Source organism: Marinobacter sp. 3-2 (assembly GCF_003751355.1).
Lineage (GTDB): Bacteria > Pseudomonadota > Gammaproteobacteria > Pseudomonadales > Oleiphilaceae > Marinobacter > Marinobacter adhaerens.
The window spans coordinates 227,641-285,311 of the sequence record NZ_RJUQ01000015.1 but is presented as its reverse complement, the minus strand read 5'-3'; the positions used below and the strand labels follow the sequence as shown (position 1 = coordinate 285,311).

Below are 57,671 nucleotides of genomic sequence, written 5' to 3'. Positions count from 1 at the left end.
TATGCTTGGTGTTGGTCCAATGCTAGACAGGGCGCTAAATCTGCATGATAGGCATACGGTACTGGGGTATCTGAGGGCTTCAGGCTACAAGGTGTTTTGGTTTATACAAGATTTCCTGGCAGAAGAGCTTGAATCGAGAAACCTTGTGGATAAATCCAATGATCGGCTTGACCGCTTGTTCCAATCCTACGAAGAAGAGGGAATGGAAAGCGCACAGGGGATGTTCGAACGATTCTACACGGAGCACCGAGGGGGGCAGTATATAAATCGACAACTCACCAATTCTGCGAGAAATCATGGTTATCGGAATGTTTTCACGAATCGGGATCTGGTCGCAGCCGCTTCCTCTTTGCCTTTCTCCCAAAGAGCGCACAATAAGATTAATCGAGAGATAATCAAGAAACTAAGCCCCGAACTCCTTCACTTCCCTTTGGCAGCTACGCTGGCAGATGCAGGGAGACCGCTTTTAATCCAGGAGGCTTCGCGTGCAGCTCGAAAGCTAGTAGAGAGCAAACCTTTATGTGGTTCGATCTACCGTAAGGTATCAAGATATGGGAATCGCAGTTTTGGCTGGAACGATTTTCGTGGGGTTGTTGATGACGGTTGGGTAAGAACCCTTTCTCCGTTGTTGACGGATGAGATATGGAATATCGATAAAATAGCAGAAGCTGCAAGGCCCGAGGGTGCTTCGAACATGTATCCGCTTTTCGATATGATTTCCAAGGCGATTACGCTGGACTACCAGTTGAGAACCCTACAATTTAGGCACTCCTGAATAACATTATAAAAATCTCGGAGTTCTGGCGGGGAAGAATGCGATGTTTCGACAAAGTACGTTTTAAATCTGAGCGCTCTGAGCTAGTCTGGTAGAAGTGGTGAGTACAACAGGGGAAGTTGATCCACATGAACCTTAATTTCAAAGAGACGTCGGGCTTTCATCTTCCAGCCTTAGCTTGGGTTGCGAAGTACCATCCTCAGGCAACCGGCGTTTTGGACGTGTGGTGTGGTGACCTTACCGAAGCTGATCTTCATTTTGTCGTTGAGGGTGTTTGGCCGGGGAATTTCCAAGACTTGGGCTTCGATGAATCCGAACTGTTTTATGGAAGCGGCTTGCGCCTTGTTGGGGAGAAGGTTCGGTTCGCAAGTTCCTGTTCCACCGTTGACCGAATCTGGTCGCATCAAGATGCCGGCGTTATAACAGTCTCAAACTCGTTACCCTGCCTTCTGTGCATTGCAGATATCGATTTGGTGTGTGACAACAGTAATTACGCCAAGGCTGTCCAGACGATAGTGAAGGGCACTGGTTACCAGAAGATTTATCCGGTGAGCAGAGGGGAGTTACGTGTTCATTATTTCGAGAATCTTGAGCTCGAGAATGGAATACTTACTGTAGGCTCTAAACCAAGTCACACCGGACCGTTTCCGGATTTTCAGAGCTATTCTTCTTTTCTCGCACAAACCGCAGAGAGCATCGGTCGAAATGCCCAAGATGCGGCGAGAGACCGCCCGGTCTCCGTATTTAGCACTATTTCAAAAGGTTACGACAGCCCCGTAGCTTCAATAATGGCAAAAGCTGCAGGAGCGAGAAAAGCGGTTACGATTACCTCTGCAAGAAGCATCTTCCCTCGAGTGGATTCGGGCTCCGCAATTGCCAGCCAACTTAACATGGAATGCGAGGAATACCTGAGCGGAAGAAAGAAGTTTCGTGACGAGCTCTGGTACTGGGCTGCAAACGGAACACTTCAGGATATGAATTTTTCTTTATTTGATTATCCACCCGGCCCCTCAGTAGTATTTACAGGGTTTAATGGTGACATGGTCTGGTCCAGAAGTGGCGGAACCGCGCCAGATGATTGGTTAAAGCGAAAGGATTCAACTGGCCTAGGATTTTGTGAGCACCGTCTGTTAAAGGGGGTTATTCATTGCCCGGTTCCTTTCTGGGGTATAAGGAACCTGCTGGATATAAAAAAGATTAGCGAACATGCGGAGATGAAGCCCTGGTCGGTCGGGGGGGATTATGACCGGCCAATCCCAAGAAGAATCGCCGAGGAGGCCGGGGTGAGCAGAGCTCTTTTTGGTCAGAAGAAGAGCGCAACAACAATCGATGAGCTTCTTCTTTGTCCCCTGAGTTCTGAGTTAATGAGAGAGTACCTCGGGTTTTTGCGACTTCATCACCAAAATCGCTACGTAATTAGAGTAGTCTATGCTTTAAGGAGAATAGTTGATTTCTGGAGGAGTGTTCTAAGAGAGCGGGTGCTTAGCTATTTTTCGAATAGGAAAATAGCACGTCAGTGGTCTAGAACTTTTATCTGGGAAGACTATCTTTTTCCTTGGGCCAATCAGACATTAAAGCCGAAGTCTTTGCTGAGTAAGGATGCGGGCGAAAGCGGTAGATAAGGATTAATTCATAGATAGAATCATTTTGGTGACCGAAATGAAAAGAAAATCAGCCTTACTTATCGGCCTCTTTCTATTCGGAGAAGCATTGCACGCTGCTACTCTTGTAGAAGAGAGCTTCGAATCTGGTGGGTTTGAGCAGAGATCAATGTCGAATGGGGCCAGCTTTAGATGGAGCCCATCAAGTGTGAACATTTCTGATGCGGTTTCTCGAACTGGTACTTTCTCAGCCCAATTTGTCTATGGGCCCGACGCTGAAGGAGAAGATTCTTGGCGTGAACTGGGTTTTCGATTTGGAAGCCCGATGTCCCAGGTTTGGGTGGAATATTGGATTTATTATCCCGATAACTATTTGCATAGGACACAGTCGGGCCCGTCCAATAATAAGTTTTTCCAGCTTAACTACAATGGCTCACCCAAGCAACTACTAACGGTTGAGTCTGCTGCCCAAGGTAATGGCACGTCCGGAATGCGTCGATTTCTTTCCACTACCCAAAAACCTGACGGATCCACGAATTGGCCTGTGAATGATTCGTCTACGAATAATTTCATAGGTGATTCTGAGGATTTTGCGATCCAATTGGGTAGATGGACGAAAGTATTAATACATTACAAAGCTGGGTCCGATGGTGTTCGTAGCGATGGAAGAGCTGAAGTTTGGGTCAACGACGAATTGATTCACGGTTTAGATTGGCCTTTCTGGGAACCAGATAATAAAGGGCAGATAAATGGTGGGTACATCCTTGGTTGGGCAAACTCCGGCTTCTCACAAGCGACTCGGATCTATGTTGATGATTTCAAGGTTTATGATTCACCACCTGAAATGGTTGGTGAGATGTCGAAGCCAATGCCACCAGCTGATTTTAGTGTCGGTGACTAGGTAGTAGGCTCGACGGACTGGCGAACCGACAATGGTTCAGTTCGACGTGTGATGATCCAGCCGGTCGCAAGAATTGCGATAGGCGACTGGTTGGTAAATCGTAGGATTGCGCAGAGCCGTATAGAGCCAAGATTGAAGGAAATACACACAAGCAACCGAAGTCACATGTTGCTATTCAGAGGCTTCCTTGCTCTTTTGATGTAGTGCAGTAGATATTCAGATATCGATGCATGTTCTCTTTCATTCCGAAATAAGTGCGAACGTGTTCTAATCCTCTCTGAGATTTTTCAGATCTTTTTTTCAGGGAGCACTGGGTAACTTCCAAAGTTTTTTCAGCATATCCATTGGCAGAGTGATCGCATACGATCCAGCCACATTCCCCGGCTTTCAAAATTTCAGGAATACCGCCCGTATCATGGGCGATGATTGGAATCTCCAGCGCGAGCGCTTCTAAAAGTGTCATTGGAAGCCCCTCGTGATCGGAGGGCATTATCAGTGCGTCGAGTTGCTGCAGTTCATCGTGCACAGGGTCTCTGAATCCTCTGAACTCTACCAAGTGGTCTATCTCCAAGTCTTTGGCAAGCTTCTTCAGCGCTGGCTCCAATGGGCCCGTCCCTATAATCACCCCGGTACAGTCAATGCCTTTCTTGTTCAAAAGGGCAACCGTCTCCAGAAATAGATCTACGCGCTTGACCGCTACCAGTCGGCCTACGATACCCAACTTGAATGGGTGAGAGCCTGTATCCGCTTTCAAAGTTTTTGAGCGTTGAATAGCCTCAACATCGACGAAATTAAAAATCTTTTTTACCTTACCTGGAAAGAGCGGCTGTAGTCGCTCCTCTAGCTGGGATGACACCGCAATTACGTGCCTTTGTCGTAATCGCCCTAGTAACGTGTCGAGATAGTGTGTGATGCGTTTATGTAGCTGTGTGGGGGCAAAATTTGTTTCTGGGTTGCCGTGAACTGTGCGCACGGATCTGGGAACGCCGGCAATGTCTTTACCGAGTATTCCCAAAATATTCTCTTTAAATCCGTGTGTGTGGACCACCTGTGATCCGTGCTTTCTACAATGGCGTGCTATGGCGAAAACGATCTGAACAGCGCTGAGTTCCTTCTCGCTAGCAACATCTACTTCCATGCCAAGTGCACGAAGCCGATCACTTAGAAATCCCTCGTTAAATACTACAGCGGTTGGGACTACTTCATGGGAAGCGAGCAACCCTTTGCACAGGTTGTAGACTTGAACTTCCGCACCTGCCCACAGGTCTCCGGATATGATGTGGGTTACAGTGATCGGCTCAGGGCGGTCCCTACTCATAGTATCCCGCGGCCAATTGTGGCAAGAAAACGCATTGCGCTGAAGCTGTTGCCATCGTGCAGATTAAAGCGATGCAATTCGAATTGATCTGTGAGCGAGGCGCGGTTCCATCCAGTTTTTGTAGTACAGGCTGCCTCATAAGTCTGCCTGACCAACTCTTCGCCCCTTGCTGTAATATTACCGTTCGGATAACAGAAAATGGGGATACTCGAATTTCCGAAGGTCTTCATATCTTCGAAACAGTCGACAATCTCAGCATGAAGGGTTGTTTGCTCATTTAAAAGGTTAAGCCGGTAATGATTCCTCGTGTGGGCACCGAACTTCACAAGACCGCTCTCTGCCATCTTCAACACCTCTTGTTTACTGAGGATTGATCGATCGCGGGTAGAGTGCGGATTTGAGCGTGATTCTACTTCAGTTTCGTCCAGCAGACTGTAGATGGTTTCATCAGGAAGGGCTTTCAGCCTGGAAATGACTTCATCGGCTTTGTCCAACGGCAACGGAAGTGAGCTTTCCTTGCCTTCCTTCAGATATGGGGCTAGCCATTGATGCCCACTCTCATCAATCTTGCCGGATTCGGAGGTAAGCAGGCGTAGAATCTGCTCGGGCCAAAAAGTCCTCTCTGTGTCGATCAGCTGAGTTACGAGGAAAATCGTTGCTGGGACCCTCTGGGCTTCTAACTTCGGATAGGCATATTGAAAGTTGTCTCTCCAGCCATCATCAAAAGTAAAGGCCACAGCAAGCCTGGGAAGGCTCTTCTTGGAGTTTTTTCGCTCGATCCAGTTGTCGAGATGAACTGGCTCAGCGCCTAGGCGCTTTACCAGGTCTATGTGCTGATCCAGTAACTCTGGTGTGGTAATCATTCCCGGCTGCTCAGAAGATCTCTCCGGAGCGTCACTAGGAAGAATCCTGTGGTACGTCAAAATCAGCAAGGTAGGCTCGTTTACAAAACGGATACGAAGCCAACCGTAACCAGCAAGGAGCGTCAGAGCAAAGGATTTCAGGAGAGATCTCAGTAATGCCACGCGTTGAATCTCCTAAGGAATAGCCAATGGTTTTGGCCGGTTCGTCCATGTATAGTTTAACGCCATACGGATTCTGCCAGTAGCGGGTAGAGATGTCATCCACAGTGGTTCGCAAGGATTGTGAGAAATGCTGGTTTTTCTATTTTGGTTTTCGACCATTGGAGTTCTGTTCAGCTATTTCATCTATCCACTGGTTCTCAGCACCATGTCAACACGGCCAAAGCATTCGAAAGCCGTGACTGCCTCTCAGCCTGCTACGACTGTGTCTTTGATAATCACTGCTCACAACGAGGCCAACCGCATCAGAGAAAAGCTGGAAAATAGTCTTGCCCTGGATTATGCGGATCTGGAAATCATCATTGCTTCTGATGCCTCGAGCGACGAAACCGATCAAATAGTTCGGGAATATGAGAAGCAGGGTGTGAAACTGGCACGTGCGGATGATCGTAAAGGCAAAGAGTATGCGCAGTTGCAGGCCATTAACGTTGCGACAGGGGATATTCTTGTATTTTCCGATGTCGCAACATCTATTCCCGAAGACGCGATCAATCGTTTAGTGGCTTATTTTGAGGATCCATCCGTTGGTGCTGTATCCAGTGAGGATCGGTTTGTTAGTCGTGACGGTTCGATCGTTGGCGAGGGCGCCTATGTTCGATATGAGATGTGGTTGAGGGGGTTGGAATCTAAACGCGCTGGGCTAGTTGGGCTTAGCGGATCATTCTTTGCAGCACGTCGCGAGGTTTGTGAGGGTGATTGGGACATCTATTCTCCAAGCGATTTCAATACAGCCTTAAATTGCGCTCGTCAGGGATTGATTGCGGTGACGGCTCCTGACGTTCTTGGGTACTACCGGGATGTAGCAGATGCATCTAAAGAGTATGAGCGTAAGGTAAGAACAATCATACGGGGGCTAACTGCATTGAGTCGTCACCCGGAAGTTTTGAACCCAATCAGACTAGGCCGCTTTGCGTTTCAGGTGTTCGGCCATAAGCTCATGCGATGGGCAGTACCGTGGTTCCAAATTCTTCTCTTTGTGCTTTCGTGCGCTTTGGTTGAGAAAGGAGCGTTCTACGCACTCGCTCTGATTATGCAACTCGCGTTCTATGGCGTTGTCGCAACGGGCTACTTTTTTCCATTGCTGCGTAAAAATGTTCTTGTCAGGATTCCTTACTTTTTTGTTCAGGTGAATTTTGCGATCGCTCACGCAACAGTGGCTTTCCTGGGTGGAAAGCGGATGACGGTGTGGGCGCCTTCAAAACGTTGATTTGTGAATCGAGCCTTTATGTTAGGGAAGCTACGTCCAGTTGGTAGTCGCGTTCCGAAGCCGGAGTTTCCTGGAGAATTAGAGCTGCCTTGGCAGACTCTTTACCAAACTTATCTCATGGGTTCAGGCACTGAGGCTCTTTCGGCTGCGGTCGCCATTTCAATCGGCAGGAAGCCTGATGTAACAGCACCAGAAGTAATTCTTCCCGCCTATGGCTGCCCTGATCTGATTGCAGCGACCGTTGCTCAGAGTGCAAAGCCTGTTTTAGTTGATTTGGAGCCAGGCCGGCCTTTCATGAGCGCTGTGGGTGTTAAAAGTGCGCTAACCGAATCAACCGTCGCAGTGGTTGGTGTGGGCTTTCTTGGTATTCCAGAGCGCTTGGAACGGCTAGCTGAGATTTGCGTTGAGAGCAATCTGACGTTGATTGAAGATTCAGCGCAATGTTTTCCGCCGGCAAGTTCAGTACAAGGATGGGCCGATTTAGTTGTGTTGAGCTTTGGCAGAGGAAAGCCCATAAACCTTATGGGTGGTGGCGCTTTATTGGCCTCGAATGCCAATTTGGGGAACGTAGCTTCTACGCTTTCGCAGTATCCATTGAAGAACCAAAAATTAGGGCTGGCGTGGCGATCCATGAGGATTCTGTTCAATTTTCTCATGAGCCGGATCCCGTTCGCCATTATTGAGCGCATACCGCAATTTGCGATTGGGGAGACACGTTTCCATACTCTGGATGAGATTTTCAGGCTCGAAATACCCAGCTGCCTTCTGTCCTCTGGTATTGGGGATTTCAATCTCCGTGCACCCCTCACTTTTTTATATAACCAGAAGCTTGAGGAGTTGGAGTCCCGCGGATGGACCTTATTGGCCAAACATCTTGTTAATGATAGCGGGATGGATCAGGCCTTGCTTCGATATCCACTTCTTGCGCCAGACCGGCTAATTCGTGACAGAGCCCTTGAAAGATTAAACGGTGCGGGAATTGGCGCGAGTGCCTTTTATGAACATTCTTTGGAGGAAATTGATGGCATAGATGAAATCCTCCCAGAGTCAGAATGTCCTGTGGCAAAAGATTTTGCAGCACGCTTGCTAACCTTACCGACTCATGAGGATGTGAGAGACGGTGATGTATCAACCATGGCAAGGGAACTTTTTAGGCTTTAGTAAGATTTCTCGCACAATCCGTTGTCGATTGCCCAGTTTTTCGAATGGAAATCGAAGAGGTGATCCACATAAGCTAATGCCTGAGAGGTGGTCCAGAGACCATTTCTGACATTTGGCCAAAGTTCTACATCCTCTGTATCAACGATTGAGAGCCGGTGAAACCTGGCGATCATAGACTCATAATCTGCTGCTTTTAGTGAAATTGCCCGGTGGTAACCACCGCCCCCAAGCAAATATCGGAAGTCATGGCCACGTCTCAGCAAAGTTACACCAATACCTCCTTTTGACGAGTCGTAACCGTTGAGTTTAATTGATTGGTGTAGAGAAATCGTTCTCCGAAACTCTAGCTCTCCTTTAGCTTCTGAAACTGGTCCGAAAAAAGCCCAGCCGTCCTTGGGATAACTTAAATCTGGGCGCCCATGTTCGGCATTGTCTTTTTGGTTCCACCAGAGAGTATCTTGAGTAACCTCTTCTTCGGTAAGAGAAAGCCACGGAAGTAGAAAAATCATATAGGGCGGCAATGCTTTAAATTCTCGCGGTAGTTGGTTAAATCCAAAAACAGCTTCTCCTGCATTCTTCGGTTGGCATTTGTTATAGAAATGCTTTAGCGGGCTTTCATAATATTTCAGACGATTATCCGATTCGAATTGAGCTATGGTTTCGACGAATGGATTCCAGTCCCTCTTAGATAACCCGAGGCCCGTGACGTGAGTTACCTTTTCGATCGGACAATAAAAAAGCGATGGTTTGCCTCCTTGTTGAAACAACAAGGCTTCTGTAGGGCTCTCGAAAACTCTCGGGACTTCATCGTTCCGTTCGACAGATCGTATTTCCAATCCAATTGACCTGAAAAGACGGTTCACACTTTTTTTCAATATCGCATTCATTTAACAGGACTAACCTAACTCGCCAGAATGATGAACCCTGTCATTGGCTGTGTTTTCTTCAGCAGGATCCGCGTTAATGAGATGCCTGAAAGTAGTCGAATGCTGGGCCAAGTCTTCATAGCTACCTTCGGACTCGACTTTTCCTTCGTTGAAAACAAGGATGCTCTGCGCGCGTTCAACTGTTGTCAAGCGATGTGCAATCATTACGACAGTGTGAGTTTTGGCCAGATTTACGATGTCTCTCATGATATTCCGCTCTGTGACGTTATCGAGCGCACTCGTAGCTTCGTCAAAGATCAAGATAGATGGGTTTTTGTAAAGTGCTCTTGCGATGCCTATCCGTTGCTTTTGCCCTCCGCTAAGTCGAGCGCCTCTTTCGCCCAACCTGAAGTCGTACTGGCCGTCACACTGACTGATAAAATGGTGTATGTCTGCAAGCTTGGCCGCGCGGATAAGCCGTTCATCATCAATCTCCTCCGGTGGCACACCGAAAGCGATATTCTCCCGGAAAGAGGCGTCAAGAATAAAGATATCCTGCGCAACGTAACCGATTTTCTGGCGCCAGGATTTTATGTTTCGTTTGTCCAGAAGGTCGTCGCCGATCTTGACAGCACCCCGGTCTGGGATGATTAGTCCAAGCAGTATATCGACCGCCGTACTTTTTCCGGCGCCGGATGGCCCCACGAAGGCTGTAATACTGTTTCGCTTAATACCGAAACTGCAACCATCGAGGGCGGGAATTTTGCTGCCAGGATAGGAGAAACTCACATCATCAAAGAACACATCACCATCTGGTATCGCTTCATCACCAAGGGATTTCAGTCGGTTATTGTATGCTCGGCTTCTTTCGATCTCGTCGTAAATATCTGTAACAACCGATGCATTTGCCTTAATTTGAGAAAAAGCTTTGTATATTTGTTGGGCGGCTGGGAGTAGTTTATATCCGGCAATCGCATAAAGGCTGATGATACTCAATGCTTCACCAGCGGTTCCCGAAATGAGGATTATGTAGATAGATAGGCCAAGAATGGCTGAGAACACCACTGTTTCAACCACAAACTTTGGTAGGTCGCCCGCAAGCGAGACGTAAGCTGATGCTGAAAGGCCGGAGCGAGTGATTTCGTCTATTTTTTTCTTGTAGTAACTTTCATTTCCTTTTAGCTTAACCTCCTTGATACCCGCAATGCTTTCGTTAAGAAATCTGAGTTTTTGGCGGTTGAGGCTCGTAATCATCCGACCTTGTTGTACGACTTGAGTTCGTATTATACGAAATATTAACAAATAGACTGAGCCGACAATTATTGTAGCAATAATGGCGATCTGGATATCAACAAAGAGAAGGGCGGCTACAATTAAAACGGCTATAAAAATTTGAGATATCATGGTCAGAATTGGCTGAATGACCATGTAGACCATCCTTGGGATTTCCTGCGTTACCTTTGAAATTAGCCGGCTGCTATTATTCATTGCAAAGAATGTAAAATCATTTTCAAGGTAGCTGTTGTAGACAGTTCTCTGAACATGCGCACCCAACGCCATTGATGTCTTAAAGAGTCTCCAAAGCGCATAGGAAGAAACTGCATTACCAATCAAAAGAAGAACGACTACTGAAGTTGCGTACACGACCATAAACTGGGTTTTCGAGACGAACGCATAAGAACCATAAAGAAAGGCTAATATTTTGTTGTTGTTGATCGCGCTGAGATCACTAATCATGGTTATAAATGGGGCGATTGAGGCGATCCCCACGACCTGTAACACGGCGGCAATCAAAAACAGAATCTGCAAAAAAATAAGCTTTACTTGATTCTCTTTTCCAATTAGAGCGAGCAGGGACCGAATTAAATTCATTAATATTCCTCGAGTTTTCTGTCTCTGTATATTTCGTTCGGGGAAATTGGCTTCGATGCTAGCGTTTGTGCAATTCGGGTGACCTGAGCATCAATGGAATAAAGCTTTTCAGCTCTCTTTCGAGCGGCCTTCGCGTGTTGTTCTCGCAACTCAATATCGTCAATGTATTTCAGCCAAAGGGATGCCAAAGCGTGATAGTCGCCTGGTGCAATGTAAAAACCGCAAACACCGTTTTCGATGGTTTCCTTAAGGCCCTGTAATTCTGAGACTATTAATGGTAGCCCTGAGGACAGCATTTCCACACTTGACATGGTAAAGGAGTCCCAGCCAGTTGAGGCAATGGTACCCAAGTAGGCTGAGCGCATTAACTGGGGCACGTCGGTTCGATAGCCTGCAAAGGTAACGTGTTTTTTTGCCTGGCTATTGATAAGCATGTCTTCGTAAATATTGCTTTGCTGGTCTTTGTTACCACAAATAAGGAGATGAACAGGTTCTAGTCGTTGTCGACGCTCTAATTCGAGCATAGCGTTCATTAGGACTCGAATGCCCTTTCTTTCCTCCATATGACCAGAATAGATAATGATCTTTCGGTTGATCGGGATAGAGAATATTTTTTGAGCGTATCTTTCTTCGGCAGCTGGGAAAAAGATGTTCGTATCTACGCCTAGCGGTATTACGCGCGTCCGGCGAGAGGGAATTCCGCGTCCATGCGTTGCTGTCCTTAGCATGGCATCCGACTCGAAGATGAAAAAGTCGGGCGCAGCGCCGGCCTGGAGAATCCATTGGCAACGCCTGATAAACAGTTTAAGCCCTTTATAAATTGAACTCATGCTTGCACCCCAATACGCGACTACATTGGAAACTCCCATTTTGCGTGCAGTACGGATAATCGGTGAAGGGTGTGGTAAATCAAACGCGAGGATAGTACCAACATCGTGAGCTTTCAGTACTTCTTTTAGCTTTACTGTGTCACGGGGGCAAAAGTAGTTTATAGAGAAAACGTTTTCTTCTGATGAAAAAACTTTCCGGTACGACCAAAGAATGTTCCCTTCTTCAAAGCCGGCTTGGATTGCTGCTTGTTTGAAAGCTTTCTCCAGTGAACCGATTGCGTAGCCAGTGTGCTGGTTGCAGTGGAACATGACTAGAATGGACTGTGCCATCAAAATTTACCTGCTTCCTTCCTTTGGAATTTTAGCGTTTGTTCGCTTCTGTTGTCAGTTTTGCGGCTCTCTATATTGCATAGCGCCAAATTACGTCTCGAATTATCTTACGCGAACATTGGGTTGGGGGCGCAGGCTATCAAGGCTGCGACACTGGATGTATTTGTCTGACATCAAAAGTTCTGTTTCGGACCAATCCAGTGGAAGACCAAGGTGCCTGCGCACAAAAAATGGTGGCCCCGTCCAAGTGAAAAGTTTACCACGAAATTGTCGTAGAAACTGCCGGGTATAACAACCGCAAGCGATTCAAGACACATTGATGAATTGGTTGCTGAAAAGCTTGTCAACGTTCGGATGAAACTATAGCCTTCCGAGGGTGTTGGTTTTGACTGGCCAAGTCGGCATTGTGGGACTGGAATCCTTGGATGGTTCACGGGAAACTGCGCTTAGGTAGTTGCGAAGGGTAAAATGAGAAGCAAATGGACGCGCCAAAAGTTAGTGTAATTATTCCGGCCTTCAACGCTGCGACCACGATTGGCAGAGCTTTGAAATCTGTAATGTCCCAGACTTATCGAAACTTTGAAATCGTGGTCGTCAATGATGGATCTACCGATGATTTGGTTGCGGCTCTGAAACCCTTTCCGGTCCGTCTTTTGAACCAGGCCAATGCAGGCGCCGCATCTGCAAGAAATCACGGCAGTAGGGTTGCAACTGGTGATCTGATTGCGTTTCTTGACGCTGACGACTTTTGGCATCCAGAAAAGCTCAAAAAGCAAATTCAGGCGTTCCGTCAGAATCCGGAGGTTCGTTATTGTGTAACCGACAGTTTGCAAGTTTCCTCAGAGAATTGGAGCGACTTGGTTTTGAGGGAAAATGGCTCTGAATGCCCCAACTGCGAACTAATTGACTTTCCCTCTGTTTTTGCCAACCCATACTTCGGAACACCAGGTGTTCTTATTCCTCGCAGAATTTTTCAGTCCGTTGGCGGGTTTAATGAAAACCTAACTACCGCTGAGGATGTAGATCTTTGGCTCAGGGCAGCCTATGGAGGAACGGTTGCGAGAGTGCCTGAGGTACTTTTTTATGTCGTTCGTTCCAGAGGTAGTCTTAGCGGCAGATTTGTTGATAGAACCTATGAGGACAATATCCGAGTAATCCAAGAATTCTGCGAATTACGTCCTGAGTTTTTGCAGCGGCATCGCGATACCGTTAACGTTGCCAACGCTAGAGTCTACTGTGACTGGGGATCAGAGGCGCTTTCCAGAAGAGACAGGGTTTTGGCCAGAGAGAAGCTGGCTCTGTCAATCAAGGCTAAACCAACATTAAGGTCCCTCTATCTCTTCAGTAAAGCATTGCTCCCAGGGTAACTGAGGTTACAGTTATCGAGACTTTGAGCGGGCTTTTACCCTCAGCTAGTTTAGAGCTATATGAGTCCTTCAGCCGAACATTTCAATCCTAGAAGCCTGTCGGGGGCTCGTAACCTCGTAGCTGCTTCTTAATCCTTACGACTCCCCTTCCGAAGAGCAGTTTCAGGGCTTCAAATCTTGAACTTCCAGGAAATTTGGGAACCACTCCGAGCTTTCGGATCAACCGGTTGAAGGAGTGTATATACGCATCCCTGCGAGTTTTCTCTGTGTAAAAGACGATACCAATCGAGACGGAAACTCCATCTTGATCGGTTACCCAACTGGTCTCGGTTCGTGTGGAGTGCGGCGAAGTGCTGGGGAAATAAACGCCTTCCCCGGGGCCCAGATCCCACTCGTGCCGGGCGTCCATGAACTCGTCGCGCAGATTGACGTCGTGGAGCGATTTGTCGACGATGAAGTTCTCTACGGTACTCGCCGGTATGATGTTTCTGTCGTGGGAGTCCCACACGTTCATGATCTTTCGCCCGTGAATCTGGAGCCAGAAGTTGTTTTCTCGGTCGATGTGAAACGGTGTCACTGAGGGGGGCGCCGATATAAAAATAAAGGCCTGGGGGCTGAATATGCCTGGCTGGGTCCGGTCAACCAGATGCTCCACAGAGGATAGGGCTTCTCTTACCAGGCCCGCATATTTCGGGTCTGCTTCTGCGTTGTAAAGAGCGACCCAGGAACCTGGTTGGGAAATAGTACGGAAAACATCCGAGAGATCCCGACCATCCGGGCTTTCAGCGTGATGGATGAAATCGGAATTCTGCTTGGCGCCGGGATTGATAAAGCGGCATTGCTTCTGCGGTAAAAGTCTATGCGCCAGAGCTTCAAGCTGATCTAGTTGGAGTAGGGGGTGGTGTTGAAAGTTATGGCTGATGAGCGAGATGTTGTCTGCCGAAAATTCCGACTCGTTCTCTACCCAGATCCTGCAGGTGCCGCTGGATTGGACTGTCCGATCAGTAGCAGGGGTCCCACCGTCGTTATCGGCAACGGGTATTGTCTTTGCTGTGTCCATACTTTTTAGTTCCTCTAAACCCTACCAATTATAGTAGTCGGTGCTTCAACCGGATCAAGCCTCGTAAAATGAAAACAGTGCTTTGAGTTGGCGGAAGATTATCGTTCGTAACACGGGGATTATTCTTGATGCTCAGATGCTTTCAGATAGGCAAGAGTCAGAATGTAGCCCTCAGTAATCCAGTAGTGACCAACGAGTTGGCTACGGCCAATTTGTTGGGCAATCCTTGCTGGTAAGTGGGCAGTGAATTTTCTTTCGGCCGTATTAAAACCCAGGGTCACTTCTTTAAAGTCGAAGTAGAAGCCCAGAAGCGGGAAGAGGCACTTGAAAACGGTTTCTTTTGCACTGAAGGTCAGGGTGTCGTGATTTTGTATACCACTACTGCCTTGTGTGGAATTGCGCTCGTGTTTGGTGTAGACCAGTTCCGGAATATCCTGTGGCAGAGGTTTATCCAGCTCAATGTCGACACCGATGCCTTCGTAGACACTTCGCCGACCAAGAGCAACAACACCGATGGAGCTGCAATGGCTGATGCTGCCTGTAATCATTGCTGGCCATATCGGTTCCCTGTTTGGCCCCATCGGAATAGCGCAAGCCTCAATACCAAGTTTACCAAGCGCCTCTCTGGCTAATGACCGGCCAGCCCTGAATTCACGCCTTCTTTTTTCCACCGATCCGGCAATGTGGGTTTCTTCAACTTGAAACATTGACTCGGGCTGGGCCTTTATAATGCCCGATTTGAGCACGATGTCGGCCGGCATATCTTGATCCAAGAGGGCGTTGAGTGGTCCGCTCATCGATTGAATCTCGAGTTGGCTAGGTTTGCTTACGAAAGTAAAAGCCGAAGTAGGCCTCGACCTTGTTGTTTGGGTGGTAGGGAATCTCGAGTAGTCGTTTATTCTTCCATTGGTCTACCAACGAGTACCCGGCTTTTTCGATTGATGGAATCAGGTCCGCCAGTGAGTGAACATGATACGGCACCTCACAAACGCCCAGGTATTGCAGTGTCCAGAAGTCCTTGGAGGGGTGGGCAGGGAGGTTGTGTATCAGGACGTGCTTCGGTGGCTCGGCCAACTGCTCTAAGAGCTGGGAGATTGATGAATTCATGTATTGGAGAGTGCCGGCGGTCACAAAGATATCCGCCCTTTTCGCCTCGTGAAGTTTCTCACTAACGATAAATTCCAATCGGTCTTCGTGTCTTTGCCTTGCCATTTTTTGGCCGGCTTCAACGGCCGCTTGGAGTTCGGCAATCGTCCAGCCTATTCCTTCGGGGTAAGGGAAGTAGTTTTCGAAGCTGTAAAATCCCTGGCCAATGCTGCCACCCAACTCGAGAATCTGGTCGGAAGGTTTGATCAGCCGTGAAAGCCAGAATAGAAGAGGGTAATCGATATCCAGCACTCTCTTGTCGATGAGAGGGATTTCTTCTTCAAGGTGTTCTCCTTTTTTCTGGTTTATAACGTCATATTCATTGGAAAGACTGTCAATCGACTGGTTTTGGGCCTTTTCAAAGGAATCGAATACGCCCCTGTAAGTAATGCCGAGTCGCTTCCGCGCCAGTTGCAGGTAGAGGTCGTGCCCAAAGGGCAGCAATTCGAGGCTATTGATAATTCGTTTCTTCAGCGCGTTGTTCAATGAGGTCTCCTTTCCAATTACTGCTGGTCCGATGAAGTGTTTGAACTCCTCAGCGGTAGCTGAAGATACGACGCGGTATCGCCTCCCAGATAGATTCTATTGGTTGCAACCACCGTTCTGTCATCGTGATATTCGTTTGCGCCAGTATTGAGGTTACGTGCCAGGCGGGGGAAATTGCTGCTGGAAATTTGAATTCCGATACGGTGCCCCTTACGAAACCGGTAGGCGATGGGCCTGAGTTCCAGCTCTATCCGATAGACTGCTCCGGGTTCAGCGAGTTGAGGGTTATCAATCCCATCCCGGTACCGAAGGCGCACCACACCATCCTGGAGATTATAGGATTTCCCGTTTGGGTAATGGTCAATCATTTTTACGGTAAAGTCGGTGTCCAGGGCATCAGTGGATACGTAGAGAACGGCCTTGGCGTTGCCCTCCAGTTCTGTGTCATTTTCGAGAGTATCGGTGCTGAACGATATTACGTCTTGTCGGTCACCAAGAGCGGTCTGGTCCAGCGGGCCTGGCTTATCTTCCGCCCTGAATGTACAACAGATCGGGCCGCCAATGGTTGGGACAGGGTTGCTTGGGTCGTAGCTGAACTCGTAAAACCGTGAGTCTTGGGCAAGCTTATCTGGTTTGTCTTGCTGAAGACGGTTGTCGCTGGCCAGATAAAAGCGGTGGTTCTGGCTTGAAAGAGGAGGCCATTGGGACGTCTGCCGCCACTCGCCCGAATGAATGGCATAATATCCGAAAGGGGAAGGTAGCTCTTCCTCCTTGTCTTTGAGCCAGTAGTCAAACCAATCGATGTACACCTTTTGGAAATCTTTCTCAGCGTACTCGAAGGTCATCTCTCCGATGGTTATCCTGCCGGCGCTCAGTTTCCCTGCCGTGCAGTGAAGGCCGGGTGAGATCAGTACGTGCTGGGATTTCGCGCGGCGATGGCGGGTATTCGTCGCCATGTGTTCGGCGAGTCTGAAAGTATTATGGGCCGTTTGGTCGAACCAGTCGTTGATATGGAGAGTGGCTACAGAGAACTCATCCTCTGGATGAATGTAGCCCTCCTTATCCCACCAGGAATCGGTCAGAGGGTGATTGATGAACCCATCGAAGCCGGTCTCGTAAGGAACCATCTTATCGTTTAATTCCGATACGGGGAGATGGTCCATGAATTGGCGCATCCTATCTTCGTAATCATCAGGCCTCGGTGTAACTTTGTAGTTCTTGGCGCCTTCGGCTGTGAACCAGCCCAGAGACGAAGCAAGATTGAGAACGCCATTCTCGAAAACACCAAAGTATCCATAGCTGTCCATAGCCTTACCAATGGCACCCCCGGCACCCATGGCAATCATGGCGATGTGGTTCGGATGGTTTTCGGCGGCCAGAATGATCTGGCTTTCTCCCAGGTAGGAGCAACCAAACGTACCAACCCTGTCTGTGGCCCATGGTTGCGAAACAATCCAGTCGATGGTGTCGTAACCATCCCGGCCCGCTGTCCAGTAAGGGCTTTCATAAGTGCCTTCTGAATAGTATCTACCGCGGACGTGTTGGACGACGACCGCATAGTCCTGATCTACAAACTGTTTTACTTCTTTGAAGGGTACTCCGCCATAAGTGGTTCGAATGAGGATGACAGGATGCTGGCCATTACCCCATCCTGGCCGATAAACGTCTGTGGCCAATCGAACGCCGTCACGCATCGGTACCATTACATTCCGCGAGCGGTACATGCCCTCGCGAAGCGGCATGGTCACATCCCCAAGCCATAGTTTCAGTTCGTTGGCCTTGAGCCCAGCTATTGCGCCTGCGGCCAACACAACCAGAAATGCGGCGATGAACAAGGGCTTCATTGGCTGTTCAGGCGTTTGAAATGTTCCAGGTGTTCGGCTGCCCAGTCTGCCGCCTTTTCAATTAGCCGGTTCCTGTGAGCTTCAATTGGGAAAATATGTTTCGCGTTGGGCCAGAATACTTCTTCAACAATACTTTCCAGCCCATCAACGCCCATCGCTCCTGCAAACTGACCCTCGCTGTTATAGTGATAAAGAGCCTGACTGGTAAAGACTGCGAGCACGCGGCCACTTTTGTGCACCAGTCCCTCAAAGCATCGATCCATGTCTTGGCTGTTCGGCTCGTCTCTCAGATCCATGGGGGAGCTAAGCAAAGAGTTTTCCCCGCTCTTTTTCTTGCCTAGTCTTCTGAGCAGGATCCTGTGCAGGCGCATCCATTTATAGGGGTTTGTGATCTTGTTGATGAAATCCCGTTTGCGAAACCCACTGTCCTGACGGGAGACGGGGTCGAGAAGAATGAGACCCTTGACCATTGGGTCGTCAGCACAGATTTTGATGCCATTGTCGGCCCCGGAGCACAAACCAAAAATCAGGAGTGTACGGGGGCCATATAGTTTCTCGAGTGACTTTTTAATGAAGGACCAGTCCAGAGCGACTGACTCCCGATTGGTCAAATTACTGCGGGCAGGGGAGTCTCCTTTGCCTGAGAGGTCAACCCTGACTGAAATATACCCTTTTTTGGCCAGCTGTCTGGCAAGCAATACGTTTAGCCGGTAGGGCTCAGCACGATGGGAAAGGCCGGCATTGAGCAAGACCACTATCGGACTCTCAGCGGTGTCTACTGGCTCAGAAAGCACGCCAATACCATGCTGATGCTCACCGTATGTGAATACCTGTTCCCTGATCATTTCGTCACCCTCTCAAGCAATGCCTCGAGTACCGGCTTTTGGGTGATTACTCCATCATGATAGTACGGCCAGTCGTAAGTTAGCCCCGGGTTCATGCAATTGCTCAACCCCGACTTTTCGCAAAAGTGCGGATCAGTTGAGACTGTAAAAGCGCGAGCGGGGTCATTCAGGGTGGATTCAGGAATGGCCAGCTCCTTCATTTCGGATATCAGTAGCGCGGGTAGTTCAAAATTATGGTAGGGGATGTCCTCGAATCGGACGTTGTTTTCCCTGGCCGCCGATTGGTGGCGCTGGTAAAGGATACGATCAACCTCTGCGAGCCATTCTGAGTACTGTTGGCCCGATAGAACCGGATCCCAGAATAGCCACTTTTTGACCTGTCGATGCCTTATCTGGGCTGCCATGGTTGCGCCAAACCGCACGCCCAACAGAACCACCTGATCGGCGCCGGAAACCGAGAGCGCTTCGTCGATGGCTTTACCGATGTCAGTGAGCCATCCTTCGATACTGGTCTCTGATAAAAGCCCTTGGGATTCTGCAGTCCCGAAGTAATCAAATCGAAACGCGTGTACCCCTCGCTCTGCGATGGCGACAGACAGTTCGGATAATGCCCTGTAAGTGCGCCGGTATTCATCGAAAAGAGGTGGGCACACGACGACGACTGTATCGGCGTTTGGATCCGTAGCAGATGAGTAGCAGCCAAACAGGCGGCTCTCATCAAAGAAAAACGGCTCAATCATTGAGGTTCCGGTCCTTTTGTCACTGAAACAGCTTGCGCCAGAAGGGCTTTTTGTTGGCTTGGGGTTTGGGCTTTTCCTCCACAACCTCTTGCTCAGTTCCTATCCTATCGAGGTTGTTCACGAGCTGTGAGAACGCGTTTTTCAGCGCCTCTACTTTATCCACAGGCGTCGTGGATTCATCGAAATCAAACACTCCAAGAAAACCGCCGGGCTGGATGCGCACCCAGAACTCGATGGGGTATTCGGTATTTAAGCGGGGAAGATCCAGTTGCTTCAACGCCAGCGTCGCAATCGATGTTGGCCGGTTTCGAATATCCTGGAAGGCGAAACTTGCCTGAATGAAACCGGGGAACATGTCTTGCTCTGCAGGCGTGTTTTTAACCAGATCAGCGTAGCTTAGGCTCTGATGTTTGAGCGCCTCCTTCAATTGCTCACTGAGATCGAGGAGGCGGTTTCGAGTATTACTTTTCGGTGCGTTAAGTTTGCAGGGTATGGTGCTGACGAAACTTCCGACGAGGTTGATGACATCCGGGCGATTGCGACCGGATGTTGGCACTCCCACAATGATGTCGTCAGTTTCGGACACCTGTGTGAGGGCGTCGGCAAAGAGACAGAATAATAACTCATGGGGTTTGAGTCCCAGGTTTGCGGAACAGGCCTCCACCGTTTCCAGATCGGCTTCGGCAAAAGCAAGCGTCTCCCGGGCGCATTTGCCGGTGCCGGCAGCGTTCCCGTCACCGTTCGAGGGCACAACTGATTTGAGAACGCTCTCCAGTTTGGCCCGGTGGTAGTCAATGTCTTCCGTTGATGCGCCTTTATCCAGAGACCATTCTGCATAGTCCCTGAACTCAAAGGCCAGCTTGTTGGATTTCTCCCGCTCTGCCCCGGTTTGCACCAGATAGGCATCCTCAAGCTCCTTGAGGAAAATGTCGAAAGACCATCCATCAAAGATCAATTGGTGCGGAACGAAAACATAGAGATACCTGGTTGGCCCCAGAACGAACAATGTCGAGCGGAAGAGAGGGCGATCCAGAACCTTGAAGGGCTCGAAGGCTAGCTGTCGGGAGCGTTCCAGCGCCACTTTATCAGGACTCTGTTCATTCGAAACGTCAACGATGTCCAGTACGGCTACCTGCTTCAATGGAAGAATTGCCTGCTGGTACTGTCCATTGCCCTGTGTAATTACCGTTCTTAGTGCAGTCTGGCGCTCGAATACTTTCAGAAGACTCTTGTTGAAGGCTTCTGTATCAAGTTCGCCTTCGAGCAACCAGGAAGCGGGAAGGTTGTTGCAGACGTTTTCCGGGAACGAGAGTTGTCGTAGCAGGATTCGTTTCTGCTCATTGCTCAACAGTCGCTGTGGCGCAACGTGAAGGTCAGCAGGCGTGTCTTCATGTTCCTGGCTGCCGGGTTTGCTATGAGAGAGCTTTTCTGCAATTTCACTCAGGCTCAGCCCGACGATGTCTTCTGGCGAAAGACGGATCCCCGTAAGGCTTTCGATTCGTCGAATGGCCTGAAGAGCAAGCAGGGAATGCCCGCCCAGGCTGAAGAAGTTGTCCTCACGAACAATACGAGAGGACGAGTTCAGCACATCAGACCAGACACCTGCGATCAGCTCTTCGGTCTCATTCGCCAGCGCAGACGCCTTGAGGATGCTGGATTCACGCAATTCGGGCCTTGGCAGCCGTCGACGATCAATCTTGCCGCTCGGGCTGAGAGGTACCTCGTCGATGGTCAGAATGTACTGCGGGATCATATAAGAGGGAAGTTGCCTCCTCAGCTCTTTACGGATGGCAACGACGCTGGGTTCGGCAGACGTTTCCGGAACCACGCAGCCAACAATTCGCGCATCGCCCGGGGAAAGCTCCCAGACGTAGGCGCAGGCAGAGCGGACATCAGCACAGGCCTTGAGAGCGGATTCAATGTCACCGAGCTCTATCCGGTAGCCCCGAACCTTGACCTGATCATCCATTCGTCCGAGATGCTGGATAGTGCCATTGGGGGACCATTTGGCGAGATCGCCCGTGGCATAGAGACGTCCGAACTCACTGTGGGTTATGTATTTTTCTGCAGTAAGATCGGAACGCTTATGATAACCCTGAGCAAGCCCCAATCCCCCAATATAGAGCTCTCCCGAGCAGGATAGCGGCAACGGTTTTTGCTCGCGGTCCAGTATGTGTACCTGAGTGTTATTGATGGGTTTGCCAATCGAGATCAGCCGGTCTGTAGGTAGAAGCTGGTGGCACGTTGACCAGACTGTCGTTTCGGTTGGGCCATACATGTTCCAGAGTTGATACAGGGTACCCGTCAGATCTCTGACCAGATCGGGGGGGAGTGGCTCCCCACCGCACAATCCCTTCATGTTCAGGTTGTCGTGCCGCCACTCTGTATCCAGAAGCATACGCCAGGTTGCCGGGGTGGCCTGCATGATCGTGATTTGGTGCTCCAGAATAAGCTGACGGAGTTTTTCGCCGTCTTTGACACTTTCTTTATCGGCAATCACCGTGGCTGCGCCCTGTGTGAGCGGCAACAGCAATTCCAGAAACGAAATGTCGAACGAAAAGGTTGTGACAGCGAGCAGTCGGTCGGATGCGGTGCAGCCCGGTTTTTGCGCCATGCTCTCGAGAAAGTTAATCAATGCCCTGTGTGGGATGAGCACGCCTTTAGGTTGGCCGGTTGAACCGGACGTATAGATGATATAGGCGGTCGCTTCGGGGGCGGGCCCTGCATTGGGAAGCAGGTTGTCACTTTCGGTATCGGAAGCTGTTTCGAAGCTTTTGATGTCAAATCTGGTAAGGTCCAGTTCGCTGATAGCTGCTGGTGTTGTCTCATCCATGATCAAAGCAGAAGTGCCCGAGTCCTCAATCATGTAGTTGAGGCGGGATTCCGGGAAATCCGGATCAAGGGGCAAATAAACGGCGCCTAGCTTGAAGATGCCGAGGATGGCGGCGAGTGCGTGGTCCGATCGCTCAACACAAACGGCCACTGTTTCTCCGGCATTCACCCCCCTTGCCGCGAGTGCTCCGGCAACTCTGTTACTGCGCTCTTCAAGTTCCCGGTAAGTCCAGGCGCGGTCCCCGAAACGGCAGGCAGTGGCATCCGGCGAGTCGATAACATGGCTTTTCATTGCATCGATTACTGTGCCATGGATTAACGCTACATCGGTGTTGTTTGCCTTTGCTGCGATGACTGGTTCGTTGTCTGCGAGTGCGATGCTGCCAACTGGTAGATCTACATCGGTCGTGGCTGATACCAGAATTTTTTCAAGGGCTCCCAGCCATGCCGTGATGGTTGCTTCAGTGAAAAGGGCAGTGGAGTAGGTGGCTTCTATGGTGAGACTATCTGCCGACGGCAGAATGTTAAGGAACATCTCGAAATTTTCAGCGGCACGCGGAACGGTGCGGACTTTCCCGGAAACATCGGCGAACTGAATGGATTCAAGAGGCTGGTCGATGTTGAAAATCGTGTTGATCAGCGGGACCCGGGTACGATCAACGTTGATTGCTTCGATCAGTTTGCCGAAAGTGAAGTTGGAGTGCTCGGTGGCATTGAGCACCTCGGATTTCACTTGTCGGCATAATTCCGAGAATGTCATATCCGGGCCAATCTCTATGCGGATTGGAAGCAGATGAACCATATGACCCAGTTGGTCGAGTCTGTTCTGCGTCGCCTGGCCTGCAACGGGTAGGCCAACAACAATGTCTTCGTTACCGGTCAGGCGGTGCAGGAGAACGAAATAACTGGCCAACACCATATTAACCATACTGACCTTCATGCTCGCTGCGGATTTGGGCAGCTGCGAGGCGAGCTGTGGACCAATGCGGTAGTCAAGCCGCGTCGCTTCAAAGGTCCGGAAGTGAGGCCGCGGAAAATCAAGAGGTAGATCGAGGTTGGGTGGCACCTCGGAAAAGCGTTCGATCCAGTAATCGTTATCCCGATTGCTGATTTCCCTGGAATCAACAAGCTCTGCGTAATCAAAAAACGAGCTTGCCGCCGACATGGAGTCGGGGGCCTTACCGTCGTTGCTATAGAATTCGGCCAGTTCGGACAGCATCAGGCCAATGGACCAGCCGTCGCAAACGATATGATGTGCAGCGAAGACGAGCTCGTGGATGTTCTCGTCCAACTTTTTAAGCCATGCGAACAGCAATGGGCCTTCTTCGAGGTTCATCGGCGAAATGGCTATGTTCTTCCAGAGATCGCTGATGGTGGCATTTTGCTCTGATTCCGAGAGGTTGCTGATGTCTTCGAATTCAAGTTCGAACGGAGAGGATTCGTGGAGACAAATTTCCGCCCCGTTTCTTGAGAAGGTCGCTCTCAGGCTGTCGTGTCTGGCTACCAGCTGATCGAAACACCGGCGCAGAACGTCTACATCAAGCTTCCCTTCCAGTCTTATTGACACGGCCTCGTTGAATGCAGTGTTCGCCACGTCGCTGATTTGAGCCGAGGCTATGATTTCTCTCTGGGGGCCAGTAGCAGGGGCAACCTTGAGGAGTTCACCCCCGGCGAACGGGTTGAAATTGGCGGAACTCATGGGCGGCCAACCTCCAGGAACGCGCCTTTATTATCGGGGTCTTCAATGAAATACGCCGGTTCCCCATGCTCGTTTTTGCCAAGTCTGGCGCCGGGTGGAATGCTTCCATTGCTATTCAGGTATTTCTTGGCCGCCACCTGGTCACCTTCCAGTAAACCGTTCACGACCAGACTTGCGAGCGCAGATTTGAATGACTTCAGAATCCGTTGAATATCTTCGTCGGTATGCTCGGTCGTCAGGAAGTTGGGGCGGTACTGCTGGATGTGAATTCCATCAAATACCATCGAGAGGAAAAGCAAATGGCCCCATTGAGCGGAGGAGGGCACGGAGATGTAAAACAGTGAAGCGAATTCTTCGAAGCTGACGTCCGCTTTCATTTGCTTGATAAATGCTTTTGCATCCTCTGCCATGGCAGTCGTTTTCTTTTCAAGCGCCGTATAGAGGTCGTCGCCTTCTTCCTTGATTTTTGTCAGAACGGCTTTCGAAACGGCCAGCGCCAGTGGGTGGCGTACGAAGGTTCCGGCGAAAAATGTTACGCCTTGCTCAGGAATTGAATCGTCCCCGTACTGCCACTGACCGCCATCCATTGCATCCAGGAATTTTGCCTTACCCGCAATGATTCCTATCGGATAGCCCCCGCCGACAACCTTTCCGTAGGTCGTCATGTCAGCGTCAACGTTGAAACGCTTACGAATACCGCCGGGGCCAACCCGGAATCCCGTGACGACTTCATCCAGGATCAGAGCGACACCATTCTGTTCGGTAATCTTTCGAATCTCCTGGATGTATTCCTTGCTGTGGAATTGGGGTTTTCGACTCTGCACTGGTTCGACCAGAACCGCCGCCAGCTCATCGCCCAATTTTCTTATTTCATCCAGGCTGCTTTGCTCGCCCCATGGCAGGAGAATCATGTTGGACGTTGCTTCCCTGGGGACCCCCGGGGCTGCCGGTAGCGCTTGATGGTTCTTGCCAGCACGCATCACGACTTCATCGTGAATGCCGTGATAAGCCCCTTCAAAGGCGACAACTTTGGTGCGCCCGGTAACCGTTCTTGCAACCCGAAGTGCTCCAACGTTTGCTTCGGAACCTGTACAGGCGAATGTGCAACGTTCGCTCCCTGTGAGCTCACACACAAGTTCCGCTACCTCGCCGGCCAAGGGGGATTGAGGGCCGGTTTCCACGCCGCGGTCGATCTGTGCCTTCGCTGCATTGGAGATGAAGTCTGGTGAATGGCCGAAAAGAATGGGACCGAAACCGTTCGAGGTGTCGATGAGTTCGTTGCCGTCAATGTCCCAGAGTTTTGAGCCCTTTGATTCAACGGTCACAATCGGGAAGATAATCTCTTTCCAGGCGGGATTGAAGCCAGAGACACTGCGAGGGTCTGCGAGATGTTTACGATGTTTCTGGGTATATTCCTTTGAACCCGCGTACTTCTTCTGATAATCCGCCATCAGACGGTCTACCCACTCGCGTTGGGCAGAGGTAAGCTCACTGTTGGTTTTGTCCCTGGTGATCCGGGTGCCTGGAGTGTGAGCCGGCTTATCCTGCGATGCCGCGTCGGGCGCTGGAACGGACGCTCCAGTCTGCTGGGCGGATGGAACGGAGGGCTCGGCCGCAGAGGGAATAGGGGCGGTTTGTGGCTGCGTGTGATTCGACGCTGTCGTAACCGGATTTCTTCCCAGTGCCTGAAGCTGCAACTGCATAATCTGCAGTTGAGCATTGACGATATCCTGGAGGCTTCCGCCAGAGGCGGAAACTGTGGCACCAAAATCCGGAGTGGCTGAGGGAGCTTCCGTTACTGCGGCTGCCTGATTGGCCGGTTCCTGGGTTTGCTGAACGGTTTGCGTGGTGACTTCGGGTTCAACTTTCGAAGCAATGTAGTCACTAATCAGCGCCAATGAGGTGTAATCCTCAACCAGGTGGCGGAAGGTAATGCCAAGCTTAAACTGTCGCTCAAGAGCCGTCGCCACCTGAGTCAGAAGCAGGGAGTCCAGCCCGACTTCGCTAAAGTGCGATGAGGGATCTGTGTCACCTATTTCGTAACCGGAGACGTCTTCGATTATCGCCATTACATCGGCGCGTATTTTTTCAGAATGCTGCTTCGGATCCATTTTAACTTCCTGTGTTACCGGATTTGAGAGAGCTTCAGGCACTTTGTTCGGGCTTTGAACTATTGGGGCATTATTCTGATCCACGGGGCCAAGCCAGAACTTATCCTGGGCGAACGCGTAGCCGGGCAAACGCTCTTTTCTGACGGATAGGTCCGAGAAATAGGGCGCCCAGTCGAGAGAGTGGCCATCGGCCCACAGCTGGCCGATGCATCGATAGATATCGTCTTCCGCTCTGTTATCAACGCCCTTGCTCGTGAGCGCTGTGAGCGCACGTATACCGTCTATTTGCTTGTGGTAGCCCACCAGGTTTGCGAGGGTGTTCCCTGGTCCCACTTCGATCAGGCTGGTGTTCTCGCCGCTGTTTTCCTGGTTCAGATGCACGGTTTGAAGAGCGGAGGAGAATAAAACCGGCTGCCGTAACTGAGCTGACCAATATTCGGGTGAGACGGCCTCCTCATCTGAAAGCACGTCTCCCGTCATGGTTGATATGATCGGTATTGAAGGTGCTCGCCTCTCACACTCGGACACCAGCTTTTCGAACTCCGGAAGCACGGGATCCATCATCGAGGAATGGAAGGCGTGACTGGTCTGCAAAACCGTATTGGCCACCTTCTGTTCACTCAATTCTTCTGCGACAGAGGCAATTGCCTCGGGTTCGCCCGATAATACGATAAGTCCTGGGGCATTGGCGGCCGCAAGTTCCGCTCTCTGGCCGACCGTCGGAGCGATATCTTCAAAGTTGGCCCGCACTATGAGCATTTTACCGGGAGCCATGCGTTGCATCAGGGCTCCGCGATTGGCAACAAGCCTGGTGGCGTCCTCGAAACTGAAGACACCTGAGAGTGCCGCAGCGGCATACTCACCGATGCTGTGCCCCATAAGAAAATTCGGTCTGACGCCTTGTTCCATCAGGTAATTGGCCAGGCCATACTCCAGTAGATAAAGCGCCGGCTGAACAAACGAGGTTTGATTAATGGCGTCTTCTTTTACGCTGTGCCCATCCTGCCCAAATAGAATCCCCCTCACGTCTACGCCTGTCGCCTGTAAGACTATGTCGCAACCTTTCTCAAACGTAGCTTTGTAAGATTCGGAATTCTGGAGCAGCCAATGCCCCATATCACGTGCCTGAGTTCCCTGACCGGAAAACATGAAGCCAATCCTTCGGGACCGTGAAGTATCTGCTTTTCCGCGGGAACAAAGGGAGTTTTGCTCAAGATTGGCGAGCGTTTCAGGCAGGTCTCTGCCAAATACGATAGCCCTGTGCTCGAAATGCTTGCGTCCGTTTATAGAGGTGAACGCAACATCAGGTAGTGCCACGTTGTTTTTGCCCCGGAAATAGTCAATGTAGCGGCCTATCTGTCGGTCAAGGGCATTCTCGTTCTTGGCTGAAATTACAATGGGTAAAAGGCGGGATTTCTCCGGTGTGGTGCCTTTACACGCGTCTTTCAGCCTGGGCCGATACTCTTCCAGAATTACGTGAGCGTTGGTTCCTCCCACACCCAGCGACGTCACGGCAGCCCTTCGGGGAGAGGGGAGTCTCCAGGTTTCCACTTTGGAATTGACATAGAAATGGGACTTTTCCAATTCCAGTTTGGGATTTGCTTTCTGGAAAAATAAGGTGGGCGGAATCTGGTTTTCTCTGACCGCAAAGGTTGTTTTTATTAGGCTCGCGAGACCCGCCGCATGGATAGCATGCCCTATGTTGGACTTCACGGAACCGATGGCGCAGGTTTTTTCCGATGCCCCGTCTTTCGAATAGCATCGACGCAGTGACAGTACCTCAATGGGGTCCCCGAGCGGCGTAGCAGTGCCATGTGTTTCAATAAAACCTATGGATGAGGGGTCAACGCCGGCGCGCCCGAGTGCGCCCTCATAAACTGCGACCTGTCCGGCAACGCTGGGTGCGGTGAAGCTGGCTTTCTGTTCGCCGTCGTTATTAACGGCATAGCCTTTGATCACGGCATATATGTTGTCGCCATCCCTTTCAGCAAGATCCAGGCGCTTGATAACGACGGCACCGGCGCCATCGTTGAAGGTGGTACCGGTGGCATCTTCATCAAAGGGCCTGCAATGCCCGTCACGCGAAAGCATGCTGCCTTCCTGGTACATGTAACCGCGCTTGACCGGGGTAGAGATCGAGACACCAGCTGCAATCGCCTGCTCACACTGGCCGTTGTCAATTGCCTCACAGGCCTGCGCTACCGCAACCAGGCCGGTTGAGCATGCGGTGAACACGTTGACACTTGGCCCTTTGAGATTGAGCTTGTAGGAAACGCGGGTACTCAGCAGATCTGGCTCGTTAGCCAGCCCACAATTCAATACTCCGTAGCTTTCGACGAGCTCCCGGTTCGGCAGTACATATTGTTGGTAGTAGCGTGCCCAGTTCATACCAGCAAACACACCGGTACGGTATTGGCTGTCGCCAGGCGGAATGGCCGCGTCTTCCAGGGCGTGCCAACATAGTTGGAGCATGATTCGCTGCTGAGGGTCCATCACGCGGGCCTCAATCGGCGATATGCCAAAGAATTTCGCATCGAATTCGTCGTAGCCTTCCAGAACACCTTTGGCTTTTACATAGGCTGGGTTGGAGCGCTCTTCGATGGTGACTTCGGGGCTTAATTCATCCTCGGCAAAAAAACTGACGGTTTCCCGACTTTCGAGGAGGTTTCTCCAGTACTCGTCTACGGTGGAGGCGCCCGGGAAACGGCATGCGATCCCTACGATGGCAAACTCGTTGTTCCGCCTGGATTCTTCGGGTTTTTCCGGTCTGGCTTCGTTGCTGTCAACCTGGGCTATTAGGTACTCGGTTTGCTTCTGGATGGTAGGGTGCTCGAATACAAAGGTCGCGCTTAATTCGACACCAAAAGCCTTCTCGAGCAATGACACCAGCTTGAGTGCTTCAAGGGACGTGCCGCCTGCATCCATGAAATTTTCGGCGTCATCTACCGGCCGATTCAGTATCGTTTTCCAACTCTCCGATACCAGTTCCTTTGTCTGCCTGCCAGATCGCGAGGCAGGCGTGGGAGTGGATTCCTCGTAGGGGTCGGGTAGCCGGGATTCGTCGAGTTTACCGTTCTGGTTTTTGGGAAGAGCATCCACCTGGATGATGAAATGAGGAACCATGTAGGCGGGAAAAACCGAGTTCAATTCTCTCCGAATAACCTGTGGATTGATTTGGGAATCGCATACGACATAAGCCGCCAGTCTTTTCTGCCCTTGTGGTCCAATGCGTAGAATTACTCGAGCGTCACTGATGCCCGCAAGGTGGTTGATCTGGTACTCAATCTCGCCGGGTTCAATTCGGTGACCATCAATTTTGACCTGCTTGTCTATTCGTGACAGGTAGTCATAACTGCCGTCGGAATTTTGAATGACAAGATCGCCGGTGCGATAACCCGTTCGGATTTCACCATGGTGATCTTTTACCTGAACAAACTTCTCGTCAGTCAGTTCGGGACGGTTGAGGTATCCAAGAGCCAAGCCATCACCGAAGGCCACCAGCTCGCCAGCCTGACCCGGTTCGGTGAGGATGTTCAGGTTCTCATCGACGATGGCGCATTGTGTGCCGTGGATAGGGAATCCGATGGGAATGCGTTTCAAGCCTTCAGGCAGATTCCGGGGGATTGGAAATACGGTAGTGAAGGTGGTGTTTTCTGTAGGGCCATAACCATTGAATAGCGATGTATCAGGCAAACATTCCAGAGCCTTCCTGACGTGAGGCACGGACAACGCCTCACCGCCGGTGAGAAGTTGTTTCAACGGTTTGAGGTATTCGAGATATTCGGTTATGAACGTGTTGAACAATGAGGCGGTGAGCCAAAGGGTTGTCACATGCTGGGAAACAATGACGTCCCGGATTTTTCCGGGAGTCAGGATGTCCGTTTCCGGGTGAAGAACACAGGTGCCTCCGTTTAGAAGCGGCCCCCATAGCTCCAGGGTGGAAGCGTCGAAACTCAGGGCAGATAACTGCAGGAACGTCTGGTCCGGCGAAAAGGAAATGAAGTCCGTATCCGTAACCAACCTGAGAATGGCTCGGTTTGGTATGACAACGCCTTTAGGTTCCCCCGTTGAGCCGGATGTGAACATGATATAGGCAGCCTGCTCTGCCTGATCCGGGATATCGGGAAATTGGGCCTCGTTATCAGCGTTTTCAGCGGGATCGATCCAGATAAGGTCAAGATGCTTGAGAGAACAGGTGCCAGGTGCGCTGATTCCCAATCTGGCCCCAACCGCCTCTGCGATGAACTGCTGACGTTCCCGGGGATATTTCGGATCAATAAAGACATAGTGCCCTCCACACAGCAAAACTCCGAGCAGGCTGGCGCACACATCCGGATGTCTCTCAGAGGGCAGTATGACCGGAGAATTTTCCTTAATTCCCGCTTGTTGTAGCGCGCTGGCAATCGATTTCGCACGATTAAACAATTGGTTATAGGTTACTTTTTGCCAGTTATCACCCTTCTGCCATTTGACAGCGATATTATCAGGGTGATTTTGTGCAATCTTTATGAAGCGGGAAATGACGGTTTGGCTGTTACTGCTGGCGGTCATGACAAAACATCCTGTTTGACAATCATACCTGTTAACATCCAATGAATAGGCCTTGTTGGGAAAAACTCAGGTATTGAAATCCTTAATTTTCTGGCCTCTGGAACATTTCATTGTTAAAAAAAATATAGCAGTCTTTTGTAGGCTTTGAAATGCAAATTGAATCGGGTTTCATGGAGTGGAGGCCGGGAATTGCAAATTCTGAAACGATTGTTGAGACCATTGGCGCAGGTATGGCGCCGAACCATTGAAATGAAGGCCGGAATCTTTATGGCGCAGGCTGTTTGTGGCGACCGGAAAGAGAAATCCTGTATGGCTGAATTAGCACCCACCGTCAGCAATGTAAGGGAATGGAGGGCTGACTTTCCCATATCTCAGTCGGCGTTCAAGAAGAGGATTTTTGAGGGTAATGAACTCTTCGAACTGTTCGTGGATCAGCAAGCGATATGCTACGGATGGGTCGCCCGACATGGTGTTCGTATCGGGGTCTTGCATGATCTTCAGTTCAAGGTTCCGGACAAGGCTTTTTATATATGGGACTGTGCCACAAGTCCCGCGTTTCAGGGGCACGGCCATTTTCAGCAATTACTTAAAGCGATTCTCGCAAGCCACGAAAGTGGCACTACAGCTCTGGTCGCGGTAGACAGCAAAAATTATGCGTCCAGAGCAGCCTTGAGAAAAGCGGGTTTCCAGCCTGTCTTTTCCTATTTTAGTATTCGGATTTTCGGTGCTGTTGTTTGGAGTGGAGTAGTTGAAGAGGGGAAGTTGAAAAAAGCCCAGCCTCGTTTTGACCAGCTCAATACCGGACTGGAAATTGGTTAGTACTTGCAGCTTTTTTGGCCATGACATATCGTGATTACATGGTTTGGCGTAGAAAAGAAGCATCTTGCCGAGCGGGCTTAGTATCTATGCCAAATATCGTAGAAAAGGAATGTCACGATGAGTTTATTTGACCTGGCCGGGCCGGACCAGATTGAAACGATCCCGTTTCCCACAGATAAAGATGGACTAATCCGTTTTATTCGGCGTCGTCAGCCCCTCTTACTGAGCGGAGTAAGGGAAGCTTTGCCGTTTACCGAAGGCTGGAACTATAGCTATTTCAAGAGTTCTCTGAAATCCATACGCATTCAAAGACAGTCCGAGGATGGTATTTATCATTATCTCGGATTCGAGCGTATTTCAATGGAGGACTTTGATGAGGTAATGAATACCACTGGTAACGGCTATGCTCTGGAACCTCTTCGGGGGCAAGGAGTTTCTGACGATTTGCCAGCTGGCCTTTCTGTTACCTTGCCGTCGTTCATTCCTGAGTCTGCCTTTCGGGTCTCCAACTTGTATATTGGGCCTGGCAAGAATAAATCCCTCTTGCATTACGATGAGACCCATAGTCTGCTCATGATGTTGGAGGGCCGAAAGCGATTCATACTTTTCCCGCCCGATCAGAGTGACTGTATGTATCCATACAGCCCATTCAGTATCAGGGCATTGCTCGAAAACCGTGTGGTTGACAGCAAAATTGATTGTCAGAACCCGGATGTTAAACGCTTTCCAAAACTCGGCCAGGCACATGGAATTACCGGCTGGCTGGAAGAAGGGCAGGCGCTGTTTATTCCCGCAGGCACGTGGCATTTTATTGAGGCCGAGGGGCGGAATGTATCGGTGAACTACTTCTGGCTTCAGAACAGTGTTCGTGATTGGTTGCATCAGCCCTTGCTCGATTTTTGGCTAAAACGCCGCGCAATCGATGTCCTGGACAAACTTCGCAAGATAAAGCACAAGTTATCTGCAGCCTGACACCTGTAAATGATCGGGAATCTTTATCATTGTGGAATTAAGAGTTGTTAGGACTGAGGACGAGTTCAACGAGATAAAACCACAATGGGATAGCCTCCTGTCCAGTCTGGACAGCATTCCTCTGCCGATGACTCATGAATGGTTGGTCGCCTGGTGTCGAGCCTTTTCCCTAAACATGCAAATGGAGTTCAGGTGCGCCTATCTGGAGGGTGATCTGGTAGGTGTTGCTCCTCTGTTTCGGGTTCGGGAACGATACCGGGGTGTACCAGTGACAGTTCTCAAACTCGCGGCTAACGGGCACACGCCATTTTCGGACGTTATCGTTCATCCCGATCTGGTCGGCGAAGAAAGAGAGCAGGCTTATCTTAGGCTTACCAGTCTAGGCGACCACGAACTTGGACAATTTTTCAAACTCCATAGGAATGGCGCTCTCCTCCAATTTCTCATTGATGGGCCCGAAGCGGGAAATACGTTTGGCGCTCGCCGCATAGGGCTGAAGCCCAGCCTGAAAACGCCGGTCATAGAAATTGATCAGCCATGGGAGACGTTTTTCAATACGCGGCCTCGTGCGCTAAAGAAAAGCCTGAGACACAAAATGAACCGGTTTCGAAAGCAACCGGGGTTTTCGATCACTCTGGAGCAGATTGGTGCCCCTGATCAGCCGATAGTTGAGGAACTGATTGATGTTTCAGCAAAGAGCTGGAAGGCATCAATTGGCAATGATTTGAAGTCTCATCAAGGTAGCCGAGTTTTTCTCCTGAATCTGATTGAGTTATTGGGAAAAGAGGGCGTGGTGAGCGCATGGATTGCTCGTGATGGCGATCGAGCAATAGCGTTCGAGCTTCATCTGCGATACGACGGTATTGTTTATCCAATTCGGGCCGATTACGACGAGTCGTATAAAGCCTTTTCTCCTGGCTCCCTTCTGGAGTATTCGGCTCTTAAATATCTTTTCGATTCGGGTGCAGCCAAGCAGTATTACACCTGTGCGGATGATTACTGGTATCTGAGTAATTGGACGTCCGATTATGAGGAATACTGCAATGTCGAATGTTTTGGAGGCAGTCTCCGATTAAGATGTTTGTACTTTCTGGAGTACCGTCTGATACCGCTGGTGAAAAAGTTCATTCGGAAACAGGGAAAGACTGCAAAGGCTGTTTGAAGCATGGAGAAAAAGCGAATGCGAACACTGGTTATCGTCAGTGGTGATAAGTCCGATATCTTTTTTGCGAATCAGCTGGCGAAGTCTCTTACTGTCGTGGGAATTGTGGTCGAAAACCAGGCACCAAAGAGGGACAGCTCACCGCTGGTTGGCAGGGCTCTCAAATATATTTCAAGGCCAGGGCTTTTTTTCAAGAAGGTCCTTGAGGTACTGGACAGGAAACTTATAGAACCGTATCAGCCCTACAATGACCCTTCCAATTCATTGGATTTCGGGCAGGAGGGGCTAGCGCTCGAAACTTTCGAAGGCATTGAGATTCTGCATACCAGCGGAGTCAACGCGATTAATAGCCCGGAGTACGTGAGCTGGATTCGGGATAGAGAACCAGATGTTATCGCCGTTTGTGGCGCTTCATTACTAAAACGAGACCTGCTTCAGGTGCCGAAGCACGGTGTCCTGAATTTACATGGCGGTCTCTCTCAATTTTATCGAGGTTTGTATACCACAGACTGGGCGGTGCACAACGGGGAGCCGGAATGCGTCGGTGCAACTGTTCACTTCGTTGCAGAGGGTGTGGATGATGGTGACGTCGTTTATCAGGGTCGCCCGGTCATTGAGCAGGGTGATAATCCTAACCGGCTCTATGAAAAGGTGGTGAGGCTTGGTGTAAAAATGATGATCCGTGCGATCCAGGACATAGAGCAAGGAAACTGCAATTCAGTACGTCTGGAAAGAAAAGGGCGCCTGTATCTCTACAAGGATTTTAATGTAAAGGCAAAGCGGGCGACATGGCGCGGGATCGAAGGCGGGGTTATCGAGCAGTACCTCTCAGACCAGCAACGCCGGGATGAGAGAGTAAGGGAAACCCTCATAAATGATTTTAGCCTTTTGAACCAGTCCAACGTCTGACTGAGTTATTGATCGGCCTGCTCAAGAAATGCCGTAAATGCACCTCTTTGGTCGTCGCAGTCGGCAATTTGTTCGCTGTTACATCTGCCCGCCAGCGCCCAGAGGGCACCTCTACTGTCGCCTTTAATTTTGTTAAGAGCTCCCGTTAGCTTTGCTTCCATCCGAGAATCTGTAAGCGTATCCCCAACCTCATACCAGGACCAGATGATGACCTGTTCGTTGTTCTCACGACGCTGAATAATAGTCTCGTTCACCGTTGAAAGATTTTGCAGGTAGCCGTTTTCCAGTAGCCTTTTCTGCTCTGATACTAATTGCCATTCTTTGCGGTTGAATAGGGAATTGCCATAGAAAATCAATTCCTTGTTTTGGGTTTGGATGCGATATCCGATGATCTGCAGCTGGACTTGCTGAAGCTCTGGGTTTACGTAGACACCGCCGAGGTTGATGTCGGGCCTGGTGTATTTCGGAGTCCAGATATTAGCGTGTTGCAGAGGACCACTCCAGCCGGGTACTGCCCGGAACAGAGAGGGGTTCCACTCTTGGGCAACCCTTTCGGTTTCTGCTTGCAGGGCCAGCGGCAAGATGGCCGGCCAAATCAGTAAGACCGATGCAATGGTCGGCCAGAAGAGGGAGGGGCGTTTCGGCTGATCTGTCGAAGTATATGTCGATGCTTGTGGGCTATTGCTGTTTGCGTGAGGCTCGATTCGCCCGGAAATGAAGAACAAGGGAACCAATGTGAAGATCAGAAAAACAACCCACCCAAAAAGCTCATGATCTTCGACTAGTGACGTCTCCATCTCTGTGTAATGGCCGGCTGCAATGATGCCGAATACCCGAACCCAGTTGGAGAGCATCGATAGAGCGCCAGCGATAACAACAAGAAAAAAGGTCGAGACATATTTTTGGTAATACAGTTGGCCATAAAAGGCACCCAGGAACAGGGCAACCATGAGGTAGCGAACACCACTGCAACCGTCCTCTACCAGAAATGTTCCTACATCCAGAATAATGTAAAACTCCTGAATCTTGGCTTGTATGCCAACTCCTTGCAGAAGCAGATTGTTAAAGAAAACTGTTATGTGCTGAAGGATCGGTGATAGATCATCCCATATGGGTACCGCAAAAATCAGTAGCATAATTGGGCCGCCAGCAGTCCTGAGGAAGCCCTTTCCCCAGACTGACCAGCCCCAGAACACAATCATGACGGGGACGAGTAACAATCGGAATACACGGATGTCAGCAGCCTGTGAGAGCATTAAGACAATGCTTGCGCCAGCCAGGAAAAAAAGACCCAGTGGCGACCCGCTGATCTTTAGGTTGGCAAGGCTCTTCCTCCTGAGGAACAGGAGGTAACAGGAGCCGGCGAGAACCAGGAAGCCGTGTGTGTAGATAATGGAATCGGACCAGAGGTAGAAAAAGTCCCTCCACTCAGCCCACAAACCGACTGCAAAAAGCGGTATCGACAGTAGCCAAAGGTGCTGTCGGTAAAAGCTCGAAGCGTAGTTCATACCCGAATTTTTATCCCTGGTCACCGAACTTTTCGAGCACTCTCTTCGCATCCGCATTCTTTCCAGCGGCTCGGTAAGCTTCTGCGAGGTGTAGGGCGATCTCCTCAGATTCCGGCTCAAGTTTGTGCGCTTTTTCCAACAGCGGAATACTCTCGCTGGTGTTGCCGGATTTGAGTTGAATCCAACCGTAGGTATCGGCGATGGCGCCATTGTCTGGGTTTAGCTCGTAGGCACGGCGGGCAAGCTCGATGGCTCTGCTATCTCCATCCTCATGATAGATCCAGGCAAGGTTGTTCAATACAACGACATTTTCGGGGTTCGACTCAAGCAGTTTTTCATAGCTCGTCCGGGCGGCGCTGTCGTCCCCCTGACTCTGCTGGATAAGAGCTTTGGTGAATAGCAGCTGGTCATTTCCGGCATAACTCTCAGTGGCAGATTGCAGAAATGTGAGTGCCTCTGCTGGCTGCCCGGCATTCTGTAGATTTCGGGCATAGCTATTTGCCAATTCCGGCGAGGATTCCTTCTCCAGTGCCAGTCGATAAAGTTCAACTGCTTGCTGATAGTTCTCCTGATTCTCGAAGTAGGCGGCCTCCGTCGCATAGGGTTTGGCGGAATCAGGGTGCTGCTGCTTTACCTCCTGCAGAATCTTTCGGGCGTCGTTGTCTCTGGCTTCTGAAAAAGCCTCTCGGGCGGCCTGAAGTGCAATATCTTCATTGGCAGGAAACAGAACGCGAGCTCGCTCCAGAATTTTGGAGGCTCTTTCAGATTGTCCTGCTGACCGCAATGCCATGGGGATGTTGTTGTAGATGCTTGCTACAAGAGAGGAAGCCGGTGATGGCGTATTCTGTTCTTTTCGTTCCAGCAGCGCCGCAGTCAATTCGTCTGCTCCTTTCTGATCACCATTTCTCAGAGCTGACTCGAGAAGTAATAGACGAGGTCCCGTTGCCTCGGGCTGGCTCTCGAGAATCTCGCGCATTAATTGGTCTGTTTCCTCACGAGGTTGGCTCGCTGCGAGGCCCTGGAGCGCCAGACGATTGTCGGGGGAAATGCGTACGGCCTCCCGGAAATGCTCCCGGGCTTGCTTGAGTTGATCCTGTTCTGCTGCGAGTTTTCCCAAGGCTATAGAAGCTGCAGGGGATTCGGGTTCCACAGACTTTGCTCGGGAAAAGTAATCGCGCGCGGCCTGGAGATTTTGCTCTTGTGCAGCAAGATTGCCTCGGGTGATTAGTGCGGCACCACTTTCCGGGAGCTCCGCTACCCAGAGATCTGCCGTCTCTATGGCAGCGTCCAGCTGCCCCGACTGGACTTGTGACTGAATGATGATGCTTCTTGCCTGCTCAATCTGGGGAGCATTCTCGCGCAGATAGCTGGCTTGTTTTATCGCTTTTTGATATTGCCCTCGCTGAACCAGATAGGCAGCGTAACGTAATCTGAGATCGTGATTCTCGGGATTGCCGGCCAGAGCCTGTTCCATCAGCTCCTCCCCGGACTCGAAATCACCGTTTGTAAGCGCTGCGATAGCCACCATTGCCAGGGTGTTGGGGTCGGAGTCCCTGTTCTCCAGCTTATCCAGAATCTCCTGCGCACCTGCGGGATTTCGCTGCTGGAGTTTGGTCGCGGCTAGGAGTTTGCTGGCGGTTTCCGACCTTCCGGCTTCTGCAATTGGTGTCAACAGGGCTTCTGCCTCATCGACGCGACCTTGCCTGAATCGCACCAGGCCAAGCATAAGCGCTGTTTGCTCATGGTTCGGTGCCTGGTTGAGAACCTCTTCCAGATATCGGGCGGCTTCGTTGAGATCGCCCTGGTCAAGGGCGTCCTGGGCGGCAATCAGATTGCTCTTGATTGTGCCCGGACCAGACTTGGCCAGGATCTCCTCGTACACATAGGCTTCCGATTGCTTGCCTTGAGCTCGCAGAACACGGATGAGGGAGGATATCGTGGCGTATTTGCGCTGGGTCATTACATCGTATTGGCCAATGTCCTCGAGAGCGCGAATGTAGGCGTCTTCCGCCTTCTGCCATTCTTCATTGGTGTCGGCCAGCTGTGCTTTCCAAAGCCATAGTTCGGTGTTTTCCGCATCGAGGTTTTCGGCTTCGCCAATCAGGGATTGGGCTTTGGCAACATCGCCTTTGGCGAACGCAGTTTTTGACAGGCCAACCAGGGATTCAACATCCGTGGGGTCAATGTTCTGTGCGTTACTGAAAGCCCTTTCTGCTGCATCAAGTTGGTTGGCAGCAAGATGCGTCCTGCCCCTGAGCAGCGCGGCTTTCGTTTCCATTGGCCGATCAGAACTTGAGAACTCACTCAGTGCGGAGAGTGCGTCTTCAAATTCACCCTGCAGCAAATTTGCCTCCGCGCGGATCAGCAGGGCCCGGTTCTTGACCTTTGAATCCACGTCGCCTGATCCGAGCTTATCCATGACCTGGTCTAGTTGGCGTTCCGCATTGAAGGCATCTCCAGCTTGAAGGAGATTATCGAGGATAAGGAAATAAGGCTCAGTTTCTTGCGGTTTGAGCTCGATCGCACTTCGTGCCTCCAGAGTGCTGGCTTTGAGCTCGCCCTGGCGTTGGAAAAACCGGGATTGATCAATATGGCTCAGATACTGGATGTCTTCCTGACTCATCTCATTCTCTTCGCTGCAACCAGCCAAACCGAAGACGAGGGCAACGGAGAGGATGGTGGCACCTACAAACGAAGTGGACTTCATGGTCTATTCCTTTTTTATAAAATCCAGAGAGTTCCTGTGTTCTACCTCAAAGACTTGAGTGTTCGGCAGACGTTTCTATGTTGTATTTGTCGGTCAGGTTGTAAAGAGTGGGGCGAGTGATGCCCAAGAGCCGGGAAGCCCTGGCCATATTGAAGCTACAGGTTCTTAGTGCCTGCACGATTGCCTGGCGCTCTGCCTTCTCCCTGACATGCCTGAGATTCAGGTGCTCGCTTTCGCTGGCTGTTTCTCCAGGGAGTTCCAGATCGCTTGCCGTTATGCGCTTCCCTTCGGCCATGATCGTGGCGCGTTTTACTTTGTTGATCATTTCTCTGACGTTGCCGGGCCACGGGTAGCTTGTGATTGCACCGATGGCATCTTCAGAAAAAGCAAGATTGGGTCGGTCCATCTGTTTGCCCAAAGACTTCAGTAGTGATTGAGCTATAACCAGAGCATCGCCTTCGCGATTGCGAACGGCGGGCACGTCCAGGGTAATTTCGCTGATTCGATAATAGAGGTCTTCCCGAAATGACCCATTATCGATCAGATCCTTCACGTTCCTGTGTGTAGCGCAAACAACCCGGACGTCTACGGGTACTGGCTCGACCGAACCGACCCTGTCAACAACCCGCTCTTGCAGAAAACGCAACAATTTGGCTTGTAGTGCCATCGGCATGTCCCCGATCTCATCAAGGAAGAGTGTTCCGCCATTGGCACTTTCGATTTTTCCTTTCTTGGCCTGGGTAGCTCCGGTGAAGGAGCCTTTCTCGAAACCAAAGAGTTCGCTTTCCAGCAAATTCTCCGGAATCGCTGCGCAGTTGATGGCAGCGAAAGGCTTGCATGCCCGCTGACTGAGTTCGTGAATTCCTCGTGCAAGCAGTTCTTTACCAGTCCCAGTTTCGCCCGTGATAAGCGTGGTGACATCTGTTGGTGCGACCTTTTCCAGGGTGCGGCAGACGGCCAGCATCTGGGGGCTCGCAGCGACTATTCCTCTGACGCTCGTGCCGTTTCCTCGGCGGCTCAGCTCAAGGTTTTCCCTTTCCAGTTCCGCCAGTCGGAAAGCCCGATTAACAACGAACGTTAAAATGTCGGCATCAAGCGGCTTCTGGTAGAAATCTGATGCCCCCATGCCAATGGCCTTGACCGCGTTTTCCTTGTCTTCGCGACCGGTTACCACAATTACTTTGGTCATTGGGGAAAGGCGGAGAATTTCCTCAAGCAGGCTGAACCCTTCAGATGCACCGCCGGGATCGGGCGGCAGCCCAAGGTCCAGTGTGATGACGTCGGGCTCAACTCTTCTGAGCGCTGTCAGCGCCTGCTCGCGGTCAGACGCAACGGACACCTCAAGGTCGTCACTGAAACACCAGCGCATCTGGCTCTGCAGGCCCGGGTCGTCCTCTACAATCAAGAGTCTTCTAGTCACGACAGCAGTAAATCCTTTTTTATAGATATGGTTCCTAACCGTGATTCTTAACTGAACATTGGCACTTTGCAATGGTGCTTTTGGAAGATTGCCCCTCGCGACGGTTAATTGGCATTTTCTTGAGGTACGTCAGCCTCGGTAACCGGCGTCAAAGGTTGATTCGCGATTACCGCGAGATTATCACTTGCCAGCGGTATTCTGACTGAAAAACAGGAGCCGATTCCGGGCTCGCTTGTCACATCGATACTGCCTGCCAGTCTCTGGATATATTCCCTGGCCTGATAAGCGCCAATGCCCATTCCTGTAAGGCCTTTTGTGCTCTCGAATGGCTTGAACAGTTGGGCGCTGATAAATTCCTCGGTCATTCCGCAGCCGGTATCCTGAATAAAGAGTGCGACATTTCCTTTTGCGATTTTCAGCGTCAGCACGATTTCCCCGTCAGGAGGCGTTGCGTCCTGTGCATTCTGGATAAGATGGCCTAAAACGCTGCGTAGCTGTTCTGCATCGGCCTTGATCATGGCGTCGGGCGGAGACCCCTCCAGATGAGGCGCGGGCGCTCTGTGCTGGTGATGTATGACCAGTTCCTTGACCAGCTGGGTAAGATTGATCGGCCCCAGCTTGGCGTCGTCCTCACTGGAGGGCTTGCGGATGTGGTCAACAAGGTTCGACATTTTACGCACCGCATGATCGGTGGTGTTTATCATGTCATCGATGAATTCCGGATTGTTGCGATGTTTGGGTGCGTTCTTTACCAAAAGAGACAGCTGGGCGATGACCGTCTTCAGGTCGTGAACGAGAAACGCAGAGGCTTTGCTAACAGCTTCGAATTGCATAGCACGCGACAAACGGTTCTGAGCATCAGCCTGCGCCAGGAGGTTGCAGGTCTGCCGGGCGACGACCTTGATCAGGTCAAAGTTTTCCCAGTTCAGCTCGACGCGGGCATAGGGGTTGCCGACAAGCGCGAGGCCGTACAGTTCGTTCCCAAGATACAACGGGATAATGAGCCAGCCATCGGGCGTTTTAGTGATGGCGTCAGGGATTTCCAGCAGGTTGTAGCTGACAGGGTCCGCCTGGTACTCATGGAGGTCGACGATCCATTCCCGATCACGGAAGAATCGAACCAACTCTGAATCACTGTCAATCATTGTGTACTTTGGAGTAGAGAGATTCACCGCTGCCTTGAGTACATAGGCATCTTTCTCGCCGACCAGCCAGATTGCGCCGGCATTGCTTTCAACCAACCCCGCCAGGATCCGGATTACCCGCTGAGGCAGTGGGGGATCGTCGCTGAGGTCTGCCAACTCCCTGGTCATTTTCAGCCATTCTTCGCGGTAGTCGTACTTATAGTCAAAGAAGTTCTGGCTTATAAGCACCATCAGTTTGGAGCGGATACGTCTGGACAGGAGTAGGGTTGCAAGGAAGACGAGCGAAATGGTGAAAAACAGCACCTGGAGTGCATCGCCCCAGTCCCCGCCCAGCACTCGAACATAGTAGCCACCGAGGGCCAGAAAGAGCAGGTAGCCACCGGCGAATACGAGAGTTCCCGCATAAAAAACGGCTGAGCGGGAAAGTTGGAAGTCAATTGGCTGTTTGCGGGTGTTTATAACGTTGACGGCGAACAGCGGCGTTAGCATTGCGTTGACAAATCCGCGGGCATTCCAGAAAGAGTCCGCGATATGCCCGAAAAGGAGGGCATCGGCATACATAAAGAAGTCGAAGCCAAAGATGGTTGCTATGCCAATGCAAATATACTTGATACTCGAACGACCAAAACTCGGCGAGTTGCGCCAGATTTGTTCCACGAGGGACAAACCGATAAGAGACAGCGCTATCTGTCCCAATAACTTTACTTTACCGCTAGCAATATCAAATTCTGTCCAATGTTCAATTATGCCGATACTCAGTAACACGAAGATGAGAACGGCGGCGCACGCTCCGAGAATCTTTTTTACATTACCGGTGAGCTGCTTTTCCCTGAGACCATCCTTTAGGAGGACGAAGAGCAGGTAAATCCAACTGCCGTCGCGAACGAGTTCGACGAGATAACGAAAGTTGAAGCCGGGATGGCCCCAGAGACTCTGACTAACGAGTGTGAATGCCCAAACGGACGTCATTGCAGCGGCAAGGGCCAGGGCACGATCAACCCCGCGTCTCAAGTACCGCGTTGCTATCAATACCCCAAGTAGACCGAACGTAATCGCAGCCAGTGAGTAGCTGAGTACGTCCATGTTACTGAACATCTGCTATAGCCTCGAAATGAGAAAACCGTCAGCAGAGAATAGCTGTGTTTATAAGTCTATATAAGCCTGACATGGAAAGGCCAGCGGCATTTAACCGCTGGCCTTTTCGTGGAAGCCAGAGTGATCAGCTTCGGCGTCTGCGGGAGAGACCCAATCCCGCCAGTCCGAGTCCGAGCAGCGCCAGTGTTCCCGGTTCAGGTACTTTGGCAACAACTGAAACGTTGTCGATGAAGTTACCAAGAGTTTCAGTTTCCGGGTCGACAGATGTGAACATCAATCTGGTGAGTTCTTCTTGCGCTGTGAACATGCCTGAATAGATTGTCCACTCGCTGGTGCTGGTGTTCTGGATTTGGGTATCAAGGTCGGCGGCAGATACGTTGAAGGATTCCTGACCGTTTCTGGCCCTGTACGCAAAGCTCAGGTTGTAGCTTTCGCCAATTGTGGTAACGATATCCTGGAACAGGGTGAACGCAATGCCGGTTTCAGGATGGGCGTTGAGCTCAGCAAACTGTTTACCATCCGCCGCATCGACGCCATTGAAACCTGAGTTCCAGATTTCAATGTTGTTATCCTCACTACCCCAACCGCTAACCAGTGTAGGGTTGAAAAAGCCCCAGCCTCCGCCTGCCTGTGTCAACTCGGGCGAATCCTCAAAACTTCCGTTCGTCAGAAGGTTGGCCGACGCTACGGGAGAAAGTATCAGCGTGGCGAGGCCAATCGCAGCTCCCAAACTCTTAATTTTAAACATGGTCTTCCCTTCCTAAACTTGTAATGTAATGTCGGGAAGATGACATGCATGGAGCATTCCATGTTTTCAACTGTCTGTTTAATAATTGATTTTTTGGGGTCGCTAATTTGGGGTGTAAAGAAACATGACACAATCGACAGGCCGGCGCGATGAGCTGTTCGGAATTGCTAAACCGGCCTCTTGTTCTCCCGATAAAACCGGAAAATCTCCTTTAGCGGCCGCTTCGGCTCAAATCCGAACTCATTAACAAACGCCCGCCCATCAATCACCACCGGATACTTGAAGAACGCCATCAGATAGGACGGAAAGCTCTTCAGTTTCAAGGTGCCGAGTATCATCTTCGGAACCATCGGCGGAATGGAAGGCACCTGGATTCGCTTGCAACCACATAGCTTTAGTGCGTGCTGGTAAGCCACCCAGTCCTGCGGCGCGACGTTGAACACGCCACGTGTCGGCTTTTTATACGCCAGCACAATGGCGTCGGCCATGTCATCGATATGGATAAACTGCATCATGGGCGAAAAGCCCGCCAGCACCGGAGCCCGTTCGCTGCCTAGCAGGGTGCTGATGGTGTTGCGCACGCCCGGCCCGACGATATTGCAGGGTCGCAGAATGGTGATGTTCAGTTCCGGGTAGCGCCACAGATAGATGTTGGCCAGGTTCTCCAGTTCCACGGAGTCAATCAGGTCGGCGCTGAGCCCTGCGCTCTTGAGCGGTGCCGCTTCGTCGATAAGTGCTGGGTTGTAGGCCACCGCTCCGTAGACATGGAACGTTGAAAGCACGACCACTCGTTTGATGCCGTACTTGTGGCTCAGGTCCAGAAGCTTCTGGGTGCCGAGCACGTTGGCGTTGTAGCGCCGCATGCGGGTGAGCTGGCTGGACATAATCCGGCCCATGTGGATCACGCCATCAAACTCATAGCGCCGGAACAGATCCTCGAACACCCTCTTGTTGAAATCGATGCAGTAGCTGGGGATGTCTTCGCCCAGGTAGACCTGTTCGCGGAAATCCACGGCGACCAGGTCGCAGGTATCCCGAAGCTGTTCGATAACTTTCTGGGCGAGGGCGCCGGCGGCACCGGTGATCAGAATGTGCGGTCTGCGTTGTTCGCTCATCAGAAAAGCCTTTTCCTTTCGCTCAGTCCCTTGTCGATCAGCCGGCTGATTTCCGCCTTGACCTTCTCTACGCGTTCTGTGACCTGTTCTTCGGGAATTTCAAGGTCGTCGAAGTACATCGGGGCTCCGAAGTTCAGGTGAACTTTTGCCGGCAGTACCACGGGCATGGCGACCGGGGCATAGGGAATGCCCAGGGCTTTTGCCAGGGGCTTTATGTTGGCGATGGCCGGGATGGTTTCCTCGCAACCCACCACGCCAACGGGCACGATCGGCGCCTTGTACTTCATGGCCAGGTGCATGAAGCCGTTGCCAAACCGTTTGAGCTGGTAGCGGTCGTGGTAAAGCTTGCCCGAACCTCGAATGCCCTCGGGGAAAACAATCACGGCTTCGTTATTCGCGAGCATCTTGGCGCAGTTGACCGGGTCTCCAAGTACAGCGCCAACTTCATTCAGCAAATTGCCCAGCCAGGGCACGGTTGGAAAAAAGCGTTCAATCATGGCCCTTGGAATGCGGGCATCTTTTTCCCGGGAGGCAAGGGCATAGCCAATCAGCAAGCCGTCGATAGGAAGCTGGCCACTGTGATTGGCAATAATGAGGACCGGCCCCTCGGCGGGAATGTTTTCCACCCCGTGCGCCTGTACCCGGAAGTACTTTTCGTAAATCTGTTTGGTGAGCGAAAGCCCGTACTTCATGGCTTCGTTGTTATAGCCCCATGGGTCGTAGCCCAGGCTCCCGATGGGTTTGCGGATGCGGTTGATATGTTGATCCAGTTCCGCGGGAACGAGTCGGGATTTCAGAAACGATGCCAGGCTCATGATTTCCTTCCAATGAATACGCCTAATGTGTGGCTTTGCCCGTTATTAAGCACCCGATAATCGCTGGCTGCATTGGCGGTTTCGACGCACAGCATGGACTGCCAGGCCGTATCGGGAAAATCCGATAGCTTGGCCGCCTTGGCCGGACCGGGGTTCCAGACCACAGTTGAGTCACTTCCTACGGCCGAGAGCTTGCGGCCAGTTCGGGGTGTCACGATCGTCAGGGTTTCGCCGCTCTCGTAGATGCGGTCCGTTTCGCCGTCGAAATACACAGGGCCTTCCTGGTTGCGGTATTCCCAGTTATCCAGGGTGTCGATGTACTGGCTGTTTCCGAGACCCAGCACACGAGTCCGGGTTATGTCGCTGGTCGGCAAATGAGTATGGAGCGCCTGGGTAAAGGCCAGCGGATCGTTCCCCAGGTTCGTGGTCGTCAAAGCCAGTTGGCATCCGCGGATGGAGAAGCTGAAGGTGAGCAGGGCGAGCGCATGCCCGATCCAGACATCACTGAAATCTTCATTGGCATCCAGGGACAGGCTGATTTCCACTTCGTGGGCGTTCTCCCGGACATCTTCCAGTTTCCAGAGCGCGGTACGGGCAAACCCGTGGGCTTGGTCGGTCTGGATGCGTTTCCGCACTTCCGGCGCGTTGCGGGCCGGATCGCCAAACCAGGGCCAGCACACGGGGATGCCGCCGCGGATGGCTCGACCGGGTTCGTACCGGGCCGCTGGGCTCATCCAGAGCCAGTCAGATTCATCCTGAGGTTTGAAGCTTGCCAGGTGAGCGCCCTGAATAAACACGGTGGCCTGGAATAAAGGATGGTGGACCTCGAGAGCTTCCAGTTGCCCGATTGTTTTCCAGCGCGTGAAGGACCACTGGCCCGGCGAAAGTGAGAGCGGTGGCCTGTTACTGCTTTCTGACATGGTTAGCTACTGAGTGAAACCGGTTAAGTGTATTTGCCTACACAGAGAGTAAATTAAAACTGCCGCTGCGGCGACAATTGCGCCTAAAATACGCTCAAATTCAGTACGAGGCCTGCCGATGGAAACGCCGGTAATCATTCCGATCCATGATCCCCTTATCACACCTTTGCACAGCGCCCAGGATGCGGTGGCGGGCAGTGATGTCCAGTCGATGGATCTCACGCCGGAGCAACAGGAGCCGGTGTCTGAGGGCTGGCTGGATGAACTGGCTTCAGGGCTGAGCGAGCACGGCTGGATGTCGCTGGATGTGAGGTCGCGGCTGGGCGCCAACCTGTTGGCGGCGCTGAAACAGGAAGTGCAGATTCTGGATCGTACCGATGCCATGAAAAAAGCTGGCATCGGGCGCGGGAGTGATCTGGTGCGAGACCGGTCGGTGCGGCGCGACAAGATTGCCTGGCTGCAAGGCATTACAGCTCCTCAGGCCGCGCTGTTCGAGTTTTTCGAGTCCATTCGCCAGGGTCTGAATCAAAGGCTGTTTCTCGGGCTGAAGCGATTCGAGACTCATTATGCTACGTACCATTCAGGTGATTTCTATAAACAGCATCTGGACAGCTTTAAGGGCAGGGCATCCCGGGTGGTGAGTCTGGTGCTTTATCTGAATGAAGATTGGCAGGCAGCCGACGGTGGCGCGCTTCAGGTTTTCAACCGGGACAACGATCAGGAAGTGTGCGGAACCGTGTTGCCCGAGGCAGGACGAATGGCCTTGTTCATGAGCGAGGAAATTCCTCACGAGGTGTTATCGGCAAACCGCACTCGCTACAGTCTGGCCTGCTGGTTCCGCCAGGATGAAGTGCCGCTGCCTTTACAAGGATGATGCTGACGGGCGTGCCGATTTGTCATTGTAGTGTGCAAACCCTTTTGCTAATATGCGCGCCGCTTTCGGGGAATTGTCCCGGAACGCCGTTATGGTGGCTCCATTGGTGCCTCCGCAACATGAAACCGTGAACCCGGTCAGGCCCGGAAGGGAGCAGCCGCAGCGGTGGAATTGTGTGCCGGGGTGTCGCTGATGGAGTCACCCCCAGTTTTCTCTCCTCTCCTGCTTTTTCTTCTGATTATCCTTGATAGCCATGAACTTGTGAGCGCGCTTCCGGAATCAAGTCTGCTTCTTCTGGCTCTTTGTCCGTGCTAAGGTTAAACCCGTTTTTCACTGCAGTTGGCGGAACATGAGCTACCAGGTACTTGCCCGTAAATGGCGCCCACGCACTTTCGAGGATATGGTGGGCCAGGAACACGTGCTCCAGGCGTTAATTCACGCCCTGGAAAGCCAGCGTCTTCATCATGCTTATCTGTTCACGGGGACCCGTGGGGTAGGCAAGACCACCATTGGGCGTCTGCTTGCACGCTGCCTCAACTGCGAAACCGGCGTAACCCCGAACCCCTGTGGTGAATGCTCGAGCTGCCAGGAGATTCAGGAAGGCCGGTTTGTGGATCTGATTGAAATCGACGCCGCGTCCCGGACCGGCGTTGATGATATGCGTGAACTGACGGATAACGTCCAGTATGCGCCCACGCGTGGCCGCTACAAGGTGTACCTCATTGACGAGGTGCACATGCTGACGAACCAATCGTTCAACGCTTTCCTGAAGACCCTTGAAGAACCGCCGGAACACGTCAAGTTCCTGCTGGCAACGACCGATCCCCAGAAACTGCCGGTCACAGTGCTCTCCCGGTGCCTGCAGTTTAATCTCAAACGCATGACGCCGGAGCACATCGCAGGCCATCTGCGTCATGTACTGGGTGCCGAGGAAATTCCATTTGAGGAACCGGCCCTGTGGCTCCTGGCCCGGGCTGCGGACGGCAGTATGCGCGATGCCTTGAGCCTCACCGATCAGGCTATCGCCTTTGGCAACCAGAAGCTGTCCGCCAGTGATGTCAGTAATATGCTGGGGACGATTGATCAGCGGGATATTGAACGCATTGTGAATGCACTCGTTGAAGGCGACGGCCCGGCCTTGCTGGCGGAAATCAGCCGGATTTCGGACTTTGCACCGGATTACAGTGTGATCCTCGCCGATCTGCTATCGCTCTTTCACCGGGTGACCATGGAACAGGTGGTTCCGGGCAGTGCCGATAACGCCCTCGGTGATGCCGAGCAGGTTCAGGCTCTGGCTCGCAAGCTCAGTGCCGAGGATGCCCAGCTTTTTTACCAGTCTGCACTGATCGGGAGGAAAGACCTCACCATCACACCGGATGCCCGGATGGGGTTCGAAATGACCCTGCTCCGGATGCTTGCCTTCCGCCCCGGGGCTGACCGGCGAGAGCCGCCGGCCATAAGCTCCGGTGGTCAGTCTGCCGCTTCCGAGCCACGGGATGAGCCCGACCCGGCGCCGACCCCACAGGTAGAGCAAAAACAGCCGGAACCGCAGCCGCAAATTTCTGAGCCGGTAACGGAAGTGGCCGCAGAGCCGGCTCAAGAGGCCAGCGAACTCCCTGGACAGCCGGAGCCGGAACCCGAATCCACGCCTGAGCCTGAACCCGAGATGCCGGCCGCTCCACCCGTTGCGGATGAGGATGCATCCTGGCTAGCCAGTCTGGATGCCCAGGCCGAGGCGGCTGGAGAGTATGAAGAAAGCTATCCTTTAAACGACGAAGCTCCTGTTACCGAAGAGCCAGCACCTGCAGTTAGCGCGGAGCCAGTTGAGCAGGCGGCCCCGGCTCCGGAACCCGCGTTTGTGGAGCCCGATCCAGCGATGGAACCTGCAGTTGAGCAGGCGCCTGAGCCTGAGGGCGAATTCGTCTGGCACCGTGATTTCCGGAGTCTTGGCATTGTGGGCATGCCCGGTAATCTTGCCAGTCACGGCGCCATGTCCCGCGATGGCGATGTGATTACGCTGACCATTGATGAGGGGCACGCCCGGCTGTTGAACAGCAGGCACGAGGAAAAGATTCTGGCTGCCTTGAGAAACCGCTTTGGCGACTCCATTCAGTTACGTACAGAGCAGGGCAATCCCGGGCCAGACACCCCTGCGGCTTATGAGGAACGCCAGAGAAAGGCGCGCCAGGAAGCCGCAGAGGCGTCCATTCACAGGGATCCGGTCGTAAAGTCTATTGTTGAACGATTCGAGGCGCGGGTAGTGGAAGACAGTATCCGGCCGGCAGAGACAAGCAGGAGATAAGCTATGATGAATAATATGGGCGACATGATGAAAAAAGCCCAGAAAATGCAGGAAGAGATGCAGAAGGCTCAGGAAGAAATCGCCAAGGCCGAAGTGACTGGCGAAGCCGGAGCCGGCCTGGTCAAAGTCACCATGAACGGCCGTCACGACGTTCGTAAAGTGGACATAGACTCGTCCCTGATGACTGAGGAAAAAGATATTCTGGAAGACCTTCTGGCCGCTGCGGTGAACGATGCCGTGCGGCGCGTCGAGGAAAACCAGAAAGAGAAAATGTCCGGTATGATGTCCGGCATGGGCCTGCCGCCCGGTTTCAAGATGCCGTTCTGAATTCCATCCTGCAGCCGTTCGAGGACCTTTCATGGCGTTCAGCCCCCTGGTTGATGAGCTTGTAGAATCCCTTCGTTGCCTGCCTGGTGTCGGTCAGAAGACCGCCCAGCGTATGGCTTTTCACCTGCTTGAACGTGGCCGTTCCGGAGGCACCCGTCTCTCGGATGCGCTCAGCCAGGCTATGAGTGGTGTTCGGCGCTGTGAAAGCTGCCAGAACTTTGCCGACACCGAGATCTGCGGCATCTGTGAAAATCCCCAGCGGCGCACCGGTACCCTTTGTGTGGTGGAAAGTCCGTCGGATCTGCTGGCCATTGAGCAGGCGGGTGACTATCGCGGCAGCTATTTCGTTTTGATGGGGCACCTGTCACCCATTGATGGCGTGGGACCGGAAGAAATCGGCATTGAGCGCCTGCTGAGGCGGATCCGCGACGAAGGTGTGACTGAACTGATCCTGGCGACCAACCCGACGGTGGAAGGTGAGGCTACGGCTCACTACATCGCCGATCGCCTTGATGGCCAGGGCATCCTGATAACCCGTCTGGCCCATGGCATACCGGTGGGTGGAGAGCTCGGTTACGTCGATGGCTTTACCCTGACTCACGCATTCCGCGGTCGCAAACCACTGTCCGATTGAATCTGACCGAATAAACCTACCAGGCACGTTTATGGATATTTCCGCCCAGGCCGCTGTGGCAGTTGACGTTCCCCCGGCTCCGACCAGGATTGACTGGATCCGGGAACCGCAAGCACTGGACAAATGGCTGGATCGGGCACCGGGCAAGCCCCTAGCGCTGGACACCGAATTTGAGCGGGTAAACACATTTTACCCGATACCGGGGTTGGTTCAGTTGGGCCTCGACGGCGAGTTTTGCCTGGTGGACCCTTCCGTTGCCGAGCAGTCCGGACGGTTTCGGGAAGTCCTGGCGGACCCGGACACTCCAAAGCTTCTTTACGCCATGAGCGAAGATCTGGAACTTTTTCGCCAGTGGTTGAGTCTTCAACCTGCCGGTGTCATTGATCTTCAAATCGGGGCCGCAATGGCCGGAGCAGGGTTCTCCCTGGGTTACGCGAGGCTGGTGGAAACCCTGTTCGGTGAGACTCTGGATAAGTCCGCCACTCGCTCTGACTGGCTGGCGAGACCGCTGAGCGATGCTCAGCAACGCTACGCGATTGACGATATCCGTTTTCTGGAGCCGATGTACCAGTGGGTCAGTGCATTACTTCGCGATCGCGGTCTGGAAGTGGCTCTGGTTGAGGAATCGGCGCGCTTTGCCAATGAACTGGCAGGGCAGGAGGATCCCGACAACCATTACCTGAAACTGCGGGCCGGATGGACCCTCTCGGCTCAGCAACAGGGTGTTCTCAAGGAACTGGTGCGCTGGCGTGAGCGGGAGTGCCAGCGGCGGGACCGGCCAAGAAACCGTGTGCTGGCAGATGCACTGTTGATTGCCATCGCGGAAAGGCTGCCGGCGTCCGTGAAGGAACTTTCCAGCATTCAGGGAGTGCCATCCGGCGCAGTCCGTCGGTACGGCGATACCCTGATTGAACTTGTTAGCCGGGGATCGACCGCGGATAATTCGTCCCTTGAGAGGATTGCGCCACCGTTATCCCGGGATCAGCAGGGATTCTTTAAACAGTTAAAGCGTCTTTTCAGGAGTGCGGCTGAAGATGCTGATATTCCAATGGAATTGTTGGCGCCGAGAAAGCGTTTGGAAAAGGTTGTACAGCAACCGGACCTCGCGCAACACGATTTTTTCCAGGGCTGGCGGGCGCAGATTCTTGCTCCGGTTCGCGCTGATATCGAGGAATTACTGAAGTCATGAAAGAGCGGGAATTTGTCTCTGTTTTCCGGAGCAGCAAAAAGAAGGATACCTACCTTTTTGTTCGGCGCGGACAGAAGTGGGAGGAGCTTCCCGAGAGCCTCCGGGGTATTTTCGGTCAGCCGGTTCATTCCATGGATCTGGTCCTGACGCCCGACCGCAAGCTTGCGAGAACTACCGGAAATCAGGTTTTGAAAGCCATTGGCGAGAAAGACTTTTTTCTGCAAATGCCGGAAGAGCAGGAAGGTTACTCGGTGGACTTCAAGCGCAAACTGGATCAGCGCAATTCATGATTGCCCAGGTGCCGTTCTGGCAACGCAAGCGCCTGCATGAGATGACGCCTGAAGAATGGGAGTCTCTTTGCGACGGTTGCGGAAAGTGCTGCCTGAACAAATTGGAAGACGAAGACACCGGCGAGGTCTACCACACCGATCTGGTGTGTCGTTATATGAACGAAGAAACCTGCCAGTGCTCCGTTTACGAAGAGCGGCTTCAGAAGGTGCCGGGTTGCACGGTACTGACACCCGGTACCGTCAACGACTACCATTGGTTGCCGTACACCTGCGCTTACCGCACCCTGGCTGAAGACCGGCCGCTGGCCGATTGGCATCCCTTGCGAAGCGGGGATCCGGATTCGGTACACGAAGCAGGCGTTTCGATCCGTCACAAGGTGATTTCAGAAGACCGCGTGCCGGAAGAAGACTGGGAAGAACATATCATTCACTGGATCCTGTAATGATTGATACCGATGCACAAATGGCCTATGGGATTTTCTGGGCCGCCTACGCTATAGCCTTTGTCGTGTTCTTTTACATGATGAAGAGCCTGATCCGTTTTCTACCTTTTTATGGAGTGCGGACCCTGATTCTCGCCGCCCTGGTGGCCTTGCTGCTCACGCCGGTTGAATCACCCGATCTGGCCGGTTGGTGGATTCCGGCCTGGCTGTTCGGCGGCTATGAAATGATTCTTGGCGACGCCGACGCTTCAGGTCGGGCCATGTTTAACCTGGGGCTCGCCGGCTTGGTCATGCTGCTGGTCTGGGTGTTGGATCTGGTTCGCTACCGTCTTGTTCGTAAATAGCGCGAAAAAGAAAAAAAGATAAGGATGGATGCCTTGAGAGAGATGACATCGAGATGGTTTGGGCTGGTTGCAATTTGCTTCGTGCTCAGTCTGCCAGCCGGGCTGAATGCCCAGGAGAGCGACGATGTTCAACTGCCGGAGCAGTCGGACGTCCGGATCATAGTCGACATCTCGGGCTCCATGAAAGACACCGATCCGGACAACCTGCGACAGCCCGCCGTGCGTCTGCTGGCCCGGCTGTTGCCAGAGGGGGCCTCCGCGGGTGTCTGGACCTTCGGGCAATATGTCAACATGCTGGTGCCGCACCGTGAGGTGACCAACGCATGGCGGGAAATGGCCATTCAGCGCTCAGCTCAGATTAACTCGGTCGCACTCAGAACAAACCTTGGCGCGGCTATTGAGACAGCCAGCGATGATTATTTCACAGACGGCGATCTGAGCCGGACCCACTTCATACTGCTGACCGACGGCAAGGTCGATATCTCCGACGATCCTGCAAAGAATACCGCAGAGGAAACTCGTATTCTGGATACGATTGTCGCTGATCTCATCGAAAGGGGCGCTACCTTTCACCCCGTAGCTCTCTCTGAGGCCGCCGATACCGACTTTCTGAAAGCGTTGGCGACAGACTCCGGCGGTCGTTTCCAGGTGGCGGATACAGCAGAAGCGCTGAACCTGGCATTTCTTCAGGCATTGAATACCGCGGTCCCACAGGAGCAGATTCCCATTGAGGGCAATGGCTTTACTGTGGACGAGGGCGTTCGTGAGTTTACCGCCCTGATTTTCTGGGGCGAGTCTGAAACCTCTGCCACCCGGGAGCTTGCCCTCGTGCGCCCGGACGATCGGGTCGTTAATCTTTCGGAGTTTCCCGACAACGTCCGGTGGGCCAGGGAAGCCGGTTATGATCTTATTACGGTCAATGAGCCGTTGGCAGGGCAGTGGCGCATTAATGGCGAACTCGGAGAGGGCAGCCGGGTTACGGTCGTTAGCGATCTGAGGATGGTGGTCAATCCTCTGCCTCCATCATTCACATTGCAGGAGCCCCTCAAGCTCCGGGTCGGCTTTTTCGAAGAAGGGGAGAAAATCACTAATCCCGATTTTCTGGGTGTGATTGAGGTCAGCCTCAGTATCACCTCCGAGGATGGCAGAAGTGGAACCAAGGTATTGTCGGGAGAGCAGCCGCCGGAAGACGGCACCTACCGGGATACGGTCAGTCGTTTGCCAGCCGCGGGCCTCTACACCTTTGACGTGGTGGCCGATGGCCAGACCTTCAGCCGCAAGTTCAGCGCCACCGTCGGGTTTACGATGCCTGAAGGGGCTGAGCCCGCTGATCAGCCGGCTGAATCGCCGGAGCCGGAGGTGACAGAACCGGCACTCGCCCCTGAGCAGTCTGAACCAGAGCCGCCGGTGTCTCAGCCGGAGCAATCCGGGCAGGAACCGGCGATTACATCGCCCATCGACGTAAGCGAGGTGGAGGAGCCAGAGACGCCAGCGGTCCAGGAGCCTGAACCGGCCCCTGAGGAGCCGGAAGACGCGGAACCTGCTTTTGCCGTGCCTTTGTGGATGGTCGGCGCAGCCGGCGGTGGGCTTCTCTTCATTGGCGGTCTGGTCTGGTTTGCCATCCGTAAGCGTAAACAGGATCAGCAGGCGCAAGAGAAAGCAGCATCAGAGCGCGAAACACTTGAGGATCTGCAGGAAGAGACCGAACCCGAACCAGAACCCGAACCAGAACCCGAGCCGGAGGCAGTCTCAGAGCCGGAAGAGGATGTCGAAGCCGAGGAAATCCCTGAGGTAACCGAGGAAGCATCTGAGGAGGATATGTCTGAGCTGGAGGCCGTCATTGATGAACATGAGGCCGCTCTGAAGTCGGAAGATGAAGCGCTTACGGAACCAGAGATTGAACCGACCGACGAACTGGAAGAGGACATCCCGGTAGCGGATACCCCGGTGGAGGAAGAGCCTGGCGAGTTGGATGAGGATATCCCGGAGCTGGAGGATATTGCCGATCCGTCCGACGCTGATGGGCCTGAAGATGATGATGAGGAGGAGTTCGGGCTTGAAGATTTCGATCTGTCCGAATTCGACGATTTACCCGATTATGATCAGGACGAGTCCGGATTGCCCGAAGACGACTCGAAGAAAAAACCGGATCAGAAAGACCAGAAAAAGTAACCAACAGGAACCAGACCATGAAGTTTACCGGTACCGAGAAGTACGTAGCCACCGATGACCTGCAAATGGCCGTCAACGCAGCGATTGCGCTTCAGCGCCCGCTGTTGATCAAGGGCGAGCCGGGCACCGGGAAAACCCTGCTGGCCGAGGAAATGGCCGCCGCCCTCGGGATGAGACTGATTCCCTGGCACATCAAGTCCACCACCAAGGCCCAGCAGGGCCTGTACGAGTACGATGCGGTTTCCCGTCTGCGGGACTCCCAGTTGGGTGATGAAAAGGTCAAGGACATCAGCAACTACATCGTAAAGGGCAAGCTTTGGGAGGCCTTTGAGGCTGATGAGCAGGTTGTGTTGCTGATTGATGAAATCGACAAAGCGGATATCGAATTCCCTAACGACCTCTTGCTGGAACTCGACCGTATGGAGTTCTTTGTCTATGAGACTCAGAAGTTGGTTAAGGCAAAGAAACGCCCGATCGTGGTGATCACCAGTAACAACGAAAAAGAACTGCCGGATGCCTTCCTGCGCCGGTGCTTCTTCCACTACATCAGCTTCCCGGACCACGACACCATGCAGAATATCGTGGACGTGCATTTCCCGGACTTGCAGCAGGAAATCGTTCGCGATGCTCTGGAAGTTTTCTTCGATGTGCGCAAGGTCCCGGGCCTCAAGAAGAAGCCGTCCACCTCGGAGCTGATTGACTGGCTGAAACTGCTGATGGCTGATGAGCTGTCGGCGAAAATGTTGCAGGAGAAGGATTCCAGTTCGGCGCTGCCGCCTCTTTATGGTGCTCTGGTGAAGAACGAGCAGGATGTTCACCTGTTGCAGAAGCTCGCGTTTATGGCCCGTCGTCGCAGCTGATTCTCGGCAAGAACACTGGCAAGAGTCACGTTTTATGTTGATTGATTTTTTTCTTGAAGTTCGGCGCGCGAAGGTGCCTGCCAGTTTGAGGGAATTCCTGGATCTTCTGGAAGCCCTGCAGAAGAGGCTCGCCTTTGCGGATATGGAAGAGTTCTACTACCTCGCTCGCCTCTGCCTGGTTAAGGACGAGCGCCACTTCGACAAGTTTGACCGCGCCTTTCAGGCTTACTTTGAAGGTATCGAGAACCTCGACGACCTGCTGGAAGCCCTGATTCCGGACGACTGGTTGAGGGCCGAGTTCGAGAAGCACTTGTCTGAGGAAGAGAAGGCCAAGATTGATTCTCTGGGAGGTCTTGAGGAGCTTATCGAAACCTTCAAGAAGCGAATGGAAGAGCAGGAAGAGCGCCACGCCGGTGGCAACAAATGGATCGGAACCGGCGGCACTTCACCATTCGGGGCGAACGGCTATAACCCCGAAGGCTTCCGTATTGGCCAGAAGAATGGCCGCCACGGCAGGGCCGTTAAAGTCTGGGAAAAACGCGAGTTCAAGGATCTGGACGACAGCGTGACTCTGGGCATACGGAACATCAAGGTGGCGCTGCGTCGGTTACGTAAGTTCGCCCGCCAGGGTGCGGCAGACCAGCTGGATATGGACGACACGATTCGTTCCACTGCCCGCAATGCCGGTTATCTGGATCTGAAGATGGTGCCCGAACGGCATAACGCTGTGAAAGTGCTGATCTTCTTCGATGTGGGCGGCTCCATGGACCCCCACGTTCGTGTCTGTGAGGAGCTGTTTTCGGCCGCACGGCTCGAATTCAAGCACATGGAATATTTCTATTTCCACAATTTCGTCTATGAAAGTGTCTGGAAAAACAATATCCGGCGGATGAATGAAACCACCAGCACCTGGGACATTCTTCACAAGTACACGCCCGACTACAAAGTGATCTTTGTCGGCGATGCGACCATGGCGCCTTACGAGATTTCCCATCCCGGTGGTTCAATTGAGCACTGGAACGAGGAAGCGGGCGCTACCTGGTTTCAACGCATCAATGAGCACTTCCGCAAGGTTGTCTGGATCAACCCGCTTCCGGAGAGTTACTGGGGTAACGGAGGTTCGTTGGGAATGACCAAACAGCTCGTCAACGACCACATGTATCCGCTGACCGTCGAGGGCCTTGAGTCGGCCATGAAACAGCTGAGCAAGTGATCAGATTTCTAAATCTGCGAAAGAGTGTTCTGAAGTCATAGAGGACTTCGGTCGGCGAAGGTTCCCTCGCAACGTCGATCCTTTTTACAGTATTTAAATTGAAGAGGGTTGATGTTCTTTCAGGTGCTTGTTTTCGCGGGAAACTCAGTTTTTGGTATTTTTTGTGCTGCGTTTTAATTGCTAGGAATAGCAAAATTCAATATGAAACTATGGAGAGTGCGCGCAATGAAAATACTGGCGAAAATCTTTGCTGCAGCCCTGGCATTGGGAATGGCTTCCTCTGCGTCAGCGTTGATTATTACCGACCAAAACAACCCCGGTGTCTATCTGAAGAATGGTGAATCCAAAACGATTACCCATGACCTGACTGATAGTGGGGTACCTGCAGACTATTCCGTTATTTCTGCTGAATTGAAACTCGGCTTCTCTGACGGCGTGTTCGCTGGAGACTGGTGGAGTGACTGGGCTAAAGTTTCTGGTGATGGCGTAAGCGGTGTATACGAGGTAGACGGCACTCACTTGTTTGGCTATGACTTCCGCTGGCTGACTGTTGGCGCGGGTGGTGTTGGCAGCCTGAATACCACAGGTTTGCTGGAAGTTACTGTCACCGCCCTGTCTGGATGGACGAACGATTTCTACTGGAAGACTTCTGAGCTGAAGGCGAATGTAGCCGCTGTGCCGGAGCCGGGAACCCTTGCCTTGATTGGCCTGGGATTGCTTGGTTTGGGGGTTGCTCGCCGACGCGCGTGACTTAAGGTTCGTCTTGAAAACCTCCGGTTCGCCGGAGGTTTTTTTATGACTGTTCAGAATCTGAAATGCTGGATTTGGCGTTTGACGTAAAAAAAAGCCGATGCGGTTGAGGGCATCGGCAAAGCTCGGCATATCAAGCGGGGTTGCCTGAAGGCACTCCCGCCGCTTTTCGTAGAGCAAATACAGGGCCAGTTGAATTAAATGCCGACAAAACAGTCGTTTGAGATTCAACTTATCTGCAGATCCTGTTCCCGTTGCGATATCCTCTACGGCCCTGTCAAATAACTCGACACTCTCCAGCTTGTTTTATTCTC

Annotated in this window: 42 protein-coding genes, 1 other RNA gene and 1 pseudogene (1 of these 44 running past the window's edge); 23 read left to right on the top strand and 21 right to left on the bottom strand. The window is 52.0% G+C overall.

Annotation, left to right across the window (positions count from 1 at the left end):
- The 3 genes from EDB94_RS15425 to EDB94_RS15415 form a co-directional block, all read left to right on the top strand.
- A protein-coding gene (locus EDB94_RS15425) for a hypothetical protein (RefSeq protein ID WP_108018714.1) crosses the window boundary here: on the top strand, positions 1-775 show its end. It extends 1,010 nt beyond the left edge of the window; 775 of the gene's 1,785 nt are visible here — the last part of the coding sequence; its start codon lies off the left edge, out of view; its stop codon occupies positions 773-775.
- Positions 776-903: 128 nt separating this feature from the next.
- Positions 904-2,397 carry a hypothetical protein gene (locus tag EDB94_RS15420; RefSeq protein WP_108018713.1) on the top strand — a complete coding sequence of 498 codons (1,494 nt, stop codon included), beginning with the start codon at positions 904-906 and terminating at the stop codon, positions 2,395-2,397.
- Between the two features lie 37 nt (positions 2,398-2,434).
- Entirely contained in the window at positions 2,435-3,277 is an 843-nt protein-coding gene (locus EDB94_RS15415) for a hypothetical protein (protein ID WP_108018712.1), read from the top strand.
- A 175-nt stretch (positions 3,278-3,452) separates the two neighbouring features.
- On the opposite strand, the gene EDB94_RS15410 is transcribed toward EDB94_RS15415, so the two are convergent.
- Both EDB94_RS15410 and EDB94_RS15405 read right to left on the bottom strand, forming a co-directional pair.
- Positions 3,453-4,595 (bottom strand): glycosyltransferase, encoded by a 1,143-nt coding sequence (locus EDB94_RS15410; protein ID WP_108018711.1) that lies wholly within the window; start codon positions 4,593-4,595, stop codon positions 3,453-3,455.
- Positions 4,592-5,620, bottom strand: a complete 1,029-nt coding sequence (locus tag EDB94_RS15405) for a polysaccharide deacetylase family protein (RefSeq protein WP_260312609.1) — start codon at positions 5,618-5,620, stop codon at positions 4,592-4,594. The genes EDB94_RS15410 and EDB94_RS15405 overlap by 4 nt, the downstream gene beginning before the upstream one ends.
- Positions 5,621-5,747: 127 nt before the next feature.
- Between EDB94_RS15405 and EDB94_RS15400 the strand changes: the two genes are divergently transcribed.
- Positions 5,748-6,884 (top strand): glycosyltransferase family 2 protein, encoded by a 1,137-nt coding sequence (locus EDB94_RS15400; protein WP_108018710.1) that lies wholly within the window; start codon positions 5,748-5,750, stop codon positions 6,882-6,884.
- Between the two features lie 18 nt (positions 6,885-6,902).
- On the top strand, positions 6,903-8,045 hold the full coding sequence (locus EDB94_RS15395) for a DegT/DnrJ/EryC1/StrS family aminotransferase (protein ID WP_108018709.1): 1,143 nt from the start codon (positions 6,903-6,905) through the stop codon (positions 8,043-8,045).
- On the opposite strand, the gene EDB94_RS15390 is transcribed toward EDB94_RS15395, so the two are convergent.
- Genes EDB94_RS15390 through EDB94_RS15380 form a run of 3 tightly spaced genes read right to left on the bottom strand, consistent with a single transcriptional unit; the run spans position 8,042 to position 11,943 of the window.
- Complete coding sequence (locus tag EDB94_RS15390) at positions 8,042-8,932, bottom strand: hypothetical protein (protein WP_108018708.1); 891 nt, start codon at positions 8,930-8,932, stop codon at positions 8,042-8,044. The two genes, EDB94_RS15395 and EDB94_RS15390, sit on opposite strands and share 4 nt — an antisense overlap.
- Positions 8,933-8,941: 9 nt before the next feature.
- Positions 8,942-10,783: an ABC transporter ATP-binding protein gene (locus EDB94_RS15385; RefSeq protein ID WP_108018707.1), complete on the bottom strand. Its 1,842-nt coding sequence runs from the start codon at positions 10,781-10,783 to the stop codon at positions 8,942-8,944.
- The gene (locus EDB94_RS15380) at positions 10,783-11,943 is read right to left on the bottom strand and encodes a glycosyltransferase family 4 protein (RefSeq protein ID WP_108018706.1); all 1,161 of its coding nucleotides are present in this window, start codon (positions 11,941-11,943) and stop codon (positions 10,783-10,785) included. The genes EDB94_RS15385 and EDB94_RS15380 overlap by 1 nt, the downstream gene beginning before the upstream one ends.
- Positions 11,944-12,422: 479 nt before the next feature.
- Here EDB94_RS15380 and EDB94_RS15375 point away from each other — a divergent pair, with 479 nt between their 5' ends.
- A complete protein-coding gene (locus EDB94_RS15375) occupies positions 12,423-13,310 on the top strand; it encodes a glycosyltransferase family A protein (RefSeq protein ID WP_108018705.1) in 888 nt (295 codons plus the stop codon).
- A gap of 88 nt (positions 13,311-13,398) precedes the next feature.
- Here the strand turns inward: EDB94_RS15375 and EDB94_RS15370 are convergent, their stop codons facing one another.
- The 8 genes from EDB94_RS15370 to EDB94_RS15335 form a co-directional block, all read right to left on the bottom strand.
- Positions 13,399-14,370: a JmjC domain-containing protein gene (locus EDB94_RS15370; RefSeq protein ID WP_108018704.1), complete on the bottom strand. Its 972-nt coding sequence runs from the start codon at positions 14,368-14,370 to the stop codon at positions 13,399-13,401.
- Positions 14,371-14,489: 119 nt separating this feature from the next.
- Positions 14,490-15,167, bottom strand: coding sequence for a 4'-phosphopantetheinyl transferase (locus EDB94_RS15365; protein ID WP_108018703.1), 678 nt, complete (start codon positions 15,165-15,167; stop codon positions 14,490-14,492).
- A 19-nt stretch (positions 15,168-15,186) separates the two neighbouring features.
- Entirely contained in the window at positions 15,187-16,002 is an 816-nt protein-coding gene (locus tag EDB94_RS15360; RefSeq protein WP_181259049.1) for a methyltransferase, TIGR04325 family, read from the bottom strand.
- A 17-nt stretch (positions 16,003-16,019) separates the two neighbouring features.
- Entirely contained in the window at positions 16,020-17,846 is a 1,827-nt protein-coding gene (locus EDB94_RS15355; protein WP_108018701.1) for a CocE/NonD family hydrolase, read from the bottom strand.
- The gene (locus EDB94_RS15350; protein WP_108018700.1) at positions 17,843-18,691 is read right to left on the bottom strand and encodes a hypothetical protein; all 849 of its coding nucleotides are present in this window, start codon (positions 18,689-18,691) and stop codon (positions 17,843-17,845) included. The genes EDB94_RS15355 and EDB94_RS15350 overlap by 4 nt, the downstream gene beginning before the upstream one ends.
- Positions 18,688-19,431: a hypothetical protein gene (locus EDB94_RS15345; RefSeq protein WP_108018699.1), complete on the bottom strand. Its 744-nt coding sequence runs from the start codon at positions 19,429-19,431 to the stop codon at positions 18,688-18,690. Before EDB94_RS15345 ends, EDB94_RS15350 begins: the two co-directional genes overlap by 4 nt.
- 19 nt (positions 19,432-19,450) lie before the next feature.
- A complete protein-coding gene (locus EDB94_RS15340) occupies positions 19,451-23,962 on the bottom strand; it encodes a non-ribosomal peptide synthetase (RefSeq protein ID WP_108018698.1) in 4,512 nt (1,503 codons plus the stop codon).
- A complete protein-coding gene (locus EDB94_RS15335) occupies positions 23,959-30,666 on the bottom strand; it encodes a polyketide synthase (RefSeq protein ID WP_260312608.1) in 6,708 nt (2,235 codons plus the stop codon). Before EDB94_RS15335 ends, EDB94_RS15340 begins: the two co-directional genes overlap by 4 nt.
- A 147-nt stretch (positions 30,667-30,813) precedes the next feature.
- Here EDB94_RS15335 and EDB94_RS15330 point away from each other — a divergent pair, with 147 nt between their 5' ends.
- From EDB94_RS15330 to EDB94_RS15315, 4 genes are all read left to right on the top strand, one after another.
- Positions 30,814-31,443, top strand: coding sequence for an N-acetyltransferase (locus EDB94_RS15330; protein WP_146162209.1), 630 nt, complete (start codon positions 30,814-30,816; stop codon positions 31,441-31,443).
- A gap of 117 nt (positions 31,444-31,560) precedes the next feature.
- A complete protein-coding gene (locus EDB94_RS15325) occupies positions 31,561-32,415 on the top strand; it encodes a cupin-like domain-containing protein (protein ID WP_108018695.1) in 855 nt (284 codons plus the stop codon).
- A 268-nt stretch (positions 32,416-32,683) separates the two neighbouring features.
- Positions 32,684-33,577, top strand: coding sequence for a GNAT family N-acetyltransferase (locus EDB94_RS15320; RefSeq protein ID WP_181259048.1), 894 nt, complete (start codon positions 32,684-32,686; stop codon positions 33,575-33,577).
- 18 nt (positions 33,578-33,595) lie between these two features.
- The gene (locus EDB94_RS15315; RefSeq protein ID WP_108018693.1) at positions 33,596-34,486 is read left to right on the top strand and encodes a formyl transferase; all 891 of its coding nucleotides are present in this window, start codon (positions 33,596-33,598) and stop codon (positions 34,484-34,486) included.
- Between the two features lie 5 nt (positions 34,487-34,491).
- Here EDB94_RS15315 and xrtA read toward each other — a convergent pair whose 3' ends face one another.
- The 8 genes from xrtA to EDB94_RS15275 all read right to left on the bottom strand — a co-directional run bounded on the left by xrtA (position 34,492) and on the right by EDB94_RS15275 (position 45,959).
- Positions 34,492-35,994 carry an exosortase A gene (gene xrtA / locus EDB94_RS15310; protein ID WP_181259047.1) on the bottom strand — a complete coding sequence of 501 codons (1,503 nt, stop codon included), beginning with the start codon at positions 35,992-35,994 and terminating at the stop codon, positions 34,492-34,494.
- Positions 35,995-36,004: 10 nt separating this feature from the next.
- A complete protein-coding gene (locus EDB94_RS15305; protein WP_108018691.1) occupies positions 36,005-38,701 on the bottom strand; it encodes a tetratricopeptide repeat protein in 2,697 nt (898 codons plus the stop codon).
- Between the two features lie 46 nt (positions 38,702-38,747).
- Entirely contained in the window at positions 38,748-40,121 is a 1,374-nt protein-coding gene (gene prsR / locus EDB94_RS15300) for a PEP-CTERM-box response regulator transcription factor (protein WP_108018690.1), read from the bottom strand.
- Between the two features lie 104 nt (positions 40,122-40,225).
- Positions 40,226-42,361, bottom strand: coding sequence for an XrtA/PEP-CTERM system histidine kinase PrsK (gene prsK / locus EDB94_RS15295; protein WP_108018689.1), 2,136 nt, complete (start codon positions 42,359-42,361; stop codon positions 40,226-40,228).
- Positions 42,362-42,485: 124 nt separating this feature from the next.
- Positions 42,486-43,109 carry a DUF642 domain-containing protein gene (locus EDB94_RS15290; RefSeq protein WP_108018688.1) on the bottom strand — a complete coding sequence of 208 codons (624 nt, stop codon included), beginning with the start codon at positions 43,107-43,109 and terminating at the stop codon, positions 42,486-42,488.
- A gap of 167 nt (positions 43,110-43,276) precedes the next feature.
- Positions 43,277-44,224, bottom strand: a complete 948-nt coding sequence (locus tag EDB94_RS15285) for an SDR family oxidoreductase (protein ID WP_108018687.1) — start codon at positions 44,222-44,224, stop codon at positions 43,277-43,279.
- Positions 44,224-45,039 (bottom strand): lysophospholipid acyltransferase family protein, encoded by an 816-nt coding sequence (locus EDB94_RS15280; RefSeq protein ID WP_014577242.1) that lies wholly within the window; start codon positions 45,037-45,039, stop codon positions 44,224-44,226. Before EDB94_RS15280 ends, EDB94_RS15285 begins: the two co-directional genes overlap by 1 nt.
- Complete coding sequence (locus EDB94_RS15275) at positions 45,036-45,959, bottom strand: D-hexose-6-phosphate mutarotase (RefSeq protein ID WP_108018686.1); 924 nt, start codon at positions 45,957-45,959, stop codon at positions 45,036-45,038. Before EDB94_RS15275 ends, EDB94_RS15280 begins: the two co-directional genes overlap by 4 nt.
- A 118-nt stretch (positions 45,960-46,077) precedes the next feature.
- Between EDB94_RS15275 and EDB94_RS15270 the strand changes: the two genes are divergently transcribed.
- The 13 genes and pseudogenes from EDB94_RS15270 to EDB94_RS21025 all read left to right on the top strand — a co-directional run.
- On the top strand, positions 46,078-46,833 hold the full coding sequence (locus EDB94_RS15270; RefSeq protein ID WP_108018685.1) for a 2OG-Fe(II) oxygenase: 756 nt from the start codon (positions 46,078-46,080) through the stop codon (positions 46,831-46,833).
- A 101-nt stretch (positions 46,834-46,934) separates the two neighbouring features.
- Positions 46,935-47,031: signal recognition particle sRNA small type (gene ffs / locus EDB94_RS15265), an RNA gene on the top strand.
- A gap of 151 nt (positions 47,032-47,182) precedes the next feature.
- Entirely contained in the window at positions 47,183-49,135 is a 1,953-nt protein-coding gene (gene dnaX, locus EDB94_RS15260; protein ID WP_108018684.1) for a DNA polymerase III subunit gamma/tau, read from the top strand.
- 3 nt (positions 49,136-49,138) lie between these two features.
- Complete coding sequence (locus EDB94_RS15255) at positions 49,139-49,462, top strand: YbaB/EbfC family nucleoid-associated protein (protein WP_008171847.1); 324 nt, start codon at positions 49,139-49,141, stop codon at positions 49,460-49,462.
- A gap of 31 nt (positions 49,463-49,493) precedes the next feature.
- A complete protein-coding gene (recR, locus tag EDB94_RS15250; RefSeq protein WP_108018683.1) occupies positions 49,494-50,096 on the top strand; it encodes a recombination mediator RecR in 603 nt (200 codons plus the stop codon).
- A gap of 31 nt (positions 50,097-50,127) precedes the next feature.
- Positions 50,128-51,285, top strand: coding sequence for an HRDC domain-containing protein (locus EDB94_RS15245; RefSeq protein WP_108018682.1), 1,158 nt, complete (start codon positions 50,128-50,130; stop codon positions 51,283-51,285).
- Positions 51,282-51,575: a YcgL domain-containing protein gene (locus EDB94_RS15240; RefSeq protein ID WP_108018681.1), complete on the top strand. Its 294-nt coding sequence runs from the start codon at positions 51,282-51,284 to the stop codon at positions 51,573-51,575. Before EDB94_RS15245 ends, EDB94_RS15240 begins: the two co-directional genes overlap by 4 nt.
- Positions 51,572-52,018 carry a YcgN family cysteine cluster protein gene (locus EDB94_RS15235; RefSeq protein ID WP_008171840.1) on the top strand — a complete coding sequence of 149 codons (447 nt, stop codon included), beginning with the start codon at positions 51,572-51,574 and terminating at the stop codon, positions 52,016-52,018. Before EDB94_RS15240 ends, EDB94_RS15235 begins: the two co-directional genes overlap by 4 nt.
- Positions 52,018-52,362: a hypothetical protein gene (locus EDB94_RS15230; RefSeq protein ID WP_014577235.1), complete on the top strand. Its 345-nt coding sequence runs from the start codon at positions 52,018-52,020 to the stop codon at positions 52,360-52,362. The genes EDB94_RS15235 and EDB94_RS15230 overlap by 1 nt, the downstream gene beginning before the upstream one ends.
- Before the next feature lie 42 nt (positions 52,363-52,404).
- On the top strand, positions 52,405-54,534 hold the full coding sequence (locus EDB94_RS15225) for a vWA domain-containing protein (RefSeq protein ID WP_260312607.1): 2,130 nt from the start codon (positions 52,405-52,407) through the stop codon (positions 54,532-54,534).
- Between the two features lie 17 nt (positions 54,535-54,551).
- Positions 54,552-55,394: a MoxR family ATPase gene (locus tag EDB94_RS15220; protein WP_014577232.1), complete on the top strand. Its 843-nt coding sequence runs from the start codon at positions 54,552-54,554 to the stop codon at positions 55,392-55,394.
- Positions 55,395-55,428: 34 nt separating this feature from the next.
- Positions 55,429-56,607, top strand: a complete 1,179-nt coding sequence (locus tag EDB94_RS15215; protein ID WP_062784114.1) for a VWA domain-containing protein — start codon at positions 55,429-55,431, stop codon at positions 56,605-56,607.
- A gap of 657 nt (positions 56,608-57,264) precedes the next feature.
- Positions 57,265-57,357: pseudogene (locus EDB94_RS21025) on the top strand (PEP-CTERM sorting domain-containing protein); the annotation flags it as partial.
- Positions 57,358-57,671 lie beyond the last annotated feature (314 nt).

Coding starts and splice junctions, on each gene's coding strand:
- EDB94_RS15420 (WP_108018713.1), top strand. CDS start 904: ATGAACCTTAATTTCAAAGAGACGTCGGGCTTTCATCTTCCAGCCTTA.
- EDB94_RS15415 (WP_108018712.1), top strand. CDS start 2,435: ATGAAAAGAAAATCAGCCTTACTTATCGGCCTCTTTCTATTCGGAGAA.
- EDB94_RS15410 (WP_108018711.1), bottom strand. CDS start 4,595: ATGAGTAGGGACCGCCCTGAGCCGATCACTGTAACCCACATCATATCC.
- EDB94_RS15400 (WP_108018710.1), top strand. CDS start 5,748: ATGCTGGTTTTTCTATTTTGGTTTTCGACCATTGGAGTTCTGTTCAGC.
- EDB94_RS15395 (WP_108018709.1), top strand. CDS start 6,903: ATGTTAGGGAAGCTACGTCCAGTTGGTAGTCGCGTTCCGAAGCCGGAG.
- EDB94_RS15390 (WP_108018708.1), bottom strand. CDS start 8,932: ATGAATGCGATATTGAAAAAAAGTGTGAACCGTCTTTTCAGGTCAATT.
- EDB94_RS15385 (WP_108018707.1), bottom strand. CDS start 10,783: ATGAATTTAATTCGGTCCCTGCTCGCTCTAATTGGAAAAGAGAATCAA.
- EDB94_RS15380 (WP_108018706.1), bottom strand. CDS start 11,943: ATGGCACAGTCCATTCTAGTCATGTTCCACTGCAACCAGCACACTGGC.
- EDB94_RS15375 (WP_108018705.1), top strand. CDS start 12,423: ATGGACGCGCCAAAAGTTAGTGTAATTATTCCGGCCTTCAACGCTGCG.
- EDB94_RS15370 (WP_108018704.1), bottom strand. CDS start 14,370: ATGGACACAGCAAAGACAATACCCGTTGCCGATAACGACGGTGGGACC.
- EDB94_RS15365 (WP_108018703.1), bottom strand. CDS start 15,167: ATGAGCGGACCACTCAACGCCCTCTTGGATCAAGATATGCCGGCCGAC.
- EDB94_RS15355 (WP_108018701.1), bottom strand. CDS start 17,846: ATGAAGCCCTTGTTCATCGCCGCATTTCTGGTTGTGTTGGCCGCAGGC.
- EDB94_RS15350 (WP_108018700.1), bottom strand. CDS start 18,691: ATGATCAGGGAACAGGTATTCACATACGGTGAGCATCAGCATGGTATT.
- EDB94_RS15345 (WP_108018699.1), bottom strand. CDS start 19,431: ATGATTGAGCCGTTTTTCTTTGATGAGAGCCGCCTGTTTGGCTGCTAC.
- EDB94_RS15340 (WP_108018698.1), bottom strand. CDS start 23,962: ATGAGTTCCGCCAATTTCAACCCGTTCGCCGGGGGTGAACTCCTCAAG.
- EDB94_RS15325 (WP_108018695.1), top strand. CDS start 31,561: ATGAGTTTATTTGACCTGGCCGGGCCGGACCAGATTGAAACGATCCCG.
- EDB94_RS15315 (WP_108018693.1), top strand. CDS start 33,596: ATGCGAACACTGGTTATCGTCAGTGGTGATAAGTCCGATATCTTTTTT.
- xrtA (WP_181259047.1), bottom strand. CDS start 35,994: ATGAACTACGCTTCGAGCTTTTACCGACAGCACCTTTGGCTACTGTCG.
- EDB94_RS15305 (WP_108018691.1), bottom strand. CDS start 38,701: ATGAAGTCCACTTCGTTTGTAGGTGCCACCATCCTCTCCGTTGCCCTC.
- prsK (WP_108018689.1), bottom strand. CDS start 42,361: ATGTTCAGTAACATGGACGTACTCAGCTACTCACTGGCTGCGATTACG.
- EDB94_RS15290 (WP_108018688.1), bottom strand. CDS start 43,109: ATGTTTAAAATTAAGAGTTTGGGAGCTGCGATTGGCCTCGCCACGCTG.
- EDB94_RS15285 (WP_108018687.1), bottom strand. CDS start 44,224: ATGAGCGAACAACGCAGACCGCACATTCTGATCACCGGTGCCGCCGGC.
- EDB94_RS15280 (WP_014577242.1), bottom strand. CDS start 45,039: ATGAGCCTGGCATCGTTTCTGAAATCCCGACTCGTTCCCGCGGAACTG.
- EDB94_RS15275 (WP_108018686.1), bottom strand. CDS start 45,959: ATGTCAGAAAGCAGTAACAGGCCACCGCTCTCACTTTCGCCGGGCCAG.
- EDB94_RS15270 (WP_108018685.1), top strand. CDS start 46,078: ATGGAAACGCCGGTAATCATTCCGATCCATGATCCCCTTATCACACCT.
- dnaX (WP_108018684.1), top strand. CDS start 47,183: ATGAGCTACCAGGTACTTGCCCGTAAATGGCGCCCACGCACTTTCGAG.
- EDB94_RS15255 (WP_008171847.1), top strand. CDS start 49,139: ATGATGAATAATATGGGCGACATGATGAAAAAAGCCCAGAAAATGCAG.
- recR (WP_108018683.1), top strand. CDS start 49,494: ATGGCGTTCAGCCCCCTGGTTGATGAGCTTGTAGAATCCCTTCGTTGC.
- EDB94_RS15245 (WP_108018682.1), top strand. CDS start 50,128: ATGGATATTTCCGCCCAGGCCGCTGTGGCAGTTGACGTTCCCCCGGCT.
- EDB94_RS15240 (WP_108018681.1), top strand. CDS start 51,282: ATGAAAGAGCGGGAATTTGTCTCTGTTTTCCGGAGCAGCAAAAAGAAG.
- EDB94_RS15235 (WP_008171840.1), top strand. CDS start 51,572: ATGATTGCCCAGGTGCCGTTCTGGCAACGCAAGCGCCTGCATGAGATG.
- EDB94_RS15230 (WP_014577235.1), top strand. CDS start 52,018: ATGATTGATACCGATGCACAAATGGCCTATGGGATTTTCTGGGCCGCC.
- EDB94_RS15225 (WP_260312607.1), top strand. CDS start 52,405: ATGACATCGAGATGGTTTGGGCTGGTTGCAATTTGCTTCGTGCTCAGT.
- EDB94_RS15220 (WP_014577232.1), top strand. CDS start 54,552: ATGAAGTTTACCGGTACCGAGAAGTACGTAGCCACCGATGACCTGCAA.
- EDB94_RS15215 (WP_062784114.1), top strand. CDS start 55,429: ATGTTGATTGATTTTTTTCTTGAAGTTCGGCGCGCGAAGGTGCCTGCC.